Annotated in this window: 56 protein-coding genes (2 of these 56 cut by a window edge); 24 read left to right on the forward strand and 32 right to left on the reverse strand. The window is 43.4% G+C overall.

The genetic code is table 11. The annotated features are described in order from the left end of the window. Both L2747_RS14360 and L2747_RS14365 read left to right on the forward strand, forming a co-directional pair. On the forward strand, nucleotides 1-699 hold the 3' portion of the coding sequence (locus L2747_RS14360; RefSeq protein ID WP_371985927.1) for a formate dehydrogenase accessory sulfurtransferase FdhD. It extends 144 nt beyond the left edge of the window; only the last 699 of its 843 coding nucleotides appear in the window; its start codon lies beyond the left edge, outside the window; it ends in the stop codon at nucleotides 697-699. Nucleotides 700-746: 47 nt separating this feature from the next. After that, the gene (locus L2747_RS14365; RefSeq protein WP_248999705.1) at nucleotides 747-1,652 is read left to right on the forward strand and encodes a substrate-binding domain-containing protein; all 906 of its coding nucleotides are present in this window, start codon (nucleotides 747-749) and stop codon (nucleotides 1,650-1,652) included. 23 nt (nucleotides 1,653-1,675) lie between these two features. Here the strand turns inward: L2747_RS14365 and L2747_RS14370 are convergent, their stop codons facing one another. From L2747_RS14370 to L2747_RS14380, 3 genes are all read right to left on the reverse strand, one after another. After that, on the reverse strand, nucleotides 1,676-2,047 hold the full coding sequence (locus tag L2747_RS14370; protein ID WP_248999706.1) for a nuclear transport factor 2 family protein: 372 nt from the start codon (nucleotides 2,045-2,047) through the stop codon (nucleotides 1,676-1,678). A gap of 132 nt (nucleotides 2,048-2,179) precedes the next feature. Next, on the reverse strand, nucleotides 2,180-3,337 hold the full coding sequence (gene rlmF / locus L2747_RS14375; RefSeq protein WP_248999707.1) for a 23S rRNA (adenine(1618)-N(6))-methyltransferase RlmF: 1,158 nt from the start codon (nucleotides 3,335-3,337) through the stop codon (nucleotides 2,180-2,182). 55 nt (nucleotides 3,338-3,392) lie between these two features. Next, nucleotides 3,393-3,794 carry a flagellar basal body-associated protein FliL gene (locus L2747_RS14380; protein WP_248999708.1) on the reverse strand — a complete coding sequence of 134 codons (402 nt, stop codon included), beginning with the start codon at nucleotides 3,792-3,794 and terminating at the stop codon, nucleotides 3,393-3,395. A 150-nt stretch (nucleotides 3,795-3,944) separates the two neighbouring features. Between L2747_RS14380 and L2747_RS14385 the strand changes: the two genes are divergently transcribed. Beyond that, on the forward strand, nucleotides 3,945-4,505 hold the full coding sequence (locus L2747_RS14385) for a chorismate--pyruvate lyase family protein (RefSeq protein WP_248999709.1): 561 nt from the start codon (nucleotides 3,945-3,947) through the stop codon (nucleotides 4,503-4,505). A 33-nt stretch (nucleotides 4,506-4,538) separates the two neighbouring features. On the opposite strand, the gene L2747_RS14390 is transcribed toward L2747_RS14385, so the two are convergent. Next, nucleotides 4,539-6,704, reverse strand: a complete 2,166-nt coding sequence (locus L2747_RS14390) for an MGH1-like glycoside hydrolase domain-containing protein (protein WP_248999710.1) — start codon at nucleotides 6,702-6,704, stop codon at nucleotides 4,539-4,541. A 153-nt stretch (nucleotides 6,705-6,857) separates the two neighbouring features. Beyond that, nucleotides 6,858-7,454: a YhgN family NAAT transporter gene (locus L2747_RS14395; protein WP_248999711.1), complete on the reverse strand. Its 597-nt coding sequence runs from the start codon at nucleotides 7,452-7,454 to the stop codon at nucleotides 6,858-6,860. Between the two features lie 217 nt (nucleotides 7,455-7,671). On the opposite strand from L2747_RS14395, the gene L2747_RS14400 reads away from it, so the two are divergent. Then, nucleotides 7,672-9,258 carry a metal transporter gene (locus L2747_RS14400; RefSeq protein WP_248999712.1) on the forward strand — a complete coding sequence of 529 codons (1,587 nt, stop codon included), beginning with the start codon at nucleotides 7,672-7,674 and terminating at the stop codon, nucleotides 9,256-9,258. Between the two features lie 81 nt (nucleotides 9,259-9,339). After that, a complete protein-coding gene (locus tag L2747_RS14405) occupies nucleotides 9,340-10,107 on the forward strand; it encodes an NRDE family protein (RefSeq protein WP_248999713.1) in 768 nt (255 codons plus the stop codon). Nucleotides 10,108-10,262: 155 nt separating this feature from the next. On the opposite strand, the gene L2747_RS14410 is transcribed toward L2747_RS14405, so the two are convergent. After that, entirely contained in the window at nucleotides 10,263-10,685 is a 423-nt protein-coding gene (locus L2747_RS14410; RefSeq protein ID WP_248999714.1) for a YybH family protein, read from the reverse strand. A gap of 124 nt (nucleotides 10,686-10,809) precedes the next feature. On the opposite strand from L2747_RS14410, the gene L2747_RS14415 reads away from it, so the two are divergent. After that, a complete protein-coding gene (locus L2747_RS14415; RefSeq protein ID WP_248999715.1) occupies nucleotides 10,810-11,361 on the forward strand; it encodes a lysophospholipid acyltransferase family protein in 552 nt (183 codons plus the stop codon). A 77-nt stretch (nucleotides 11,362-11,438) separates the two neighbouring features. Next, nucleotides 11,439-12,065: a LysE family translocator gene (locus tag L2747_RS14420; RefSeq protein WP_248999716.1), complete on the forward strand. Its 627-nt coding sequence runs from the start codon at nucleotides 11,439-11,441 to the stop codon at nucleotides 12,063-12,065. A 71-nt stretch (nucleotides 12,066-12,136) separates the two neighbouring features. Here the strand turns inward: L2747_RS14420 and L2747_RS14425 are convergent, their stop codons facing one another. After that, nucleotides 12,137-13,390 (reverse strand): mechanosensitive ion channel family protein, encoded by a 1,254-nt coding sequence (locus L2747_RS14425; protein ID WP_248999717.1) that lies wholly within the window; start codon nucleotides 13,388-13,390, stop codon nucleotides 12,137-12,139. 188 nt (nucleotides 13,391-13,578) lie between these two features. Here L2747_RS14425 and L2747_RS14430 point away from each other — a divergent pair, with 188 nt between their 5' ends. Next, complete coding sequence (locus L2747_RS14430) at nucleotides 13,579-14,115, forward strand: porin family protein (protein WP_248999718.1); 537 nt, start codon at nucleotides 13,579-13,581, stop codon at nucleotides 14,113-14,115. A 722-nt stretch (nucleotides 14,116-14,837) separates the two neighbouring features. Further along, the gene (locus L2747_RS14435) at nucleotides 14,838-15,482 is read left to right on the forward strand and encodes a DUF3157 family protein (RefSeq protein WP_248999770.1); all 645 of its coding nucleotides are present in this window, start codon (nucleotides 14,838-14,840) and stop codon (nucleotides 15,480-15,482) included. A gap of 461 nt (nucleotides 15,483-15,943) precedes the next feature. On the opposite strand, the gene hutH is transcribed toward L2747_RS14435, so the two are convergent. From hutH to hutC, 3 genes are all read right to left on the reverse strand, one after another. Continuing rightward, a complete protein-coding gene (gene hutH / locus L2747_RS14440) occupies nucleotides 15,944-17,476 on the reverse strand; it encodes a histidine ammonia-lyase (RefSeq protein ID WP_248999719.1) in 1,533 nt (510 codons plus the stop codon). Nucleotides 17,477-17,516: 40 nt separating this feature from the next. Next, nucleotides 17,517-19,181, reverse strand: coding sequence for a urocanate hydratase (gene hutU, locus L2747_RS14445; protein ID WP_248999720.1), 1,665 nt, complete (start codon nucleotides 19,179-19,181; stop codon nucleotides 17,517-17,519). A 97-nt stretch (nucleotides 19,182-19,278) separates the two neighbouring features. Continuing rightward, the gene (gene hutC / locus L2747_RS14450) at nucleotides 19,279-19,983 is read right to left on the reverse strand and encodes a histidine utilization transcriptional repressor HutC (protein WP_248999721.1); all 705 of its coding nucleotides are present in this window, start codon (nucleotides 19,981-19,983) and stop codon (nucleotides 19,279-19,281) included. Nucleotides 19,984-20,149: 166 nt separating this feature from the next. On the opposite strand from hutC, the gene hutI reads away from it, so the two are divergent. Beyond that, a complete protein-coding gene (hutI, locus tag L2747_RS14455) occupies nucleotides 20,150-21,376 on the forward strand; it encodes an imidazolonepropionase (protein WP_248999722.1) in 1,227 nt (408 codons plus the stop codon). A 522-nt stretch (nucleotides 21,377-21,898) separates the two neighbouring features. Here the strand turns inward: hutI and L2747_RS14460 are convergent. Next, a complete protein-coding gene (locus tag L2747_RS14460; protein WP_248999723.1) occupies nucleotides 21,899-22,513 on the reverse strand; it encodes a hypothetical protein in 615 nt (204 codons plus the stop codon). A 229-nt stretch (nucleotides 22,514-22,742) separates the two neighbouring features. On the opposite strand from L2747_RS14460, the gene L2747_RS14465 reads away from it, so the two are divergent. Both L2747_RS14465 and L2747_RS14470 read left to right on the forward strand, forming a co-directional pair. Next, a complete protein-coding gene (locus L2747_RS14465) occupies nucleotides 22,743-22,919 on the forward strand; it encodes a hypothetical protein (protein WP_248999724.1) in 177 nt (58 codons plus the stop codon). 172 nt (nucleotides 22,920-23,091) lie between these two features. After that, the gene (locus tag L2747_RS14470) at nucleotides 23,092-24,141 is read left to right on the forward strand and encodes a murein transglycosylase domain-containing protein (RefSeq protein ID WP_248999725.1); all 1,050 of its coding nucleotides are present in this window, start codon (nucleotides 23,092-23,094) and stop codon (nucleotides 24,139-24,141) included. Between the two features lie 79 nt (nucleotides 24,142-24,220). Here the strand turns inward: L2747_RS14470 and L2747_RS14475 are convergent, their stop codons facing one another. Then, nucleotides 24,221-25,372 carry an alpha/beta hydrolase-fold protein gene (locus L2747_RS14475; protein ID WP_248999726.1) on the reverse strand — a complete coding sequence of 384 codons (1,152 nt, stop codon included), beginning with the start codon at nucleotides 25,370-25,372 and terminating at the stop codon, nucleotides 24,221-24,223. Between the two features lie 33 nt (nucleotides 25,373-25,405). After that, nucleotides 25,406-26,245, reverse strand: a complete 840-nt coding sequence (locus tag L2747_RS14480) for a tetratricopeptide repeat protein (RefSeq protein ID WP_248999727.1) — start codon at nucleotides 26,243-26,245, stop codon at nucleotides 25,406-25,408. Nucleotides 26,246-26,500: 255 nt separating this feature from the next. On the opposite strand from L2747_RS14480, the gene mtnC reads away from it, so the two are divergent. Beyond that, nucleotides 26,501-27,181 (forward strand): acireductone synthase, encoded by a 681-nt coding sequence (mtnC, locus tag L2747_RS14485; RefSeq protein WP_248999728.1) that lies wholly within the window; start codon nucleotides 26,501-26,503, stop codon nucleotides 27,179-27,181. Nucleotides 27,182-27,242: 61 nt separating this feature from the next. Here the strand turns inward: mtnC and L2747_RS14490 are convergent, their stop codons facing one another. Then, nucleotides 27,243-28,199: a hypothetical protein gene (locus tag L2747_RS14490; RefSeq protein WP_248999729.1), complete on the reverse strand. Its 957-nt coding sequence runs from the start codon at nucleotides 28,197-28,199 to the stop codon at nucleotides 27,243-27,245. A gap of 90 nt (nucleotides 28,200-28,289) precedes the next feature. After that, nucleotides 28,290-29,039, reverse strand: a complete 750-nt coding sequence (locus L2747_RS14495) for a DUF4344 domain-containing metallopeptidase (RefSeq protein WP_248999730.1) — start codon at nucleotides 29,037-29,039, stop codon at nucleotides 28,290-28,292. Nucleotides 29,040-29,143: 104 nt separating this feature from the next. Here L2747_RS14495 and L2747_RS14500 point away from each other — a divergent pair, with 104 nt between their 5' ends. Then, nucleotides 29,144-29,572: an acyl-CoA thioesterase gene (locus L2747_RS14500; RefSeq protein ID WP_248999731.1), complete on the forward strand. Its 429-nt coding sequence runs from the start codon at nucleotides 29,144-29,146 to the stop codon at nucleotides 29,570-29,572. 39 nt (nucleotides 29,573-29,611) lie between these two features. After that, nucleotides 29,612-29,860, forward strand: a complete 249-nt coding sequence (locus tag L2747_RS14505; RefSeq protein WP_248999732.1) for a GNAT family N-acetyltransferase — start codon at nucleotides 29,612-29,614, stop codon at nucleotides 29,858-29,860. 43 nt (nucleotides 29,861-29,903) lie between these two features. Here the strand turns inward: L2747_RS14505 and L2747_RS14510 are convergent, their stop codons facing one another. From L2747_RS14510 to L2747_RS14530, 5 genes are all read right to left on the reverse strand, one after another. Continuing rightward, nucleotides 29,904-30,320, reverse strand: a complete 417-nt coding sequence (locus L2747_RS14510; RefSeq protein WP_248999733.1) for an acyl-CoA thioesterase — start codon at nucleotides 30,318-30,320, stop codon at nucleotides 29,904-29,906. A 241-nt stretch (nucleotides 30,321-30,561) separates the two neighbouring features. After that, on the reverse strand, nucleotides 30,562-32,358 hold the full coding sequence (locus L2747_RS14515; protein ID WP_248999734.1) for an AMP-dependent synthetase/ligase: 1,797 nt from the start codon (nucleotides 32,356-32,358) through the stop codon (nucleotides 30,562-30,564). A 292-nt stretch (nucleotides 32,359-32,650) separates the two neighbouring features. Next, the gene (locus tag L2747_RS14520) at nucleotides 32,651-33,955 is read right to left on the reverse strand and encodes a hypothetical protein (RefSeq protein ID WP_248999735.1); all 1,305 of its coding nucleotides are present in this window, start codon (nucleotides 33,953-33,955) and stop codon (nucleotides 32,651-32,653) included. Then, nucleotides 33,952-34,794 (reverse strand): ABC transporter ATP-binding protein, encoded by an 843-nt coding sequence (locus L2747_RS14525; protein WP_248999736.1) that lies wholly within the window; start codon nucleotides 34,792-34,794, stop codon nucleotides 33,952-33,954. The genes L2747_RS14520 and L2747_RS14525 overlap by 4 nt, the downstream gene beginning before the upstream one ends. Before the next feature lie 45 nt (nucleotides 34,795-34,839). Further along, nucleotides 34,840-35,214, reverse strand: a complete 375-nt coding sequence (locus L2747_RS14530; RefSeq protein ID WP_248999737.1) for a GntR family transcriptional regulator — start codon at nucleotides 35,212-35,214, stop codon at nucleotides 34,840-34,842. A gap of 90 nt (nucleotides 35,215-35,304) precedes the next feature. Between L2747_RS14530 and L2747_RS14535 the strand changes: the two genes are divergently transcribed. The 5 genes from L2747_RS14535 (at nucleotide 35,305) to L2747_RS14555 (ending at nucleotide 39,365) form a co-directional block, all read left to right on the forward strand. Further along, on the forward strand, nucleotides 35,305-36,858 hold the full coding sequence (locus L2747_RS14535; protein ID WP_248999738.1) for an alpha/beta hydrolase: 1,554 nt from the start codon (nucleotides 35,305-35,307) through the stop codon (nucleotides 36,856-36,858). 10 nt (nucleotides 36,859-36,868) lie between these two features. Continuing rightward, nucleotides 36,869-37,603 (forward strand): ABC transporter ATP-binding protein, encoded by a 735-nt coding sequence (locus L2747_RS14540; RefSeq protein WP_248999739.1) that lies wholly within the window; start codon nucleotides 36,869-36,871, stop codon nucleotides 37,601-37,603. A gap of 25 nt (nucleotides 37,604-37,628) precedes the next feature. Beyond that, a complete protein-coding gene (locus L2747_RS14545) occupies nucleotides 37,629-38,771 on the forward strand; it encodes an ABC transporter permease (protein ID WP_248999740.1) in 1,143 nt (380 codons plus the stop codon). Between the two features lie 78 nt (nucleotides 38,772-38,849). Further along, nucleotides 38,850-39,101: a superinfection immunity protein gene (locus tag L2747_RS14550; protein WP_248999741.1), complete on the forward strand. Its 252-nt coding sequence runs from the start codon at nucleotides 38,850-38,852 to the stop codon at nucleotides 39,099-39,101. A gap of 33 nt (nucleotides 39,102-39,134) precedes the next feature. Further along, nucleotides 39,135-39,365, forward strand: coding sequence for a hypothetical protein (locus L2747_RS14555; protein ID WP_220781575.1), 231 nt, complete (start codon nucleotides 39,135-39,137; stop codon nucleotides 39,363-39,365). A gap of 66 nt (nucleotides 39,366-39,431) precedes the next feature. Here L2747_RS14555 and L2747_RS14560 read toward each other — a convergent pair whose 3' ends face one another. Next, nucleotides 39,432-40,439, reverse strand: coding sequence for a GlxA family transcriptional regulator (locus L2747_RS14560; protein WP_248999742.1), 1,008 nt, complete (start codon nucleotides 40,437-40,439; stop codon nucleotides 39,432-39,434). A gap of 127 nt (nucleotides 40,440-40,566) precedes the next feature. Between L2747_RS14560 and L2747_RS14565 the strand changes: the two genes are divergently transcribed. Further along, entirely contained in the window at nucleotides 40,567-40,809 is a 243-nt protein-coding gene (locus tag L2747_RS14565; protein WP_248999743.1) for a hypothetical protein, read from the forward strand. A 34-nt stretch (nucleotides 40,810-40,843) separates the two neighbouring features. Here the strand turns inward: L2747_RS14565 and L2747_RS14570 are convergent, their stop codons facing one another. Together L2747_RS14570 and mog are read right to left on the reverse strand one after the other, a co-directional pair. Next, nucleotides 40,844-42,502: a methyl-accepting chemotaxis protein gene (locus L2747_RS14570; protein WP_248999744.1), complete on the reverse strand. Its 1,659-nt coding sequence runs from the start codon at nucleotides 42,500-42,502 to the stop codon at nucleotides 40,844-40,846. 187 nt (nucleotides 42,503-42,689) lie between these two features. After that, nucleotides 42,690-43,223, reverse strand: a complete 534-nt coding sequence (mog, locus tag L2747_RS14575) for a molybdopterin adenylyltransferase (RefSeq protein ID WP_202723686.1) — start codon at nucleotides 43,221-43,223, stop codon at nucleotides 42,690-42,692. Between the two features lie 343 nt (nucleotides 43,224-43,566). Between mog and L2747_RS14580 the strand changes: the two genes are divergently transcribed. Both L2747_RS14580 and L2747_RS14585 read left to right on the forward strand, forming a co-directional pair. After that, nucleotides 43,567-44,892, forward strand: a complete 1,326-nt coding sequence (locus L2747_RS14580) for a BamA/TamA family outer membrane protein (protein WP_346347788.1) — start codon at nucleotides 43,567-43,569, stop codon at nucleotides 44,890-44,892. Between the two features lie 23 nt (nucleotides 44,893-44,915). Beyond that, the gene (locus L2747_RS14585) at nucleotides 44,916-45,842 is read left to right on the forward strand and encodes a hypothetical protein (RefSeq protein ID WP_248999745.1); all 927 of its coding nucleotides are present in this window, start codon (nucleotides 44,916-44,918) and stop codon (nucleotides 45,840-45,842) included. A 51-nt stretch (nucleotides 45,843-45,893) separates the two neighbouring features. Here L2747_RS14585 and L2747_RS14590 read toward each other — a convergent pair whose 3' ends face one another. After that, complete coding sequence (locus L2747_RS14590) at nucleotides 45,894-46,364, reverse strand: NlpC/P60 family protein (RefSeq protein WP_248999746.1); 471 nt, start codon at nucleotides 46,362-46,364, stop codon at nucleotides 45,894-45,896. A 150-nt stretch (nucleotides 46,365-46,514) separates the two neighbouring features. On the opposite strand from L2747_RS14590, the gene L2747_RS14595 reads away from it, so the two are divergent. Next, on the forward strand, nucleotides 46,515-46,661 hold the full coding sequence (locus L2747_RS14595; RefSeq protein ID WP_248999747.1) for a hypothetical protein: 147 nt from the start codon (nucleotides 46,515-46,517) through the stop codon (nucleotides 46,659-46,661). Nucleotides 46,662-46,959: 298 nt separating this feature from the next. On the opposite strand, the gene L2747_RS14600 is transcribed toward L2747_RS14595, so the two are convergent. From L2747_RS14600 to L2747_RS14635, 8 genes are all read right to left on the reverse strand, one after another. Next, entirely contained in the window at nucleotides 46,960-48,105 is a 1,146-nt protein-coding gene (locus tag L2747_RS14600; protein WP_248999748.1) for an ABC transporter permease, read from the reverse strand. Continuing rightward, entirely contained in the window at nucleotides 48,102-49,046 is a 945-nt protein-coding gene (locus L2747_RS14605; protein WP_248999749.1) for an ABC transporter ATP-binding protein, read from the reverse strand. The genes L2747_RS14600 and L2747_RS14605 overlap by 4 nt, the downstream gene beginning before the upstream one ends. Continuing rightward, the gene (locus L2747_RS14610) at nucleotides 49,043-49,993 is read right to left on the reverse strand and encodes an HlyD family secretion protein (RefSeq protein WP_248999750.1); all 951 of its coding nucleotides are present in this window, start codon (nucleotides 49,991-49,993) and stop codon (nucleotides 49,043-49,045) included. Before L2747_RS14610 ends, L2747_RS14605 begins: the two co-directional genes overlap by 4 nt. A gap of 170 nt (nucleotides 49,994-50,163) precedes the next feature. Next, nucleotides 50,164-50,754: an OmpA family protein gene (locus tag L2747_RS14615; protein ID WP_248999751.1), complete on the reverse strand. Its 591-nt coding sequence runs from the start codon at nucleotides 50,752-50,754 to the stop codon at nucleotides 50,164-50,166. Between the two features lies 1 nt (nucleotide 50,755). Beyond that, entirely contained in the window at nucleotides 50,756-52,051 is a 1,296-nt protein-coding gene (locus tag L2747_RS14620; protein WP_248999752.1) for a TolC family outer membrane protein, read from the reverse strand. Nucleotides 52,052-52,063: 12 nt separating this feature from the next. Then, nucleotides 52,064-53,377 carry an HlyD family type I secretion periplasmic adaptor subunit gene (locus tag L2747_RS14625; RefSeq protein ID WP_248999753.1) on the reverse strand — a complete coding sequence of 438 codons (1,314 nt, stop codon included), beginning with the start codon at nucleotides 53,375-53,377 and terminating at the stop codon, nucleotides 52,064-52,066. Then, entirely contained in the window at nucleotides 53,374-55,494 is a 2,121-nt protein-coding gene (locus L2747_RS14630; RefSeq protein ID WP_248999754.1) for a type I secretion system permease/ATPase, read from the reverse strand. Before L2747_RS14630 ends, L2747_RS14625 begins: the two co-directional genes overlap by 4 nt. Beyond that, nucleotides 55,491-57,671 carry the end of a T1SS-143 repeat domain-containing protein gene (locus tag L2747_RS14635; RefSeq protein WP_248999755.1) on the reverse strand. Its footprint extends 10,227 nt past the window's final position, so the window shows 2,181 of its 12,408 coding nt (coding positions 10,228-12,408); its start codon lies beyond the right edge, outside the window; it ends in the stop codon at nucleotides 55,491-55,493. Before L2747_RS14635 ends, L2747_RS14630 begins: the two co-directional genes overlap by 4 nt.

Below are 57,671 nucleotides of genomic sequence, written 5' to 3' on the forward strand. Positions count from 1 at the left end.
GTTTATCTAAACTGGCAGCCAATTGTCACCTTAATGACATTAGGCGCGCGCGCCGAAGCCTTGTCTCTTGGATACCTTAAAAATCAAGGCTTTATATCTGACATCAATAAGTTAGAGTCTGTCATTGTTGATTGGGATGTAAACTCTGCTGCTATTATTACTGCTGAAAAAATTGAAAACCTAGATGAAAAGCTATCAGAAAAAACCGTAACTACGGGCTGCGGTCAAGGCACTGTTTATGGTGACTTTATGACAGGTCTAGATGATATTGAATTGCCGACACCACAGCTTAAACAAAGCATGATTTATAGCCTGTTAAAAAATATCAGCGCTTACAATGAAACCTATAAAAATGCTGGTGCTGTTCACGGTTGCGGCTTATGCCACCAAGATCAAATTGTTGGTTTTGTTGAAGATGTCGGCCGTCACAATGCAGTTGACACGTTAGCTGGCGAAATGTGGCTCAACCAAGATAGCGGTAACGACAAACTGTTTTATACCACTGGTCGCTTAACCTCTGAGATGGTGATTAAAGTTGCCAAGATGGGCATTCCAGTTGTGCTATCGCGCAGTGGTGCAACCCAAATGGGCTTAGAGCTGGCGCAGAAACTTGGCATCACTATGATCGCTCGTGCCAAAGGTCGCCACTTCTTAATTTATAACGGTGCAGAGAATATTGAATTTGATGCTCTTTCTTAAACCATACAACCTAAAGACAACCATAAATTGCGTGACAAGGATTAACAATGACTGAGCCGACTGAACTGATCTATATGAGTGCCAAACAGGTATCTGAGTACCTAGATCTCAATGAGAAGAAAGTCTACTCAATGGCTAATGATCGCATTCTACCGGCGACTAAAATCACTGGTAAATGGTTGTTCCCAAAGATCTTGATTGATCGATGGGTGATGGACTCATGCCATAGCGGCATGTTGTCAGACCGTATGCATATCACGGGTAGCGATGATCCTTTGTTATCTATGCTTGTGGCAAGAATGATGTCACAAGTGGGCAAAAGTGAGCTAATAAGTTACAGCTCAACCGGCTCACGTTTAGGCTTGGATTTGCTTTCTCGCGGCTACGCTGATGTATGTACTCTGCACTGGGGCAGCGTTGAAGAACGCAGTGTACGTCACCCAGCATTGTTACAAGGCTATGCTAACCACCAACAGTGGGTCATGGTTCACGGCTATACCCGTAAACAAGGCTTGATGATGCGGCCTGATATGCACCATCGCTGCCAAGAGTTAGACAAAGTGTCGCAACAGTCATGGCGCTGGGTAGCACGCCAAGCTGGTGCGGGTAGCCAACAACACCTTGAACAATGGTTAATGAAGCAAGGCGCTTCTTTTGAAGAGTTGAACTCGAGCATTGTTGCGCAAAGTGAGCGAGAACTGGCGGGTTATATTGCTCGTAACAATGCCGATATCGGTTTTGGTTGTCAGTCGGTCGCACTAGAAAGTGGTTTAAGTTTTGTACCGTTAGTCACTGAGTCATTTGATTTTGTTATGCCGCAAGGCATTTACTTTAGACGTCAGCTACAGCGACTATTTAATTTACTGGCAGAGCCACAAACTCAGCAACTTGCAGCAACGTTAGGTGGGTATGACTTAACCGATTGCGGTAAATTACTCTGGAATGGTCAATAAGCTCTGCTTTTAGCCTATCGAGATTAAAAGGGCTTACATTGAGTCCCTTGGTGAAACACTAATTGCCATAAATCTTGCTGCTTACGCCAAATAGAGCTACGAATAGAAAAGCTGATGACATTGTCATCGGCTTTTTTTAATTTAGCACGATAGGTGACTTGGCAAATATCCTCAGCTAACTCTCTCACTACAAACTGACTCGACTCGATAAGTGGTGCCCGTTCATCTGGCAGCCTCGCTAGAATCTCTTGCTTTCCGAAACTACAGCCAGTAGCCGAAAACTCAATAAAGTCTTCGCTCACAAGTCGAGTTAATTCAGAGCAGGAGCTACGTACCTCCGGTTTTTGTAGGTACAGTTCTAGCTCTACAAGTAAGTTCTCTAGTCTGAAATTCACAATAGAATCCAACTATCCCCAATGAGAAGTGCTGATCTTAGTCTAGGATAAGTTTTGGATTTTTTAAAATAGCTCAAACGCTTATTTGGTTTTAAGCTAATCTATTTGTTTTAAAAGCTGTCAGCGCTAGCCCTATGCGTCGCGAAATTTTTGCCATTGGATCCGCTGCTCAGGTTTTAAAAACGTCCAAGCCAACACCCGGGTAATCTTGTTGCCTTGATGCATCTCAATTTCCTTCACTTCTGTCGCTTGGACTTGTTGCAGTAATCTCTTGGCGGGTTTAAGGTTATCCTTTTTAGACACTAAGGTGGTAAACCACAAGCACTGCGCCGCAAATTGACGACTCTCGTTAATCATCAACTTTAAAAATGCTTGCTCGCCTCCCTCACACCATAACTCAGCTTTTTGGCCGCCAAAATTAAGTACTGAATCTGATTTTTTTAAGCTCAATTTAGCAACTGGCTTTGCGGTACCTTTAGCCGCCTTATTTGCGGCAAGGTTTTTAAGCTTACGAGTGGTACCTTCACTAGCCTCGGCTAATGAAGCGTGAAATGGTGGGTTGCATAAAGTCACATCAAAACGTTCATTCGCTTGAATAATGCCACTAAAAACCTGCTGTACATTAGTTTGTAGTCTGGCACTAAACTTATTACTAATCTTATCGTTAGCATTAAAAATCTGCTGCGCATTATCAATTGATAGCGGGTCAACATCACTACCGACAAAATCCCACCCATAAGATTGAATACCTAAAAGCGGATAGATAACATTCGCCCCCGTGCCTATATCTAAAGCGCGAATCCTTGCCCCTGTCGCTAACCGTGTTTTATTACCGCTATCGACTGCTAATAGATCAGCAATGTAATGAATGTAATCAGCTCGTCCGGGGATAGGTGGACACAAGAAACCTGCAGGTATATCCCAATGTTCTACACCGTAATGCAGTTTTAATAGGCCTGCATTAAGCATTTTAACCGCTTGAGGATCAGCGAAATCAATTGATAAGTTGCCATAAGGATTAGGTTTAACGAACGGTGTTAACTTTGGAAATGCAGCGATAAGTGCCACAAAGTCATAACCATTATTATGTAAATTTCTTGGATGTAACGTTTTCGTTGGCTGTGAAGATTTTAACTTAGTATGAGCTGGCACTTGCTTACCCGCTTTAGCTTGAGTTTTAGCTGTAAAGCTCCCAACCTTTGCACGTTTTTTATCGGCAGGCTCACGTTTAGGTGTCGAAGCCTTAGTCGGCTTGTTAACTGCATTAGCAGATTTGTTTTTTTGGTTCATGATTTAACGCACTGACACCTAAAAGAACACAAACACAATCGTATTTGCATCAAAATTAATCGTATAGATACTTAGTAAACAGCAAATTAACCACTAAAGGCTCACCCACTTCTTGCTCTAAAAGACGGTTTATCATTTCATAGCATTCACGACGGATCTCTTCTTTACCCGTTAATGATTTGACCTTGTCTTCGGTTTGGTTACCCAATATTTCAACAATAGCAGCTCGTAAAAGTGGATCGTGTCGCTCAAGGCTCACGAGTTGCTCAGGCTTTTTAACCATAAGTTCAACGCTGATCCTGACATAGCCAAGCTTCTTTCTATTGGCAATATAGTTAGTCACGATCTCAGGCTCAAAGCCATAGTAAGCGTATTCTTCTAGTGCTTTGTCGTCTGCAGCAAATACATTGATACTGCTAGATAGCAGTAAAAGTAATACAGCGATGATTATTTTCATTTTACACTGACTCCCTAGTCTAGATTCGATGAGATAACTTCTGTCCATGTACTTTAACGCCATCATCAACGGCCAAAACTGACAATGTCTACCTGCAACGCTACGGGCATGCTAGACTGCTTCGGTTTGCTGTATTGTACCGAGAATTAGATGACTGTGACTAGGTTAAGCTTTCCTTATGGTGAATCAATCCAATGGTTTTCACCAGAAAAAATCACCAACTTACCCAAGCAGCCCTTTCAAGAGTGGCTATTAAGCACGTGTAGCTTAACCCAAAAACTCAAAAAACAGTGCCAGCACTTTGAAGTCAAAATTCTTGGCGAAGACACTTTGGCTCCATTAGAAGAATCTTTTGGCAACAAAAGTATGTGGGTGAGAGAAGTATTGCTGATTTTAGATGGAACACCTTGGGTCTTTGCCCGTACTTTAATTCCCGGTGAACTACTCGAGAAAAAACAGCAAGAATTTTTAGGCCTAGGCGTTAGACCACTAGGTGAACTTCTCTATTCTGCCGACGAATTTACACCGGGAAAAATCGAAGTCGCCCACTTTGAAGCGTGTTGTAAGATAGCCAAATTAGCCGAGTCACTGCAGCAAGATGTTAGCGGCCCGCTTTGGGGGCGTCGCCGCTACTTTCAATATGAAACCGAACAATTGGTTGTGAGTGAGGTTTTCTTACCTGCCGCGCAACAGGCAATTGAAAAACTATAACTTTACCTATTTAAAACGCCCTAATATGGGCGTTTAGTCAGCATTATCTATATTGTTTAACCATGACTGGTAAATCAGTAATAGCACCGAAGCCGACCAGCTAAAGTTAGTACAATGCAACCCCTCTCCAGTAAGTGGGTGGTAATTCTCTCGAATTGGACTTTGCCCTAATATCCCTTCCCCCTGACTAATCAGTTGGTTTGCCAGTAACCGCGCCTGTGATCGATAACCGTAGCGCTCTATCCCTTGCAACCCAAATAGCGCCTGATCTAACCAAACCGGGCCACGCCAATATTGAGCAGCCGCGAAATTAGGGCTGTCGGCGCTAACGGTCGGAAACGGAATTAGAGTACCAAACTGGTTTTTAGCTAAATGGCGTTCAACAATAATCTTCGCTTGAGCATTACTAGCAGCGCCGGCCCATAAGGGCAACCAGCCTTCAACACCTTTTCCTTGCGCGATCATTAATTGGCTGCCAGTTGCTCTATAACGAATATCATAGAAAAACCCTGACTCAGGATCGTACATTTGCATCTGGATCTGCTTAGCTAACCTAGTCGCTTCAACATCCCACCTCTGCACATCCGCATAATTCAATACTTCTGCTATCTGCTGTAAAAAGCGCTTTTCAGCATACAGATAGGCATTCAGATCAACAGACTCCTGCGACACAGAGTAACCAACCAGCTGATCCGCACGGCTGTTTTGCCATATCGACAACTCACCATCAACATCAAACCTTGGCGCGTTATCCATTCCAGACTCCCATGCAGCAGCCTCAATAACAGCTTCAATATTAACTGTGCCGTCTTGATTCAAATGCATTGGATGTAAATTAGCACCGTACTCAGCAAGACCGTTATTATTGTTGTCTCTGTTGTGATACCACCACTCATGATAAGCCACTAATTTGGGGTACATCTCTTTTAAAAAGGTTAAATCTTTATCTTGCAGATATATTTGCCATACTGCCCAACCGGCTAGTGGAGGCTTGCCGTTACGTTCATTCCAATTGCCGCCTTTGCCACCACGCTCTGCGTCTTTATTATAAAAAATCGCATCGGGTAAATTGCCTGCATCTTGTGGCCTAACTGGATCTTGCGCGGTAAATTGGTAATCAAACATAGCGCGCACATTGGATTTGGCTAAATCAGTATCGAAACGAGCTAAAGCCACAGCCTGCTTCCAGGTGTCCCAAGCCCAAACACCATTAAACCATTTGTAGGTAATTGATGGTGTGACCGCATCATGTAAAATAGCACCAGCAGGACTACGCCAATTATGCAGCAGGGTCATCATACTTTTTACAGCTAGTTGGCGTACATTTTTATCGCCACCTTGCATAAGATTATCAAGCCTTGCCTGCCACTTACTGCGATTATTAATAAGCTGAGTTTCAATCAGCTGCCAATCAGGCTGTTTATGTGCGATACGCTCTGCTTGAGTATGAAAATAGCGCTGAGCCGATAAAAAACTATGCCGTTCTCCTGCTTCGATAACTATAGGCTCTGCAATGGCACCATAACCTGATTTGTCGTTCGGCATAATGTTAATATCACGATCAAACCATAACTCATACTCGGCATCCGCCAATTGGATCTGCCAAGTATCCATTACTGGGTTAAGTTGCCAGCGAATATAGTTTGCAGTGGTTTGTACTTGTTTTACTAAGTCATAACTCGGTAGCGAGGGGGGCGAAACAAAGGGAGTACCATGCCAGACAAGTTGCCAATTTTGTGGCTTATGAGACAGATTTATTAACTCGGTACGGATCACTGCGGTGCGGTTATCACTATAACTTAGGCTTAAATTAACCTGCAGATCTGACCAAGTAAATGACTGAACCAGACCATCAGGCTGGCTGTAGATCTCAACCTTACTAGCACTTTCAAATGCAATAAACTCGTCTTTATCTAAATTAATTAACTGCAAACGCTGCAAGCTATCGCTTAGATGCAGGCTGTATTCTTGTGCAATGAAAAGTGGTCCAGTAAAACTGCCATAATAATCAGCATTATCGGGCAGGTGAAAACCATGCCAAGCCCCCATATCGGTATAGACAGAACCTATTGCTAAATTACCTTTAGCATCTCTAGCTTCCATTGATGCTGGCGTGCCCTGATAAGGCAGTAAATTGTGATAGTCAGGAGAGTCGATACTCGAAAGGCTAGCAATACACAGTAAAAGGCAGTTAAGCATGAGTTTTTATTTTTTTTTGGATATTATATCCAGAGTATTACAGGCTAAATTTTGTTCTGCAAGCTCATTCAGCGCAACCACTGCGCCAATAATCATAGTAACCAAAGCTGACTTGGCGTAGTTACCGAGCCAACTTAAATCGAATTACGCGGTTTAAAGGCCGGTATGGCTAATATAATTGGCCACACCATCAAGGAACATTTGCACCGAAATCATCACTAAAACCATCCCCATCAATCGCTCAACCGCTGTTAGGCCTTTCTCGCCTAAAACTTTGGTAAATAGCTTATAGAATAATAAAATCACCGCACTGGCTCCCCATGCGGATAACAAAGCTATGGTCCAGTCAGTCATTCGGGTGCTGTCGGTGTGTGCCAATAAAATGAGTGCAGCTAACACCGATGGGCCAGCCATCAAAGGAATCGCCATTGGTACAATAAAAGGCTCTTCACCTGCAGCTAAACCAACTACTCCACCGGGTTGCGGGAAGATCATACGGATAGCTATAAGGAATAAAATAATACCGCCCGCAATACTAACGGACTCAGTACGTAGGTTAAGGAAGCTTAAAATGGCTTCACCGGCAAACAGAAATAACATCATAATCACCAGCGCTATCAGCAATTCCCTGATCAACACTCGTCGACGTTTTTTCGGTTCAATATGGCGTAGTATGGACGCGAATATAGGTAAGTTACCTAACGGATCCATAATAAGAAATAACATGACTGCGGCTGAGAAAGTATCCATAGATAAATGATTCTAATCGTCGTAAAAGGTAATGTTCTATACTGCGTTACCGACAAACTAACAAATAACCAGCAACTAACACCATAAAAATTCACAATATACTTTAATTAGCTGTGACTGAATATCAATGTAAATTAAACATTGCGCTCTGCTAATTCGTTACAACACTGGTATACTATGGCGTTTTTTTCGCGCTGCCAGTTTAATTTGGAACTCAATGCTGTATCTCATAGCTAGCTGTATTGCACTATTACTCGGTCCACTGTTTTACCGATTCTTTTCGGAAGGTAATGGACTACAAAAAGGCCTAGACGGATTTATTTTCGTATCTCTGGGCGGCTTAGTGCTGATCCATATACTGCCAGAACTACTAGAGCATGGCGGATTCCTTGCGATTGTCTTTGTGATAATAGGCATGTGGGGGCCAACCCTCAGTGAGAAACTGTTCCATCGTTATTCAGAAGTGACCCATAACCTAACCCTATTTTTAGGTATTGGTGGCTTGCTGCTGCATACCATTACTGATGGTGGCGCAATGATCTTAGCGCAGCAAGAAGGTAACTCGCCTTTGCTAGCGCTAGGTATTATTTTGCACAGGCTACCCGTGGGTGTTGCTATTTGGTGGCTGCTTAAACCGCAACTTGGCAGCCGCTGGGCGATGGCAGTGCTGGCCGCAATGATGCTACTAACTGGCTTTGGTTACTTTGCTGGCGAGCAACTACTGTCTCATTTAAGCCTTGAAAATACTGTTTACTTACAAGCATTTGTAACTGGCTCTATTTTGCACGTAGTGCTGCATCAGCCTCATGGTTCGCCAGATACAGATAAGCAAGGCAAGTTTGAATACCAAGCAGGCATTGGTAGCTTGCTCGGTATTGTATTGCTGGTTTTATTATTGATGATGGATTCAGGTGGCCACGAGCATCACCACCATAGCCATTCTACCGAACATTTACTCGACTGGATGCTGACCATAGCGCCAGTACTATTACTTGCTTATGCCGTAGCAAGCTTGCGTTATCACTTTGGCCTTACGCCGCATAATAAGCAGCTTGGTCGTCTTTGGTTACAACGTCTGCTCGGCCCAGAAGCCATTATTATCACTGGTTTATTACTAGGCCCTATGTTTGCTTTACTACAGGCAGTCTCGGTATTGGCAATTGGTTGGCAGCTAACCCGTTGCAATGTTGAACCTACCGATCCTCACGACCATCTACCCAATTCAGCATGGCGTTTTGGCTTCGCGCATTTAGTCGATAGAAGCGCCCCGTGGATTTTACTAAGCTTAGTGTTAGCTAACTTAATTGGTCACCCAGCAGTACCGTTATCAAGCCCGCTAGTGCAAGTAATCGTACTACTTTTAGTGTTCTTACCAATGCGCTTCTGTAATTTAGGCGCGGCAGTATTATCGCTATCATTAGCTTATAGTGGCTGGACAACAACAGCGGTGATGTTGCCATTAATCGCAGCACCAATATTTAATTTAGCCCAGTTGAAACTGATGAATTGGACACAAAAAGCTAGCCTCTTTGCTCTGCTTATCGCCTTACTAGGTGCAATTGAGTTATTACATCCTAAATGGCAAGCCATGGTGCATTTGCCTGCAATGCTAAACAATATCTGTTTAGTCATAGTGGCTATTTTATTTGCAACTAGCTTGCTTAGATTAGGGCCTCGTAAGTTCTTAAGCCGATTAATGTTGCTTAAGCCAAAAACACATGCCCATTCACATGATCACGGACATTCGCACGCCAACGAGCATAGCCATAGCCATGATGAGCACAAACATAAGCATCATCACTAGTACCAAGTCTCACTATAGGTTCTAGCTTTTCTAAGTCATGGGGATTAGTCTTTAGCCATGACTTAGAATCGAGCAGCCTATATGTGCATACTATTTGTAGCGCTACAAACCCATCCACAATATCCGTTAATCATCTGTGCAAATAGAGACGAATTTCATCATAGACCCACAGAAGCCGCCCATTTTTGGCCAGAACAAGCATCATTATTAGCAGGTAAAGATCTAGAAGCTGGCGGCACTTGGCTAGGAGTTAGTCAACAAGGGAAAATGGCTGGTCTTACTAATATCCGCGCACCTGAATTGAATCAAAATGATATGAAAAGCCGCGGTGAGTTAGTGCTAAAAGCCTTAACGGCCGATGGAATCAACCATCAATGGTTACAAGACTATAGTCGTTTCTATAATCCTTTTAATCTACTTTTTGGTGATGAAAATCTACTACAATGCTTTGACAGCCGCAGCAAAACACTAATACAACTTAGCCCCGGATATCACTCTATTAGCAACGGTGCACTTGATGATATTTGGCCCAAAATGGCCCGTGGTACACAAGCAATAGAGCAACATCTTTCTACTAACCTTACCCCCGATGTTGATGCTCTGCTATCCATTATGACAGACAATACTCAAGCCCCTGATACAGAGCTACCAACTACAGGTGTCAGCCTAGAATGGGAACGCCATCTATCGTCGATTTACATTAAGCATCAAGAATACGGTACCCGCTCAACCAGCATTATTCTAAAAGATCAGCAAGGAAAACTGCATTTCACGGAGGTGAGATATGACGGCAAAGGCCGTAACTTGGGTAGAGAAGAGTTCTTTATCGAACCGAATATTCTCGCTTAATTTAGGTCTTTTCCGTTGGTCTGACGTAGCGAAGCGTTGCCAATCAGCCAAAGTGAACCAACAACCAGTACTGCGGTAGCTAATAGAAATGCCATAACAACTCCTTTTTATTTCAAATCGAGCTAAGCTGGTTCCCGTTATTCAGTCGAACTGGCTTAATCAGAAGTATGGTCATGGGTTATCACCCAGCGGTCATCAATTTTCTCAACGAGTAAAGTAAACACGCCGTTAGGATTATCTTTAGCGCGTTCTAATGACCAGCGGCCAACCACTATCGCGGCGTAATTACTGAGCATTTTAGTTTCTTTAATCGTGAAGGTCAGCGTGCCTAAGGTCGCTTTATCTGGATAGTGTTTCTTATAGGCAGCAAGCGTTTCTTCCCAGCCATAACGAAATTTACCATTAGAAACGAAACGCATTTTTTCGTTATTCCAATAGCCTTGCATATAGGCATCTAAGTCACCGCGGTTCCATGCAGCTTCTTGTTCGGCCAAAATACTCGCAATATCATCTGTTGGTACCGCATTGACGTTAAAAGCTAAGCACAACAATACGACACTAATTGCTTTTTTAAACATTGCCACTCTCCAGTCTGGCTTTATTGGGTGTACTATACCTTAATTAAGCGTCTTACAACCTAACAATTGGCCAAAGCCGCATATAGCAACAATACTCCATAAAAAGGCCGGAAGGTTTCATTATATGTTTCAAATATTTTGTAAAGGGCTGTTTAAGCTCATTGGCTGGAAGATCTCCGGCGACTTACCCAAAGATAAACAGTTTATTGCGATTGTCGCACCACACACGAGTAACTGGGATTTTATTATCGGCGTCATCGCCCGCGGTGTTTTAGGTGCGCAAATTAACTTTTTAGGTAAACACCAACTGTTTATTCCGCCTTGGGGCTGGTTCTTTAAGGCTATTGGTGGCACACCTGTAGATAGACGTAAAAGTAATAACCTCGTTGATGCTGTAGCTGATCTATTTAAAACTAACCCTAAATTTAGTTTAGCCTTAGCCCCTGAAGGCACTCGTAGCCCAGTCACTCGCTGGAAAACAGGTTTTTACCATATCGCTAATAAGGCTCAAGTCCCAATTGTTACCGTCGGCTTGGATTTTGCTAAAAAAACCGTAGTTATTGCTGATGGTAAAATGCCTACTGGTGATATTGAGCAAGATATGAATGAAATCATCGACTTTTATCGCTCGATCGAAGGTCGTCACCCTAAACTCATTCCCGATTTTACCCTTTAGCTACCTACCGAGACAATTGCCTAAATTATGACTGGCGGCTATAGTGCTGCCAGTCTTTTAAAATTGTATAAAATCCTATGAGCTTCGATACCTGGTTACTCTACCTTTTTGCCATCTTATTAATTGCCGTTTCACCGGGTACGATGGCAGTTTTATCTATGGGGCATGGCATTCATTACGGTAAAAGCCGCAGCATAGCTACTGCATTTGGCAGTGTCACTTCAGCGCTAATATTGATGATGGCATCTGCAGCAGGTTTAGGTGCATTACTCAGTGCAACTGAATATGGCTTTACTATTTTAAAATGGTGTGGCGCAGCTTACCTGCTATTTTTAGGGGTAAAACTCTTACTCACTAAAGGCGATGGCAAAGGCTTAGAGCTCAAAAATATTGAAGGGAAAGGTACGCCAAAGCAGCTATTTAAACAGGCTTTTTTCGTCGGTATTAGTAATCCAAAAGATCTACTTTTCTTTGCTGCGCTATTTCCACAGTTTATTGATATCGGTGCGCCACAAGGACCACAGCTAGCCATTTTGGCCACGACTTGGGCCGTGGTTGATTTCAGCTTTGTGATGATTTACGCCAGCATGGCTAACGTATTAGCACCAACACTTAAATCAAGTAATAAACTGCATTGGTTTGATAGAACCAGCGGTGGTGTATTTGTGGCTCTAGCAGCTATTTTAGTTTCTCGAGAAAACTAATACAAAGTTAAGCAGAAAAATAAGCCAGCATTAAGCTGGCTTATTTGTATTGGTTGCGGGCTAACACACCGTTAATGTCTTAAGCTGCGAATATCTGCTCCAGTTGGACCTTGATAAACCCTTAAATCGAACTCTGGCAATATGGCAAAGATATGATCAAAGATATCCGCCTGAATCCCTTCATAAAATTCCCAGCGCGTATCATTAGTAAAAATATACAGTTCAATCGGTACCCCGAGTTCTGTTGGCGCTAGTTGGCGCACCATCAAGGTCATATCTTTACGAATTTTATCATGCTGAGTTAAGTACTCTTGGATATAAGCTCTGAATGTACCTAAGTTAGTTAAATGACGACTATTAACATACATTTCAGCATCTTCAACTTGAGCGTTATAGGTAATGATTTCTGCCGACTTTGATGAGAAATAATCTTTAAGGTAGTTAATCTTACTCAAACTGCGCATGTCGCTTTCAGTTAAAAAACGCACCGATTGAATATCGATCTGCACCGCACGTTTAATACGACGCCCACCAGATTCAGACATACCGCGCCAGTTTCTAAACGAGCCGGACGTTAATGAGTATGCAGGCAACATAGTCAGGGTCTGGTCAAAATTACGCACTTTAACTGTGGTTAACGACACCTCTTCTACCGTACCATTAGCACCGTAATTATCCATTTCAATCCAATCACCAGGGCTAACCATGCGATTAGCCGCTAACTGAATACCTGCGACAAAGCCTAAAATGGTATCTCTAAATACCAACATGACTAAACCGGTCGCGACACCTAAACCACTTAAGAAATACACTGGAGACTGGTCGGCCAACACCGAGATAGAGATGATGATAGCCACAAAGAACATAAACAGCTTAGCCAGCTGCACAAAGCTCTTAATCGGTAGTCGACGGCTCACTAAATTATAATCAGCAATTTCATTGGCAGCGTCCAATGCGCTATAAATCGCGCGGACGAACAACACCACAATAGTCACATCTAGAAATCGGTCACTCAGACTGCTAAGCACCTTATGATCATTTAGTGCCAATGGCAGCAAGATGTTTAGGATAAGAATCGGCACCATAATAGCCATCTTTTCCAGCACCTGGTGGCGCATAAAGATGTCGTCCCAATGGGCTTTTGAACGTTGGATCACCAAGTTCATGGTGGTAACCACACCACGTTTAACAAAAAAATAAGCAGCGAAAGCAATAATTAAACACGCTATCACCATAATAGTGCTTGAGATACCATCTGAAGGCTGGGTATCTATGCCCATATTAGTTAACCACTGAGCAATTCCCGCTCGTAACTCTTGGTCCAAAACCTTTCTCCTACTGCGCTAAATTTTGCGCATCAAACTATTTAAAACCAGCCTACATCATCACAAAGCAATAACAACATAGGTGTTACAAATATCTATTATTTCAGTCATTTTAGCACTGTTGGTTGACTGTAAACCAAAGATTCACAACAATCTATCGCCATAAGTCTGACGTTGGAGAAAGAAGCATGATTAGATTATTGCTAGCTAGCTTAATCGCTTGTTGTAGTGTTAACGCTATGGCCAATAATTTTAGCCTGGAAACAGAAACTAAACCCGCTCCAGTTATGGCTATAACTTTAGACTATATTCCAGCGACTGAAGATATGTATGGCATCACTTTCGCTCCGCGCCACTATGATCGCGACTATGCCAATTGGGGATACTACATTGGTTATGCCCAAAGTCAGAAAGAAGACGTTTATGTTGAGCCACCGGGTGAAGCTTATACTAAAGACTCGCTATGGCGCTTTGGCCTGAGTTATACATTGACTGCAGATTTAAGCATCTACGGCGGTGCTGCAGCTTATACCTCAGAATATTCTTCGACCACTAACATTGTGCCTTATGTTGTCGGTGCAGAACCCGTTTGGGAAACCGATAAAGACACCACTTGGGGCGCGGAAATTGGTCTACGCTACGTCATAGGTAAGCATGTTATGATTGGCGCCGGATATAACTCAGCTACCGAATCAGCCGTAATAAGCATTGGCTACTCAATGTAAGCATGAGTACGACAGCTTCAAGCCCGCATTAAATTACTTCAAATTACTTGCTGTATCACTTTATTAAGATGCAGCAAGTGAAACTTACAGTTAGCCAATTTAAATAAGCGGTATAGCTGCTATCGTTATTTAGCTAAGACTCAGTTAAAGTAATTAAACGTTCTACAATATAGAACTGAACCTTTAGCTTGATATTTCCCCGCTTTAAAAGAAGTGAAAGGTGTATTACCGGAAAAGTTGTGTTGGGTGAAAAAGGGATTATCTACATGAACACATGATTCCGTATAATCTGCGGTTTTAACGGCACCTATAATTAGATTTATAACAACAAAAGATAGACCAAGAAAAATAGTCGTAATGATAATGCAATTTAATACCTTCATGATTCCCTTCTTTAATAACGCTCCAACAATTATAATCACAATATTTTTTATTTTATGATGTTAACTGCAGTTTAAATTTTGCAGGCAGTGTAATCGATAGCATTGCTATCATCCAGCTAGCAAAGGTGCCGTTCAGCGAAAAGACTGTTTGAGCTTATGTTCTGTCTAATCATCAATTTAACACTAGTTGCGCGATAGCTCTCTATATTGGCTTCAAGTTTCACGCTTGCCTTCAGTGCTTTGAATTTCCACTGAATGCATAGATTCTTAATGCAATTGGTATTAATCCCATCGCAGTTTGTCTATGCTAGAGCAATCAACTTAAATAGGTTAATTGCCATGTATAAAGCCCTACGAATCTACGCCTCTATAGCGTTACTAATCAGCTCCATTCCAGCCTTTGCAGCAGAGGTGACAAGAGTCACCCTAGAGAATGGTGCTACCGTAAAGCTCAATGATGATTTCACTTGGGAATACGTTATTTTAGAAAGCCAAGCTAAGCCAGATACCGCACTACCAGTAACTTTACCTGCAACTGTTGCTGCTGCTTCGACGGTAAAAAATACCGCAGCAACAATTACCGAAAATGCTCCAAATTCTGCAACTAAAGAAACACTCACTTCTAGCGCTATCGCTCAATCGGCCCTACTTAAATCCACTGCCAAAAGCGGTGTAAAAATCAGTTTTGCTAATAGCCAGTGGGATGATGATGGCCGTCTAGGACTTACCTTTGAACTCAGTAGCAATAGCCCAGAACACTATGTCATGATCGAACTTGAAATTAGCTTGTTTGCTGACTCAGGTCTTCTGATTAAGAAAGAGGATGTTAAAGCATGGCAGGCCATTTTTAGAATGCCAGACTCCTACTTGCGTAAAGGCCAAACTCGCGAGAGTCGCGTATTTTGGATAGAAGGCATCGACAAGAAGCAGTGGACAAAACAGTTAATGAGCTTAAAAATGGGTGAGATGGATTCACGTATGTAATACCTTTCCAAACACAAGTTCAACCAATAGAACAATAAAAGCCTGCTTAGTTTATCCAAGCAGGCTTTTTTATATTTTACTCCCACACTCTAGTCAGATTATTATTAAATATTTTTATTTTACAAACCAAAATCATGATAAAAATTCATTATAAAAACAAAAAATAAAACCGAATAAAAAAGTAAGCATATCGACACACACCCACTCACACATATCGGATTACAAAGGTTTGCACAGTATATTGCACAACACGACTATCGATATATTATTCACAATATTATACAGATGATTTTGTTTTAATTTAAATTAAAAATAATCCCGAGCTACTTTTCCGTCAGCAACAAATTACTACCAAAGTCAGCTGAAAAAAACACCTAAGCATATTTTCACAGAGAGACAGCCAAAAAAAAAGAGCCCGTAGGCTCTTTTCACTAATGATCTTATAACAGTCAATTAGCCACTTACAGGCTTGGCAAGATATCTGCTGGCAGGTAAGCGTTGTAGCTTGCGGTTAGCAGTAGATCTGTTGCCGCTTCGATATCTGGGCCGAAGAAACGATCCTTATCGTAGTAAGTCACTAGCTCACGTAACTCGGCTTTTGCTTGTGCAACTGCCACACTTGGTTGCAATGGTGCACGGAAATCTAAGCCCTGCGCTGCAGCTAAAACTTCAACCGCCAGCACACCACGAGTGTTTTCCGACATGTCACGTAAACGACGCGCCGCGAAGGTCGCCATCGAGACGTGATCTTCTTGGTTAGCCGAAGTTGGTAAACTATCTACTGATGCTGGATGAGCGTAAGTCTTGTTCTCTGATGCCAATGCTGCGGCAGTCACCTGCGCAATCATAAAGCCTGAGTTTACCCCGCCATTTTCAACCAAGAACGGTGGCAGCTTAGATAGGTTTGAATCGATAAGTAGTGCAATACGACGCTCTGCAATCGAACCTAGCTCGGCAATCGCAATCGCCAAGTTATCTGCAGCCATAGCTACAGGCTCGGCGTGGAAGTTACCGCCCGAAATAATATCGCCTGTGTCTTGGAACACTAACGGGTTATCAGTAACCCCGTTAGCTTCAGTGCCTAGCACTTCTGCCGCATGACGAATTTGAGTCAAACATGCACCCAATACCTGTGGCTGACAACGTAATGAATACGGATCTTGTACCTTTTCACAGTTAACATGATCTAGGCTGATCTCAGACTCATCACCAAGCAAGTGACGGAACACTGCAGCTGAATCAATCTGACCTTTTTGGCCGCGAGCCGCGTGAATACGTGGATCAAACGGGCTACGACTGCCCATTGCCGCTTCAACGCTCATAGCGCCGATCACAGAGCTTGCTGCAAACAGATCTTCTGCGTTAAACAGGCCTTCCAGTGCCAATGCCGTTGACGCTTGCGTACCGTTAAGCAAGGCTAAGCCTTCTTTTGCAGCAAGTTCGATTGGCTTAAGCCCAGCAATTTCTAGACCTTCAGCCGCAGTGATTAGCTCACCTTGATAGCTCATCTCACCTTCGCCAAGTAGTGGCAAACACATGTGCGATAGCGGCGCTAAGTCACCCGATGCACCAACAGAACCTTTTTCTGGTACACATGGATAAACACCGGCGTTAACCAAGGCGATAAGGAAGTTGATCACCTCTAAACGAATGCCAGAGAAACCACGGCTTAGCGAGTTAATCTTCAATACCATCATCAAGCGCACTGTGGCGTCTTGCATGTATTGGCCGGTACCTGCTGCGTGCGACAATACGATTGAGCGTTGCAGCAGCTGTAAATCATCAGCAGCAATCTTAGTGTTGGCAAGCAGACCAAAGCCGGTGTTAATACCGTAAACCGTACGGCCTTCGTCCAATACTTGCTGCACTAAGCCTGCGCTAGTGTTGATATCGGCGATAGCGCTTTCGGCTAGTTCTAGTGTGACTTTACCGCGGCTAATTTCGCGGATTTGCGCAAGGGTTAAGGTACCCGGAGTTAATACTAAATGACTCATTTAAATGCCTCTTATTCTTATACTGCTCGATGTGAGTGGCTTATAGCATTGGCAGGTCTAGACCCTGCTCTTTTGCACAATTTTTAGCGATATCGTAGCCCGCATCAGCGTGACGCATTACGCCCGTTGCTGGGTCATTCCACAGCACGCGACCCAAGCGCGCAGCAGCGTCATCAGTACCATCAGCCACAATCACCACACCAGAGTGCTGACTAAAGCCCATACCTACACCACCACCGTGATGCAGCGATACCCAAGTTGCGCCACTTGCCGTATTCAGCAGTGCATTCATTAATGGCCAATCTGATACCGCATCAGAGCCATCAAGCATAGATTCTGTTTCACGGTTCGGGCTGGCAACAGAGCCAGAATCTAAGTGATCGCGACCAATGACTATTGGCGCAGAAAGCTCGCCATTTTTAACCATTTCATTAAAGGCGAGTGCCAAACGAGCACGGTCTTTTAGACCTACCCAACAGATGCGCGATGGTAAACCTTGGAACGCAATGCGTTCGCGCGCCATATCCAGCCAGTTATGTAGGTGCGGATTGTCAGGAATAAGCTCTTTCACTTTAGCGTCGGTCTTGTAGATATCTTCAGGGTCGCCAGAAAGTGCCACCCAGCGGAACGGACCAATACCTTCACAGAACAGAGGGCGCACATAAGCTGGCACAAAACCTGGGAAGTCGAATGCGTTTTCAACGCCCTCTTCAAATGCCATTTGGCGAATGTTGTTACCGTAATCGGTTGTTGCAGCGCCTGCTGCTTGCAGAGCTAGCATCGCCTTAACTTGTACAGCCATTGACTGCTTCGCCGCTTTTACCACAGCAGCTTCGTCAGTTTTACGCATCTCGATGGCTTGCTCTAGCGTCCAACCTTGCGGCAAGTAACCGTTTAGCGGATCGTGCGCCGAAGTTTGGTCAGTCACCACATCTGGAGTAATGCCGCGCTCAACCAACTCAGCAAATACGTCAGCCGCGTTAGCTAATAGGCCAACAGAAACAGGCTTACCGCTCTTATTAGCTTCATCGATCATTGCCAAAGCTTCATCAAGGGTGGTGGCTTTTTTATCGACATACTTTGTACGTAGACGGAAATCGATGCGAGTTTCATCCACTTCACAGGTCAATACCGAGTAACCCGCCATAGTGCCTGCTAGCGGCTGTGCGCCGCCCATGCCACCTAAGCCGCCAGTTAAGATCCACTTGCCAGCAGAAGAGCCATTAAAGTGCTGCTTAGCCATAGCCACAAAGGTCTCGTAAGTGCCTTGTACAATGCCTTGCGAGCCGATGTAGATCCAAGAACCCGCCGTCATCTGGCCATACATAGCCAAACCTTTTTTATCTAACTCGTTAAAGTGTTCCCAGTTAGCCCAATGCGGCACTAAGTTTGAGTTAGCAATAATCACTCGCGGTGCATTATTGTGGGTTTTGAATACGCCCACAGGCTTACCCGATTGCACCATCAGCGTTTCATCTTCTTCAAGGCGCTGTAGTACCTCAACGATTTTGTCGTAGCATTCCCAATCACGGGCTGCACGGCCAATACCACCGTAAACCACTAAGTCTTCAGGACGCTCAGCTACATCTGGGTGTAGGTTGTTCATCAACATACGTAGCGGTGCTTCGGTCAGCCAGCTTTTGCAGCTTAGCTCTGTTCCTGTCGGCGCGATAATGCGGCGGCTTGGATCGTGTCTCTTATCCATCGGTACTACCTCGTTCAATTTGTTTTTATGTTTTTCTTATCTGCTTGTGAAGCTTTTATATTTACTGCTTTGCTCTAAGAGCCGTGTGCAACTGGCGCTAACTAAACGTCAGATGACCACCTAATCTAAAACGACTTCCTGGGTGCACTAAACGTGCAAAACTCACCACACCTTGGCGCGACCAAGTGCGGCGAGTGATCTGTAAACAAGGCTCAACAGCGGCAATTTCCAGCAGCGCCAGTTGAGCTATATCAGCCATTTTGGCTTCAATGGTGTGCTTAGCTTCAGTTAGCGGAGCCACCATAGACAAGTATTCGTGGGGAGTTTGCTTGGTAAAATCTTGGTCTAAATATTCAGGCACTAATCTAGGGTTAACGAAACGTTCTTCTAGTTGCAGTGGCGTACCTTGCTCGCAGTGCACTAATACAGATTGGTAAACTTGGCTGCCTTCTTCAAGCCCTAAGGCTATGGCAATCGCGCCGGTTGCAACCGTTTGTGTGAGCAGCACTTGTTGTACGCTATAACCATGGCCACGATCTTTAATTTCATCGGCAATATTGCGAATAGCCATCATTGAGGACTGCGACTTTAAGCCTGCAACAAAAGTCCCCAAGCCTTGAGAGCGTTCTAACACACCCGACTCTGTTAACTCCGTTAATGCACGGCGCGCCGTCATACGACTACAGTCAAACAACTCTGCTAATTGGTTTTCTGATGGCACACGGCTGTCTTCAGCCCATTCGCCTGATTCAATTTGCGTTAAAATGTATTGCTTGATCTCTTCAAATTTTGGCGTTGCCATTGGCCATCCTATTGTCGCTATCTTTAGGTGCTTTTTTGTTTAACGTGCTCAAAAACTCGGCTACAATCCTAGCTTGTATATACAAGTAAATACAAGCTAGCTCACAAATTATTTTTAGTGTTAGTATTCCTATACAGCAAAAAGCAACCAAAAAGAGAACTGCATCATGTCGTGGGATCAAGTCTGGATAGATATCAATATCGCTACAATGTCGCCAAATATTTCAGAGCCTTACGGTGCAATTACCGATGCAGCCCTTGCGGTTCAAGATGGTAAAATTGCTTGGGTCGGTAAACGCAGCGACCTGCCAGAATTTGATGTATTCGCCACGCCAATCTACAAAGGCAAAGGCGGCTGGATCACCCCGGGATTAATTGATGCCCACACTCACTTAGTGTTTGCCGGCAATCGCGCCAATGAATTTGAATTGCGCCTGCAAGGTGCCAGTTATGAAGAGATCGCTCGCAGTGGCGGTGGCATCATTTCAACCGTTAACGCCTGTCGTGAAGCCGACGAAGCTGAGCTATTTGAACTAGGCCGCCAACGCCTAAACGCACTGGCTAAAGAAGGTGTCACCACAGTGGAAATCAAGTCAGGTTATGGCTTAGATATCGAAACCGAACTGAAGATCCTCCGCGTTGCCCGTGAGCTAGGCAAACACCACCATGTGGATGTTAAAACCACCTTTTTAGGCGCGCACGCGATCCCACCAGAATATAAACATGATAGTGATGCTTATGTAGACTTAGTCATCAACGAGATGCTGCCGAAAGTCATTGCCGAAGATCTTGCCGATGCAGTCGATGTATTTTGCGAGAATATCGCCTTTAACCTTGAGCAAACCGAGCGTGTGCTAACCGCAGCAAAAGCTGCAGGGCTACAAATCAAACTGCATGCCGAGCAATTATCTAACATGGGCGGTTCAGCCCTCGCAGCCAAGCTAGGCGCCAAGTCAGTGGATCATATTGAATACCTAGATGAAGACGGCGTAAAAGCCCTCAGCGAGAGTGGCACCTGCGCCACGCTATTGCCCGGCGCATTTTACTTTTTACGTGAAACCCAGCACCCACCTATCGATTTACTGCGTAAATACAAGGTGCCTATGGTGGTTGCCAGCGATTACAACCCCGGCTCATCACCACTTTGTTCAAGCCTATTAATGCTTAATATGGCCTGTACCTTACTGCGTTTAACCCCAGAAGAAGCGTTAGCAGGCATGACCCGCAATGCCGCCAAAGCCTTGGGTATTGAAGATAAGGTCGGCGTTATTGAGGTCGGCATGATCGCCGATTTCTGCATGTGGAATATCAGCACGCCAGCGGAGTTAGCATACACTTATGGTGTGGCCTCGTGTGTGGATGTGGTGAAAAGTGGTCACCTAGTGCACCAGTAGATGGGAATGCCTGAGCGATGAGGCATTTTTCATCGTTTTGGTGTTGCTGTTTATTGTTATTGTGTTTGGAACTTCGGAGTGGCTTCCGGCAGCCGTGGTTCCAATTGCCTGCAGCTGGTGCGGGACAGGGTTTTGTATCTAATAACCTCTGGTGTGGCTTTCTACATCTGATGCACCCAATGACCTGCGGTCGGCGCATGTGCAGACGCTGCCGTGACACGCTGTAAACCCATCCCTGGAAGCTCGGCCATGACGTCCATGTCATGGACGGTCACAGCCGCATCTACACTGGTTAGAAAGCATTACTCTCAGACTATTGCAGATTTAGTACGACTACTTGTTGCATAGGAGCAAATGTACAATGGATATAATCAGCAATCGCACAAGCTCCCAAGGGTTCACTTTAGACTTAAGCAGTTTAATTAGTTTACGCATATCACTTTACCTCTAATCAGCTATTTGATTGTTCTGTCAGTAATTATGCGTAAGGAAAAAAGCGAATAAACAGGGAAAATAAAAACTTTATTTTCCCTTCTTGATATTCTCCTTTAGCCATTTAATCCTATTTACCGAATTATTTTTATCCCACCAGTCATTAAACTGCTTTCTTCCTAGCGTATTTTCAGTTTCAGGACTCGCTATAACACCTTCCATATCGTCATATGCTTTTATCATTCTCAAAGCATCCTCAATTGTTCCTTTTTCTGTCATAGATTTAATGCTATTTCTAAAGTCTGAAGCTTTACCATGAAAAAACTGTTCAGTAACAGCGTGTTCTTTGCCTGTCACATAAAGTGCATATAAAGCAGCCCAATTTCTTTCCGTGTTTCTCTTTCGTCCTTGCTTTTGTTTAAACGGATTCTTACCACCCAAGTATTCTTTCAAGACTAAAGCGACTTCCTTATCTACAGTTGTATATTCAGACTCAAACTCGAAGTTCTGAATGTTGTTATTCAAAAAGGCTTTTACATCTTCTCGATTTTCACCATATTGAAGTGAAATACTATCCGCTAGTTCGCGTATAACCTTATCTCGCAACCCATTTAAATTTTGGTACTTTTTTTGCGTCAGACGATCCGTAACCCAACCTTCAACACGTTGCTTTAACTTGATTTTTTCTCTTTGTTCGTTATTCATTTTGCTCTGTATACCTACAAGGTTTACCGTTATAAATTAAAATCATTCAAAGCGTGTCCAACCTAAGTTCTTGATATTAATTCTTCTAGAATTACTTTTGATATAAAAATCGCACCACACTCACGGGAAACACCTATTCCCCATCGGAGTTGCCGAAGTGCGTAGATAACTCTTCACCTTCAAGAATGCCGTAGAACCATCATGGATGATGGTTCAGGCTCGGAGGGACATGGATGTCCCATCTGAGCCGTTAGGCGATTTTTATTGGAGCATGAGGATCAACAACTTCGTCGGGGCGGCAGGGACTCTTTATGAAAGAAATGGCCAAGAGGGGATTGCTGTTGATCCCCTTTTGGCCGAGTGTGAGCTGGAAGCTCACGACCTTTATCAAACGAAGTTTGATTAGCCGTAAATGTGGGATGGAATCCCACGACTTTGGTTGTTAGACGCAGTCTAACTATAGAGTTCAGGCGTAGCCTGATAGCTCTATCAAAGTTTGAAAAATCAAACCTCAACTATGAGGCGGATAGCAAATACCAATGTATAATCAAAACATACCAACTCTAACCTGCTGATAAATGTCTAAATACTTATCCAAACTACTCATTGCGATCTGCAGCGTAACCGCTATCACCATAGCGAATGTCGCTAGCGCTAATAGTAGTGAATTAGACCTAAACGACTACGAAGACGATGTCGCAGCACTGCTACAGGAATATCAAGGCCAAGACTCTTACTCACGACCTATCGTGCCATCGGTTTTGGTATATAAAGAAAGCGTGCAAGCCTCGACTTATGTCGACTTTAAACGGGGTTTGATCTTGGTAGAAACCCGCACTAAAGCGCAGCTTAAAGAAGCTGTCGTACAAGTATTATTAACCCAAATTGATCCAACTGTTATCGATGCACAAACCGCTGAAGACTTTGGCTTAATCAGCAAAAAGAAAAAGCCCTTCTTTTGGGGGCAGGTACTCGATAAAGACGGCAAAGCCATTGAGTTTGAATGGCGTGCATCACGCTATGCCGACTACCTAGTAAGTAAAAGCAAGCGCAGCAACTCACGCTTTCAAGTGGCTATCCACATGGTGAAAGAGCACACCACTATTGCCGGCAATAAGTATATTAACTATGCCCGCAATGCGAGCCGTAAACATGGTATTAGCACCGATTTGATCATGGCAATTATCGAGACTGAAAGCTCGTTTAACCCACTGGCGCGCTCACGCTCTAATGCGCTTGGTTTAATGCAAATTAAGGCCAATACCGCAGGGCGCGATTACTTCAACTTAATTCAAGGCTATAAGCATACGCCATCGTCGGCGTACCTTTATGATCCGGCGAAGAATATTGAGGTCGGTACAGGTTACTTAAAGATCCTTTCAAGCCGCTACCTTAAGGGCATCACTCACCCTAAAAAACGCGAATATGCGGTGATCTCTAGCTATAACGGCGGTGCGGGTAATCTATGGAAGAGCTTAGACTCACGCGGCAATCGCACCAAAGCGTTAGCGCGGATTAATAAGATGACCGTTAGCGAGTTTTATTGGTTTCTGACTCATCGCCATAACCGCGAAGAGACGCGTAACTACTTGAAAAAAGTCAGCAGTCGACAGAAGAAGTATCTCTAGCCTTACGGCTAAAAACTAAAACGATAGCCGCAGCTATCGTTTTCATTGCAATCAAAAATCAATCTTAGCAACTTACCTATTAAAGCTTGCTCTGCTGCTTATACTTAGCCAGCTTATTGTTGTACTTATTTTGATAAAAAGGATGATCAGTAATATCTAGAGCCAAGGCTTGATACTTAATCGCTAACTCTATTTCTCCTTGCTTGGCATAAGCCCCTGCAACTGCGTCATAGGCTATATAAGCTTGGGGATCATCACTAATCGCTACCTTATATACCGCAACAGCCTTACTTGGCTCTGTCTCCAGAAAAGAATCACCTAACTTAATCAATGAGCTAGTCGCAGGAACTTTAAAGCCATACTTTTGCTCAGAAAGATACTGATAATGAGCTAAAATAGCATTAGTACCTTGCTTAGAAACATCTGAATCTACAGCTAAAACTTTATGATAGTCATCAAATAAAGCTTCAATTGCGTAAGCTGTGGCAAGTACAGGCTGAGTCATATAGTAACTGCCATCAAAACGCTTTATTTGGTAGTCCAATACCTGATTACTGTTCGTTTTGATTATGGTTTCCATTTTAGCAAACGACGCTAGCTGTCGTTGTTCAAAGCCGCTATCACTGGTGCTCATAAACAAGAATCGAGGCTTGCCCTGCATTGCGGCAAGCTTTTTAGGCGCATCTTTAATAACGTAGGCAAAATCTTTACTAAGAACAGGGCTTGCGACAAAATAGGCATTAAATAACTGTGGACGATTGAGCAAAGTGTACAGCCCGAGACCTGCATTACCTGTAAAGCCATTTAGAATTTTAAAGCCGTTAGTGCGGTAATTTTTATCTATAGCTGGCAGTAGATCTTGTTCAAGATAATCTAATAGCTTTTGATTACCTTGCTCTTCAATAGCTAATGTTTTTAACTCTCCTAACCCCTTATGGCCATCAGGCGCAGTAACGATAATAGTCTCTAACCAAGGCCAATCACCGTTATGGCTCATCCAATCATGCATACCAGCGAGCAACGCTTGGCTTCTAGGATGAAAATCAAATAATACGACATACTGCTTATTTGTTTTTTTGCCATAGCTAGGTGGCAAAGTCACTTTAAACTCTGCTGGCTCGATTAAATCGGAAGTCACGTTCAGTGTTACAAATGCAGTATTGTGTTCATCTGCAATTGAAAAAGCAGAAAGACTCAAGCCAACAATTAGAAAAAATATCCGTTTAATCATTAAAAATATCCATATTTGAATTTATCGTATGACTTACCAAGTCGACATAAGGAAGTCTCTTATACGATCTCTGTCAGTTTCTGCATTACACGAAATCATTTCACCACATGATCTTCCTCTCAGCATGGTGCCTGTTCCAGGAGTAGCATCTGGAATATTTCTTCTCAATAAAGCAATATGATAAACAAACACTTCTTCTAGCTCAGGAGCTCTGACTTCTATGACTTCCATTTCACCTGTTGGTGCGAGAATACGACTAGAGTTACCGTCATTATTTTTCTGCTGTTTTTTGGCCAAAGTAGCGCGATTTTTTAACTGCATATCTAACTGAATAGCACTTAAATCTGACAATAGATCTACGGTATCAGGGTGCTCAGCTTCATAAGATTTTGATAAATAGGACTTTGCTTTTGCAATATCTTTTTCAACAATGTCCCCCTCCAAATACAGCATACCAAGTAGGTGGGCCGCCTCCGCCAAATCAGAGCGATTAGCGCTTCGTAAATACCTCATCGCTTTATCTACATCTTGATGTTCACCATCTTGGAGATAAATAATCGCCGCTTTATATTCAGCAAAAGGATTGTTGTATTTAGCCGCACGTCGATACCATTTTGTTGCCAAACGCATGTCGACCTCAGTGCCGTAGCCGAGTCGATACATTTCCGCTAGCGTATACATAGCATCAGAATGCCCATAACGAGATAAGGTTTTATACTCTTGAAAATTCTTTTCACAGTCAGCCATTTCACATGGTTCAACCATAATAGAGATAGAGCTAACCTTTACTTTGGCAACCGCATTAGCCATAAAAAAAGGTAATGTCGATACCGTCATAAAGAAACAAAAATAAGTTATATATCCTAGTCGCATATTAAAACTCCTTCCCTTGAGCTTTTTACGTAAAAAAAAGTATGATATTTAACCAGCCAAGTGTCAAATATCATACTGAATTAACTATGCCAAAATATTCGCCGCATCTATTAGGGTGCATGTGATAATTACACTAGCCAAAGCAAGTAATTCAGCTTAGGATCTGAGCAATAACAGATCTCGACTAATTAGAATAACCAATCAAGTTGAATCAGTATGATTGGTACAATGTACATTGCGGAGTGACCAAATATTATGGGTATCAGAGCCATTGTTGTAGATACAGCCGGTACGACTACTGACCTTAACTTTATTGAAGATGTACTTTTTCCATATTCAGCTAAGGCCTTACCCGCTTTTCTTGAAGAAAATAAAGATAATGTACTTGTAGATAACTGCATTTGTGACGTGCAAGATATTGCGCTTGAGCCTGATGCAAATCTTGCTCGCGTGACTGAAATTTTGCTGCAGTGGATTGAAGAAGATCGTAAAGCCACACCACTGAAAACTTTACAAGGTTTAATCTGGAAGCAAGGCTATGCCAATGGAGAGTTTAAAGGCCATATCTTCCCTGATTTTATCGAAGCACTTGATGGTTATAAACAGCAAGGTCTGCGTGTTTATAGTTTCTCTTCTGGCTCAGTCGAAGCCCAGAAAATGCTATTCAGCCACAGTGATGCGGGCGATTTAACTGACAAGTTTAATGGCCATTTTGATACCCGTACAGGCAACAAACGTTTCAAACAAGCTTACTGTAATATCGTCAATACGATTAGCCTTAGCCCGAAGCAAATCCTATTTGTATCTGACGTGCTCGAAGAGTTAAAAGCCGCTAACGAAGCAGGCTTAAACGTTGTACAAATGGTACGTGATGACAGCCAGCGCACTGGCGACTTTAAAATCATTACTAACTTTGCCGAGTTAAAGATCGACTAATAACTAGCGAATTAACATATAAAAAAGGGCCTCGATGGCCCTTTTTTATTATTTTTTGAAATCAACTATCAGCAGGAAATGCAGGTGAAATACACTTTTTCACCTCAAAGCGAAACCCATCTTGTTGTGCTTCATCTTGATAGATTTCCATTATTTCATAATCGTTTAACTCAACAACTCTTGAATCGACACTTTTTTGGCAACGAGACTTACTGTCAGCTTCAAACTCAAATGCAAACAGAGCAATCATCTGCCGTACAAAGGATTGATATTTATAGCGGGTTTGCAAATATTCATCTTGAAATTCTTGCTCAGCAGTCCCTACATCTGTATTCACCGTAATCAAAGGTTGCTCAACACCTACCGAGATGTCTGAGGTTAAATTTCTCTTTAAAGCTTGGCCATCCAGCTCTGGCACAATATATAAAACTAAATGTACCAACAGACCAGTGGCTAACATCAATCTAAGTAACCAGGTGGTTTTTTGAAAGTGTGCATTTTGAGTTAATTGCGGAAGTGCTATACCGATAGGTTTTAAGAAAATAAATAACACAAAATAAAATGGCACCAGCAGCTGAGCAGCTAGAATCACCAATGCGGTAATAAACACGAACCAAACAGGAATATATAGTAAAATCGCTAAATTATGGGTGTAAGCAAAATGTGTTGCCGACACGCCAATAACATCATTAACGACCCCGCCAGCCCAGCTCAATGCAAAATTAGCAACCACAGCATAAAACAGTAACAACAAAGCCTTACCCATTAAGCTATGCCAAATTCGCTCAAATAGAGGCAACAACTCGATAGCAAGCGCCAATACTGTTATCGCGGCTACCCAAGAAAAAGAGTCAGAAAAAATAGCGAGCAGAAATGCGAATAAATAGAGGTATTGAGCAAAGGTCAATATGGACAGCTTTTGACCCAAGCTCGAGAATTGCTGGTACAAGTCCTTAAACGAAGCACCTATATCCGTCACTACCCTTGGCATTTTTATTATTTTTTTTGTTGCCGTCATTGAAGTTGCTAATCCATGCAAGTGAAATAACGTTCAACAATAAACGCTTTCTAACAATTCACCAACACTAGAGCGAGTCTATCAACCTATTTATTTAGCCGAATTACGACGTATTAACCTATCCCAATTATCGCTTTGACGTGCATATTCTTGTTGGCACATTGCCGCCCTATCCTCTCTCTGGGCAGAATCTTGTAATAGAGCTGCATATTTGGCGGGATCACTGCCATAAATTAAACAAACGGTTGAGTGGTAGCGCTGAGCATCTAAACTATGTTCGCCACTAAAATCATCTTCAACCAACTCATCAATTTCTTCATCTTCTAGTGCAAATAGGTCTGCAGCACTTAACGCGATCTCTGCACCATTTTCAAACGCATTAATGAGTAAAAGAGTTGCTAAGGTATCGACGGCATCCTCTTCACGGCCAAGTATGATTACCTCATTAGCATAGAGATATGCATGACCATATTCATGGCCTAGAGTATGTAGAATGGCATCTTGAGTCGCCTCTTTTGGGCTGACTCCGGTTACTTGATAATTATCATTGGTAAATCGATTAAGCACTTCAGTGACAAAGTGATAAGGAATTTGAATCTGCATCAACTCAGGATCAAATAAAGGTCCATCTTGAGCCCCATAAACAACAGTTAGCTGATGTTCCATAGGCAGTGCTAGATAAAGCTGTTGTAACTGCGGCTCAATCTTTTTAATTAATCGATATGCCTGCACCTCTTGTCGAGTTTCAGTCTCAATAAATCGATTAACGGTAACGGCTTTGCAGCTTTGGCCAAAACAAAGCAATACGCCGACCGCCAACACTTTTAAAATTCTTTCCATATAACCCAAGTTACCCTTACCTTGTTGCCAGCCAAACATGCTGTTATGCTGACTAAAAGTTAAACACTTGTTTAAATATCAATATAAAATCACTAGAGATCATTATGGACAACTTTCTCAAGCAATTCCCAATTAACACTCAAATTGTTGTTGCATGGGGCGAAATGGATGCCCTCCAGCACGTCAATAATGTGGTTTATTTTCGCTACTTTGAAACTGCTCGCATCGATTTTTTCAATCAAATAAACCTACTTGATGAGTTACAAAAAACAGCCGTAGGCCCTGTGATAAGCGAAAATCAGGCTCGCTACAAACGCCCTGTTACTTTTCCAGATACCTTAACCGTAGGCGTCAGTATTAGTGACATTAAAGATGACCGGTTTATGATGCACTACAGTGTGTATAGTCAAAGCCAAAAAGCAGTCACAACAGTGGGTTCATCACAGGTGGTAATGTTTAACTTTAAGACAGGGCAAAAGGCCAAGCTTACGCCAGCATTAATCGATGCTTTGCAAACCTATGAGCAAGCTTAGAGAGCTCATAAACTAAAGCACCGCATATAGGAGTCTTAGATGACTGAAGTGACCCACCTAACTGATGAAAGCCGTTTTGTGATTAATCTTGATGGTGCTCAAGCCGTATTAGCCTATGAGCTTTATGATAATAGCTGTAACTTTAACAACACTTATGTGCCACCAGAGCTTCGGGGCAAAGGCTTAGCAGAAAAGCTAGTTCGCCATGGCTTAAAATGGGCTAAGACACAGCAATTGGAAGTTGAAGCGAGCTGCTGGTATGTACAAAAGTTTTTAAAAACCAGCTAACACTCACTTCCACCTAACAAATACGGTTAACAGCCTTAGACATTTACACCGCGAGCGACTCGCCTGTTAACAGTGCCAATTGCTCACGAATACTCTCGCTCAATGGCTGGCTTTTTTCACTCGAATAGTCGTAATGCACCATAGTAGTTTGTGCTTCTGCGGTCTTTTTACCGTTTTGCCAGCAACTTTGAGTTAGCTCAAAACTGCTATTACCGATCTTGCTAACCCAAGTTTTCACTTCAACATCACTTGCAAAATAAGTCGGTGCATTAAAGCCAATAGTAAAACCTGCCACAATCAGGTTCCACTTCGACAAATCTTGTGTCGGATTAAAGATCTTAAAAATAGGCTCGCGAGCCGCCTCAAACCAAACTGGGATCACTGTGTTATTTATATGACCTAAGGCATCAGTTTCACAGAACCTTGGTTGTAGAGTTAAGTTAAATGCTGTTTCAGACACAGGTAACGGTCCTTATTGTTATTATTATCAATTTGTCTTGTCATCATTCTACCGATAAATGACACACAGAGAAGAGCTTAGCCCTCAATCTATCATGCACAAATGGAAGCTAACTAGTCCACAGGCATAAATACCAACACTATCCGTCCATGGGCTTTTACACAAAGACTGGCATAAATGTTCCAGACATAAAAAAAGGCACGCTAATGCGTGCCTTTTTATTCAAATCTTTTAGCCAGTATTAACGGCTATACATCTTGTCGATTTCACGTGCGTACTTGTTGTAAATCACTTTACGACGAAGCTTCATGGTTGGGGTAATTAGACCCGCTTCCATTGAAAATGCATCCGGCAACAAGGTGAACTTCTTAATCTTTTCAAAGCCTGCTAGCTCGCTCTGTAGTGTCTTAAGACGTTGCTCAAAATGTTCAACCACATGAGTATGACGCAACAGATCTAACTGTGACTCATAGTGGACGCCTTTTTCTTTTGCCCACGCTTCTAGCGACTCAAATGCCGGAACAATAAGCGCTGTTACGTAGTTACGTGCATCAGCAACAATTGCAACTTGTTCGATGAATGGGCAACAACCCACTTTACCTTCAACTCGTTGCGGTGCAATGTACTTACCGTTCGAAGTTTTCATCAGCTCTTTGATACGGTCAGTGATAAACAAGTTGCCATTATCATCGATACGACCTGCATCGCCAGTTTTTAGCCAACCATCTTCAAATGCTTCTGCAGTTTCCTCTGGACGATTGTAATAGCCACGCATCACCGTATCGCCACGAACTAAAATTTCGTTGTCTTTACCCAGTTTAATTTCAACTTCTGGTATTGCCTGACCATTTGAACCCGGTACACGGTTACCTAAAGTATTACAGGTTGCTGTAGCAGTAGTTTCGGTCATACCGTAACCACACAAAACCGGCACATCAATACTTTGGAAGAAAGCGCTAACATTTGGATCCAGTGCAGCACCACCACAAGGCATAAACTTAAGGCGACCACCTAATACTTGCTTAAGCTTACTGAAAACCAGCTTATCGGCTAGTTTCCACTGTAGGCTTAAGCCTAAAGAAGCTTTATGACGACCTTGACCAACTTCAGACTGTTTATGACCAACAGACATCGCCCAAGTGAACATCTTCTGACGCATTTCAGGGGCTTTGATTACTTTATCTTGTACAGCACTGTACACTTTTTCCAAGAAGCGTGGCACCACGCAAAGTGTATGTGGACGCACTTGTACAATCGCTTCTTTAACCGCCATAGGGTTAGACAAGTAAACGTTATGGCCACCACGTGATAATACGTAGAAGCTCCAACCGCGCTCAAAAACATGGCTTAACGGTAAGAAAGCTAAAGACACATCACCAGGTGTGAATGGTAAAAAGTTATCGTGTTGGCGCACCATAGACGCGATGTTACGGTAATCCAGCATCACACCTTTTGGATCGCCTGTCGTGCCTGAGGTATAAATCAGGGTCAGCAGATCATCTAGGTTTGTGTCACCTAAACGCTTAGTTAGCTCAGCATCTGCAGCCTCATCAACTTCACGTTCAAGTAATTCGTCTAAATAGAAATGGTTTTGTGGATCTTGTAGCTCAACAGATTTATTGAACACCACTATTTTGGTCAAGCTGTCACACTGACTCATCAAATCGCAAGCCATTGAGTAATGCTCTGCATCCCCAACAAAAATCAGCTTTGCTGCTGCATCATTAACGATATAAGCCGCCTGCTCCATCGTGCTTGTTGGGTAGATAGGCACAACAACAGCTTTAGCTTTCAATAGGCCTAAGTCGGCACAGGTCCACTGTGGGCAGTTCTGCGACAAAATAATTGCGCGGTCTTGTGATTCAATACCAAATTGGATCAACACTCGTGCAATTTTAGAGGTAATAGTATCAAATTGAGCCCAGCTCACTTGATGCCAAGGCGCTAAAGTTTCGAAGCCTTCAAGTGCAGTCGCATCGCCAAGTGCTTGGCTCTGTTGCTGTATTAATCGTACTACGTGATATTGCTCGAGCGACATAAAATAGCTACCTTTTAGCTTACAAGTGTTCCGCTTTGACGCAAGTTTACTCGAAGAAACTCTAAACACTAAGAGTTTTTGCTCTATTTTTGTTAACTCAAACACAAAAAAAGGCCGTCCTGAGATGTCGACGGCCTATATTTAACAACTATTCTTTTAAGCTAAGTATCTTAATTAAAAAACAAATAATTTATTAACAGCTGTACATTTTAGCTCTGATTACTCACGCAACAAATCAGATTAAATTTTAATCATCTTTATGTTTTTAACCGTTATCATGGCCGTATTAAAACTATGATTGTAGTAAATCACCACGCCATAAACGGTACTTTGCCAAGCCCAAAGCAAATAAAGAAACAGCCAAAAATAGCAAATCCCATTGCACTAAACTCCATACCTGTTGACCAATTTCAACATCGGATAACCCTGCGGAAACCCAGCCCGAAAGTAAGCCAACCAGAAAAATCACCCCAGAGATCTGCAAAGATGTTCGACACATAGAACCAAAAGCTAAAGTTGCGGCACAGCCAAAACATGTCGTTAAAACAATATGCAGCCAAATGGATAGGCTAATCATTGGGTTTAATAAACTCACTAAACTTGCGGTAACCACCATGCTTACAACCAAAATAGCCAGTAATCGATATTGTCCTTGCATAAACGCATTTATCATACCTTGCTTGCCATCAAAGCCTGGTAGTACAAATAAGCTTTCAACCGAACGCCAACGCTGAATACGGGTCCAGTGCAACATGCCACATAGGATACAATTGAACTGCACCAGTAAAATCAAAACTGGAAACGGTGTCTCTAAATAATGCGTAACAACAGCCAGCAACAAGGTAAACAACGGCATGGCTATAATCATGATGCTAAACACCGGACCAATAAAATAGTTAGCTGGGTGCAAGCTGCGTTCAAGACGGTTTAATAAACTAAATGACTGCGGTGAAGGCAACCAAAACCACCCCATCTCTAAGCCATTTAAATACACGGCACGGGCTTTACTATTCCACCCTAAAGCAAACAGCTTACGCCATAAAATTATTGCTGAAGCCACAATAACAAGTAGCATTATCAAGCCTGCCCATGACGGCAGCAAGTCAGTTAAATAGGGCGCCATAGGTAGGGAGATATACAGCAAGAATGACAAATGAAACGCATTGCTCTTAGTTAGGCTTAAGTATAAAAAGCCTAAGCCAAAAAGCAGTGTTAATTGTAACTCGGTTATTTTTTCAAGCGCATTATGTGCGACTAAAAATACTAAGGCGATGATCAGGCTGACAGTCAGTAGCATAGCAGCCTGCAACAACACGCTTTGCCGATACTGTGGTACTAAACTCGCCCATTCCGTTGCCGCTAACCGGTTCATCTGCCAAGCAATTGCGACACAGGTTGAGGCAACAAACATGTTCATCAATAAGATTAAGGTATCGACTTTACGTTCTGCATCGTCCGGCAGCAAAAAAGGTAAGCCGATTGCCATAACTAAACCCAAGAAGCCAACGCCAATAAAGCTGGCACAACCTAGATCAAACACCCATAAACGCAAGCAGCCCTTTAACCATTTACCCGAACGAATAAACGCCCAACTCATGAGTGTAGCTCCATGAAGAGTTGTTCAAGGTTAAGTGACTCAGCACTAATCAGTCCGTCAAACTGCTGCTGATAGTTATCCACCAGCACCTTATTACCATTACGATTCAAAACGCTTAGCTCTGCCGGTAATTGAGTCCCCTCTTCCAAACTCAGTAGTTGCACCTGCTCTCGAAGTTCATCAATCTCTTTAAACAGTACTAATTCACCTTTTTTAATCAATGCTAAATGGCTGGCAACACGTTCAAGATCTGAGGTGATATGAGAAGAGAAGAGCACACAAGAGCCTGATTCGATCGCGAGATCAAACAGATCTGCCATAAATTTACGTCTTGCTATGGGATCTAAACTTGCGACGGGTTCATCTAAGATAAGGAGTTTAGGACGGTAAGACATGGCCATGATGAGCGCCAAGGATTGGCGTTGACCTACAGATAAGCGCTGCACTTGCTGCTTAGGTTCAAGATCGAAACGTTGCAACCACTCCTTCTCTAATGCCATATCCCAATCGGGATAAAAGCTACGGTGTAAATCAAGCGCCTTTGCTACGCTAAAACCTTCGTAACCAAAAGGTTGCTGCGGTACATAGCCTATTTGGGTTTTGAGCTTTGAGCTTAAGTCTTTCACTGAACTCCCGAGCACGCTTACCTCGCCCAAAGAGGGTTCGATAATTCCCAGAGCACAGCGCATTAAGGTCGATTTACCTGCCCCATTTTGGCCGAGTAACCCAACTACCATGCCAGGATATAACTGCAGACTCAGTGACGTTAACGCATTCTGGCCGTCAAAATCTTTGCTAACCTCGGTAAAGGCCAACGTCGGTGCTTGCTTCATTTCCATCGAAAATTGTCCTTTGGTCTTACTTTTCGCTTAGCGAGATCCGGCTTACTTTTGCCAGCGTTCTCCTACTAGGGCTTGCAGCCCATTCAAATCAATCCCCAATTGCTGCGCCTGTTTAATGAGTGCATCTACAGGCGTAATCAATAATTGGTTGCTATTACTAGCTTCATTTTGCGCTTTTAGTGCCACTCGTGTGGGCTGACCACGTCGGCGCTCCAGCCAACCTTGCTCTACAAGTTGCTGAATAGCGCGCGATACCGTCATCGGGTTCACGGTTAGATGCTCAGCCATCTGCCGTACTGATGGCAGTACCTGTTCACTTTGCAGTTGGCCCCCCACAATCAAACGTACAATCTGCTCGCTTAATTGTCGATAAATGGGTTCACCACTACTAGGGTTGACATTTAGTTGTTCTAACATTAGCCTTTAGTCACTGTATTAATACATTGATACACCGATACAGTACAAAGTTAACATAGATACGCTAAATTGCAAAAAGGAATCAGTATCATGCTTCATGGAATGTACTCTCAATTATGCGCTCGGGTAACACCTGCATTATGGCGCCACAAGCCAGCAGTCATTGCTGTGCTACTTGGAGCAGGCTTGGCTATTCCTTCTGCACAAGCTGACACCCAAACGGCGGTAGCAACCTCAAACGACCAACAGGCGTGCTATGTAGACGGTTTATCTGAGCAGATGCAATGCGGCTCTATCTCAGTTCCTGAAAATTATGCCAAACCTAATGGCAAACAGATCCAAATTCATTACGTGGTTATGCCGTCCACCAAGCCCAACAATAAGTCCGAAGCCTTACTCGCTATCGCAGGCGGTCCTGGGCAGTCAGCGATTGAAAATGCTAAAGGCTTCGATCGCATGCTTAGCAAAGTGCGCCAAACAGAAGATGTCATTCTTATTGACCAACGCGGTACTGGCCAATCAAACCCGTTGCAATGCATTGGCGACGGCTTTGAAAGTGCGCTAGCAGTTAACGAAAGTGATTTTGACACCCGAGTTGAAACTCAAAAATGTTTAGATGAACTTGATGCCGATGTGACTCAATATGGCAGTTTAAGTGCACTTAAAGACTTCGAAGCAGTAAGACAGCACCTTGGCTACCAAAAATTGCACCTATATGGCGTATCTTACGGCACACGTATGGCTCAGCTGTATATGCGTCATTATCCACAAAGCCTAGCTACGGTAACTTTGGACGGTGTAGTCCCTATGCAGCAAAGTGTATTAGCCATTGGCAACGCCATCGCTAGAGCATTCGATTTGTTAGTTGAAGATTGCGCTAACAACACTCTTTGCCATACACAATTTCCTGACCTTAAAAGCGATCTTGAAAAAGTCGATGCAGAGCTAGCAATGGCGCCCAAAATTAGCCAAGTACCGGATCCATTAACTGGCGAACTCACTCAATTGACCTTAACCCGCAGCAAGTTTAAAGGCTCGCTACGTATGGCCCTGTATTCTCCAAGTACCCGCTCACTTATTCCCCATGCGATTCATCAAGCAGCTAATGGCAATTTCCAGCCTATTACCGGCCTCTATGCTATGGGGATTGATAACGCCGGTATCGCTATGGGTATGCATGCCTCAGTAGTATGCGGTGAAGATTGGCAACGCATTACCCCAGAATTACGCGCTAAAACCAATGAAAGCTACTTTGGTCAAGAGATGCTAAAAACTTTTGCAGAGTCTTGTGCGGTATGGAATATGCCAGCGGTAGATGCCAGCTTTAGCCAACCCATTGCCAGCGATATTCCAACTTTACTGCTATCAGGTGAGTTAGACCCTGCTACGCCACCAAGCTGGGGGGAACTCGCCATGGAAAAACTCAGTAATGCCAAGCACTTTGTCGCACCTTATGCAACCCACGGTGTGGCATATCAGTCTTGTGGTAATGACTTAATCGCCGAATTAGTTGAACAAGGCTCGGTAGCAGAATTAGACGCTGAATGCCTAAGTGAGGATATTCGCCGCAATTTCTATCTCAATGCCAGCACGGTAGAAGCTATTCCAACTGATGCAGACGAACAAACAGCCCTGAATAAGTAAGGAAACAACCATGATACAAGTATCAAATTTATCAAAACACATCGGAGATGTGCAGGCGCTGAACGATTTAAGTTTCTCTGCGCTTGATGGCCAAATTACGGGGCTACTCGGCCCTAATGGCGCAGGTAAAACCACCTGTTTACGTACCGTATTTGGCCTATTAAAACCTGACCAAGGTAACGCTGAAATTGATGGTATCGATATCGCAGTGTCACCGGTTGCCGCTAAGCAGCAATTAGGCTTGTTCCCTGACCCTTTTGGTTTATATGAGCGTTTAACCCCACGGGAATATATTAGCTATTTTGCCGAGCTCAATGGCTTATCGCGCAAAGAGGCAAAAATCGCCACCAGCAATGTGATTGAACGATTACACCTTGCCGATATTGCCGACAGACAGTGCAAAGGCTTTTCGCAAGGTCAGCGAATGAAAACTGCATTGGCGCAAGCCATAGTGCATCAGCCAACCAATATCATTCTTGACGAGCCAACCCGCGGTTTAGATGTAATGAGCACCCGTGTACTACGTGATATTTTGCGCGACCTTAGAGACCAAGGCCACTGTGTATTATTTTCCAGCCATGTGATGCAAGAAGTTGCTGCGCTTTGTGATCAGGTGATTGTAATGGCTGAAGGGCGTGTCGTAGCAGTAGGTAGCCCTGATGCGCTTTGCCAACAAACAGGAAAAGCATCACTCGAAGATGCCTTTATTCAATTAATTGGCACCGACGAAGGCATTGCAGCCTAATTAAGGCTGATAAAAGGATTTTAATATGAGTAATAAAATAATCACCATGATCCGCAAAGAGCTGATCGATGCCGCTCGCGATAAACGCTCAGTAATGGCGGGTCTATACTATGCAATTGGCACACCGTTATTAATGTGCGGCATGTTCTTTTTGCTAATAGGTCAACTTACCAGCCCTGAAGATCTCAATATCAAAATAGATAATGCTAATGGCGCCCCCGATCTAGTGAAGTTTCTTGCTAGTCGAGGGATCAGCAATGGTGACAGTAATGCCGAAGACACCAAAAATATTCAACTCATCATTAGCGATGACTATGCCGCGAATATGGCTAAGGGCCTGAGCGCCGAAGTGATTTTAGTCGCCGACGCCTCTAATGAGAAACTGCAGAATTCGATCCGTCGCCTAGAGAGAAGCTTGCAGGAATACAGTGGTGAAATGGGCAGTTTACGCCTGATTGCACGCGGCATTGATCCGCGAGTGATGCAACCTATTAAGGTTAATGTAAAAGATGAAGCCACACCGGATTCTAAAGCGGGTATGATCTTAGGTTTAGCCACCATGACGATGATCTATGCAGTATTCATCTCAGGCATGAACCTCGCAATCGACACCAGCGCCGGTGAGCGTGAGCGTAATTCACTGGCATTGTTATTGAGCCACCCAGTCTCGACTTGGGAGATTGTGATTGCCAAGATTACCGCGGTGAGCATTTTTGCCATGGTTGGCTTAGTACTCACCTTGCTCATTTCTAAGCTAGCTTACAGTTTTGTTCCCTGGCAAGAACTAGGCTTTGCGGTCAGTGTAAACGCCAACTTTATTGTAATGATGCTAATCGTTGGCCTGCCTGTAGCAATCATGGCTGCTTGCTTGCAGCTATTTGTTTCCTTTATGGCAAAGAGCTTTAAAGAAGCCCAGTCCTACATCACTATCGTGTTAATGGTACCTATGATGCTCGCCATGGCGGCAAGCTACAACATCGCACCAGACACGATTCAATGGTTGCCTATTTCAGGCCAATTACAGGCGTTAATCGAGTTTATTAAGGGGCGAGAACTACCTCTTACTCAACTTGCCGTATCTTCAACCTTCACTTTAGCAATTGCCTTAGGTTTAGCTATCGGCATGCAAAAATCACTCAAAAGCGAGAAGATTGTATTTGGTTTATAAACCATCTAAAGGGCTTAACGCAAAACCGTTTAGCCCTTGCAAATTTACATCACTCTTTAAGGAATAAGGATATAGATTATGGAATTTATCGATAAGATTTTAGCTAGCGACAATACAGGTTTCATGGCTCTACTCGGTCTAGGTGTGTTAGCTATTTGGTTCCTACCTGCCATGCTTGCTTTGGCATTTAACCGTAAGCATTTCAAACTCATCTTGCTGGCATGCATTCCAGCTGGGTTTTCGTTAATTGCATGGGGCGGCGTAATGGTTTGGGCGACAACGGGTAAAGCCGTTGATAAATATGCCAACCGTGCTAATGCCCAAAGTTAACTATCAGCAATATTTGAATAAAGGAGTACTACAATGGACTTACCTATGATTGTTTTAATTGTCGCTATCGTTGCTATCGCCACAGCAGGTGAAGCGTTTAAGCACTACTTAAAATCACGAAAAATCACCAGTTCAGAGATCACTAACAATGAACTTGAACTGCTGCGTAAACAAAATCGTCATCTTGAACAGCGAGTTGAAGTGCTAGAAAAAATCGTCACAGACAACAGCTACGATCTAAAATCGACCATCAACGCATTGTAAATGTTAGCAACACCGCCTATTACCCATAGGTTAATCAAAACGCGATAAGTAACTGACATCGCCGCATTAACAGCAGTCATGGGTATTGAATTTTTGCCGGTAAGCACTCGGTGATAAGCTCGTCGTTTGTATAAACAACTTTCTGAATGAACTGACATCTTCATAACCCACCTCAACCACGATTTGCTCAATAGCTAACTCTGTGGTCTCCAATAAACGCTTAGCTTCATCAACTCTCAGCCGCTGAATATAACTTGCAGGCGTCTCATCTATCGCCTTTTTAAAACGACGAATAAGCGTGCGTTTTCCTACCGCAAATTTATCGGCTATATCATCTAACAGTAAATTGGATTTAAGGTGCAATTGCATCCAGTCTTGAATGCGATTTACCAGTTCATCTTTATGTAATGGCTCTGCGTCTAAGGTCATAAAAGCTTGCTGTGAAGTTCGATTTGGATCAATTAACAGCACTTTGGCCATTTGAGTGGCAATTTGCTCGCCAACTAAGTTCTGCACTAACAGTAACGCTAAGCTCAAGTTTGCCGTAGTCGCGCCAGCGGTATAGAACTGCCCATCATTAAGAACTACGTGCTCACTACACAAATTCACTCGCGGAAAGCTTCGTTTAAATAGCTCTGCAAGCCACCACTCACAGGTGGCCTTTTTTCCATCTAGCAGGCCTGACGCCGCCAGCAATAAGGTACCTGAACAATAAGCCGCTATCGGTTTTTGACTTTCAGCAAACCTTCTCAAGGTCTGTAAGTGCGGCTTAAACTCTTCCAGATAAGCATCAAACTGCTTACGATTGGTGATAGTCGCAGAAGCAACAACTACCGCGTCAGCGTGGCTAAGGTAGTGCTCAGCTTCATCATAAGTGACCACTGGCAGCTGTACATTATGATCGCTTTTTATCGGCTCTCCATTCGGTGAAATAACCGCGCATTCAAATAAGAGTTCATCGGCATCAGGATGTGTGATCTGCCAGTAGGTATTACAGAAACTAAACACATCCATAAAACTTAAAATGCCACCAGCAACGGCATTGTCTGCGGCTAATACGACTATCCGTTTCATATCACCTCTCTTCACAGTATCACTCAACTGTCACTTATCACCCCAATTGTGTCAATAATGACACTCAAACGAGCTTTGTCTAGTTTTTATACTGTTGGCATACCGTTAGAGTTACAGGAGCGACAAGATGAAAAGAGATGGAGAAATGAATCAACCAACACACCGCCAAGTGAATGGAGTTACGGCTAATCGCCTTGTTAGTAGCGTATATTTAGTCCTCAGCTGGAGCCTATTAATCTGGCTGAATTTCAGCATTGAGCCTAATCTGTTTGGTCACTTTATCGCAATTCCAAGTTTACTGTTATTAAATGGGTATAGTGCCTATACGATTGCGCAAAATCCTAAAAATAAAGCCGCTAGTTTGAACTAGCGGCTTTATATAGATAATGAGTTTTTGGCTAAGTTTAAATTTTAAACTCTTGTACTAATCCAGATAAACGCTGAGCCATATTTGCTAAATTCTCGCTCTCTTGCGAACTTGTATTCGTCCCAACTGCCGTTTGCTCGGCGGCATTGCTAATGTTAACTATATTGGTATTAATCTCTTCTGAGACCGTACTTTGCTCTTCAGCAGCAGTAGCAATTTGGGTGTTCATATCGGTAATTGTAGCAATTGCCTTGGCAATGCTTTGTAGCACCTCACCAGCACTGCGGGCATGGTTAACGCTGTCATCAACATACTGACGGCTGTCGGACATGGCGTCTGCAGCAAGTTTTGCTCCCCCTTGCAGCTTCTCAATCATACGTTGAATTTCTTCAGTCGATTCTTGAGTGCGGCTCGCCAGCGTTCTGACTTCATCTGCCACCACAGCAAAGCCTCGGCCTTGCTCTCCTGCTCGCGCAGCTTCAATTGCCGCGTTCAAGGCTAGTAAGTTAGTTTGCTCAGCAATGCCTTTGATTACATCTAAAATAGAACCAATCTGATGGCTATCATCCTCAAGATCTTTTACCACCTGTGAAGCCCGCTCTATTCCTACGGCTAAATCTTCAATGGTTTGCACTGTATTATTTACCACAGTTAAACCCGCTTGTGACTGAGTGTCGGTTTGTACTGCCGCATCTGCAGCGTCATTAGCATTCTTTGCTACTTCAACCACAGTTGCAGTCATCTCGTTCATCGCCGTAGCAACCATTTCCAGCTCGTCTCGCTGCATTTGCACAGAAACAGCGGCGTCAGCGGTAATACTTGCCATTCCTTGAGAGGACTCTGCCAATGAAGAGGAAGTTTCTGCCACACTATGCAAACTTGTTTGAAATTTATCTAACATCAAGTTAAACGAGCCAGAAAGCAGCCCTAGCTCATCTTTAGAACCAATATCAATTCTACGAGTTAGATCCGAATCTGCTTCGATAGAAACAATGGACTGCTTCATGCTCTCAATAGAGCGCAAAATAGTACGAGAAACAAAAAATAGGATAAAGCCAGCTAAAGAAAATGAACCTAAAGTGATCGCAAATAACTGCTGGCGAGTGCTTGCCAGTGCACTGATGGCTTCAGCCTGAATTTGAACCCGCAGCGACCCTTCCGCTTCGGTTAAATCTCTAAAAGTGCGTCTTGCTTCATTAGCAAACGGACTCGCACCAACACGGTATTCAGCCCAAGCTTGCTGCAACACTTCAGGTCTGCGATCAAGAGATTTAAGCGCCAACATGCGGTTGCGTCCATCTTCTAAAAATGCTTTTGTCGATTGCTGAGATTGCTCTGCCAACTGACGGATATTACGTCTTGCAGTATCATTGACGATAGCACCAATAGCAGTATCTAAACCTTCGAAATGGTTATAAATATCCTGGATACGTGCATCAAGTAAGTTATAGTTTTTACTAAAGTCATCACCTAGCATAATGCTGCGAGATAAGCGTGAGACGTAATTCATATCGCGGTTAATTGATAGTAGATATTTCTGACTACTCACCGCAGCTTGATCATACTCATTAAAACGCTGCTCTACTTCATCTGTGGTATATACAACATCAACTAAAATCGCACACCCTGCCAGACCAAATACCAACATTACCGCCATCAATTTACGTTTAATACTTAATGAAGCTAGCCAATCCATTTTACTACCCTGGGTTAATTATCAGCGCTAAGCGCATTTTTGCTTCAGGATAAAACAAATAAGGTTAACTTATTAAGCTATATACACATTCTAAATGTAAAACGTTGTGAAAAAATGTAAAAAACCAGTAAAAACAAAGCCCAGCAAAAGCTGGGCTCAATAAAACCTAACTAACAAAGTAAATCAATTACTTAGCTTTAGGCCTAAACGGTTTGATCACGGACTCATCACATTCTAAGAATGGACCATCCATCAAGTCGATGCAGTATGGAATCGCTGGGAACACTGCATCCAGACATTCACGGATCGATTTTGGCTTACCTGGTAAATTCACAATCAGTGAATCGCCACGTAAACCTGCAGTTTGGCGTGACAAAATTGCCGTTGGTACAAACTTTAATGATTCTGCACGCATTAGCTCACCAAAGCCTGGCATCATACGATCACAAACAGCCTCAGTCGCTTCTGGGGTCACATCTCGTTTTGCTGGACCAGTGCCGCCAGTAGTCACGATTAAACTACAGTTTTGCTCATCCGCCATCTTAATCAGAGTCGCCGAAATCACATCTTGTTCGTCTGGGATAACCTCATATACAGGTTCCCATTCAGAGGTGAGGTACTCGTTAAGTACATCGATAATTGCCTTACCAGAAAGGTCCTCATAAACGCCCGCACTGGCTCTATCACTTACCGTTACAATACCGATTCTAGCTTTACTCATTTCTCTTCCTTCAATCTGATCTTAGATAAACTACTTAACTAACAGTTTATCGTGAACGTCTCTATAGTGTGGCTTTAAAGTAGCATAAAGTTAACTAATTAGAGTTTGATAAGTACGACGTCTACTAAAAAATAACTGACCAAGTATTTATGATTATTTGCTAACCAACAAACCCTGCCAGCACAAAATAAAAGCTGAACTGAGCCCATTTACTACAAACGAGAGATAGATCTCACTTTTTTTGATATTAGCCCTCGCAACAACACTTGTTTTCGACAAATTCTACCGTACTCTTGCGCTTACTCGAATTCAGCAGAATTGGCACCATGTCAGGGGACTATACTTGAACAGCAAATCAGGCTTATTGCGCGTTATTCTAACGTTAGCAGCTATGCTTTTTTCTACCGTTATACATGCCGAAATCACTTCACAAAATTTGCCAACCAAAAGCAGTGAACAACCATACTTTAATAGCCTAAAAGACGCTGAAGCGCGCAGTTTGGCTTATGATGATGCTATCGAAAAAATCGAGACTCAAGAAGATAACTGTAATACAGATCAAACTTGTGATGCCTTAGACACCGCAAAAACCGATCTTGAATATGGTAAGCACAACCATATCGCTAAAAACGGTCTAGCTATGTTCGATATCTTAGGCGGCCCAGCATTTACCCCTGAAAATGGCCTAATGATGGCTCTAGGCGGTCTTTACTCCTTTAAAACAGAGCGCGATCAAGCCGAGCTGCAACGCTCGAGTGTGTCTTTGTTTGGTATCGTCAATAAAGGTGATGGCGATGTAGGTTATAGCCTACGTTCAAAACAGAATCTATTTTTCGATAATGATGATATTCGTTATAACGGCCTATTTGTTTTAGCTGACCAAAGTGAAAACTTTTGGGGGGTGGGTTATAACGCAGGTAAACAGCAAGCTGCGTCGGACGACACTTTGCTGAATAAAACCGCCTTGACCTATAATGCCAACTTGGATTTTAAGAGCGATTACGGTTTCTATTTTGGGCCTGCATTGCGGATCAATTACTTCAAGCCTGATGAAGACAGCTTGCCGCCTACAGCAATTGACGACGAAAATTTCCAACAATTTAAAGATAAGCCTTTGTCGATAGGTTTAGGTTTTTCAATTAATTACGACTGCCGAGATGTCACTGTAAACGCATGGCAAGGCCAGTACCTTAACTTTGAATACATCAACTATAGCCCAAGCTTTGGCGGCGATAACCAGTACCAAAAAGCACTGATAGATCATCGTTATTACCACACCTTAGCAGTTGGCAAAGTTTTGGCTTTCTATAACGCTTACCAATGGAGCGAAGGCGATGTGCCTTACTATGATCTGCCAACATTAGGAGGTCAATCTTCGCTGCGAGGCTTATATCAAGGACGCTATCGCGACACTGAAGCGATAGAGCATACCCTTGAGTATCGGCATACTTTTTTACGCAATAACGGCGAGTTGTCAGCACACGGCATGACACTATGGGCGGGCATTGGTTCTGTTGCGGGCACCGATACCCACCTTTATGAAAAACTTCTATATAGCTACGGCATAGGCTACCGCTACGAACTACAACCAAGAATGAACGTACGTGTTGATCTTGGCTTTAGCGATGGCGATAGCGGTTTCTACCTCACCTTTACCGAAGCCTTTTAATTTAATCCAGAGACACAGAATAAATGAACAAACATTTAGTGATTGTGATGCTATTGAGCACCTTCACCACACACGTGTGGGCAACTAGCGACACTAGCGATATTGAACGCAAGCAACCGACTCATTGGAGTCATCTACCGATTTGGGGCGATAAAGCGCGTGAACTTGGTTACGAACTGCCGATCCCTGTTGGTTTTAATATTTATTACAACAAGCAGTCGGTAGCTTACGATGCCAAGGACAACTTCAATCTAGGCCTAACAGGCAGTGGTTGGCTGCATAATGTAAATGCCAACGTGGTTATCCCTGCAGATGATGTGATCATTACCGGCGAAGATGAAAGCATTCAGCTCAGAGCTGATGCCTGGGTGCTACCATTTTTAAATATTTACGGCTTAGCGGGTTACACCAAGGGCCATAAAGATATTCTGGCAGATTTAAGCAATGCTGAAGGTTTAGGTAATAGTGGCATTAATATGGTGTTACCTATCCCAATTGAATACACAGCTTACAACTTAGGCTTAGGTGCAGTACTTGCCGGGCAAGCAGAAGTTATTCCTGGGATGCATCCGTTTATTTTTACCGGCGTGGCTGCATTTACTAATTCTTGGACCACCACGACTGACAGCACCATTCAAACCTATATTGGCTCAATCCGTATGGGGCAAAGATATGATGTAGGTGGCGACAAGCTCGCTTTCTTGTTAGGTTATAACTACCAGATGATCAATCAAAAGATTGGTGGCAGTTACGACTTCAACATTCCATTGTTAGGACGCCCAGGTGGTATTGCCATCGATTATGACGTGCACTTAGTCAGTTCAGAAAGCCACAACATGTCAGTTAGCATGGTGTATGACTTTGGCCCTAAAGATGAGTGGAACGTATTTATTGAATACGGCTTCTTAAACTGGGATCAAGTACTGCTATCAGTTGGCCGTCGCTTTTAATCAACAAAATGTACCGTTCAAGGTGCTCGCTAGCACCTTGAATACTTTCAATCACGGTCTTCTCGATAACCAGTATTTTTGCTTCCAATAACTATTCTTTAAACTAGAAATCATCACACCTTGGCTTGTAGAGGCATGCAAAAACTGTGAGTCTCCAATATAAATTCCCACATGGCGGCTGCTCCAGCCAGTTTTAAAGAAAACCAGATCTCCAGCCCTTAACTGACTTTTACTCACGCTCTTACCGATACTTTTCTGCTGCTCAGTGGTTCTTGGCAGCTGGCGACCAAAGTGATTTTGAAAAGTAAGCAATACAAAGCCTGAGCAATCTATACCTGATTTACTCATTCCTCCTAAGCGATATGGAACCCCTTTCCACTCCCGATGCGTTTGTAATAATTGAGTTTTTACTTCAGCTTCATTAGACAAAGATGCCTTTTTTGTTGGCGATACCGACTGAGGCGGTGCGCTTGAACATGCACTCAACAGTACAGCTAAAAGTAAAACAATAAGAAGTTTCATCTGCATCCAATTTTTAAAACGTTCATTTAATTCCAATTTAAAATTATAACAGTCGTTTATTAAGTGAAAATAAATGCTCACAGCAGCTATCAAATTTATTTATTTAAACTATACCTAAATATACGCGCTAGTTAATTAAAGGATTTGCCCATGGAGAAATACTTATTTAGTCACCATCATCATAATCAATTTAATCTTTCTAAACTGGAAGAAGAGGAGTCTACTCTAGTTGAAGAACATGCAAGCACCGAGGAGCAGGAAGACGAAACTTACAGCTACATCCTTGGCTATAACTGATAATGACGCCGTTGCTAATGTTATTGTTATTAGCGCGGCGAAACATCTTAGACCTCTGCAGCACTATTGATATCCCCCCAATAAACCCCTATCAAAAATCATCAGCTTTGATTAAGACGATTAATTACGCCTCTTTCTCAATAATGGCAAAATCTTGCCTTCAATTATCAATAAATACTATCACAGGCTATTTTAAAATAAGTTAAACAGCCTCTTCCAAACCATATTTATTCAAGCAATCGTCTATAAGTTTAATTGTTAAGCAAAAAGTAATGATATAAATTCATTCTATTGCCACTTAGCCTAAATTCTTTTTAAAGCGCATCGAGGCCACAATTAATCCAATGACAGTAAATATAGCGAGCCAAGTAACGTCATAAGTCATATCCATAATTTCAACATCGCGCAGCACAACACCACGGATTAGACGCATAAAGTGCGTCGCAGGCAGCAACTCAGCGATGTATTGAGCCTCAATCGGCATGCCCTCATAAGGAAACATAAACCCTGATAATAGTATTGATGGTAACAGCACGAAAATAGTCATCTGCATCGATTGCAACTGACTTTTAGCTATGGTGGAAATAACTAAACCTAAAGTGAGACTTGCCATAATAAACAGTAAGGTAGCCCCTGCTAGCTGCAGCAAACTGCCGTTAATAGGTACATTAAACACGCTATAGCCAAGACCAAGAATAATGATCACCTGCACGATGCCAATAAGCATGTAAGGGATAATTTTCCCCAGCATCAGCTCAATAGAACGTATCGGTGTGGTAATTAGCATCTCTAAGTTGCCACGCTCACGTTCACGCACAATGGCAGCAGAGGTAAACATGATCATGGTCATCGTGAGGATCACGCCCACCAGCCCAGGCACAATATTCACCGCCGTTCGCTGCTCGGGGTTATAAAAAAGTGCCACCTCAAAGGTCGGAGTAATTCGGTTTGCAGGTAAACCTAATAACTCAGTTAATGGCATTGCACGTAGCCCTTTTATCGCTGCAGCCACCATAGTATCTGAACCATCGACAATCCACTGCGCCACAGGGCGACTCGTTTCTTCATCACTAGATGGAGGCGTTCCAAGGCCAACCGTTTTATGCCGCACTAAGCGCTGGCTAACATCCTGTGGGATCAACATGACTGCGCGAACATCTCCGCGAGCAATTGCCGCCTGAGCAGACTCGATATCATGAAAGTGCTCGGTAAACTGCACCACTTGAGTTGCAGTAACGGTTTGAATTAATACTCTGCTTAACGCTGTCTGGCTTTGATCAACTACGCCAACCGGAATATCACGTATATTGGTGTTAATGGCAAACCCAAACAACATCAACTGAATAAGCGGGATCATAATCACCATGCCAAAAGTCATTCTGTCTCGCTTTAGCTGGGTGAGTTCCTTAATCACAATTGCCTGTAACCGGTAAAGTGCTTTCATTGACGCCCCTTGCCGGTACAAGTAACAAACACATCTTCAAGACTTGGACGAACTAACGTGAACGCATTAGTACTTAAAGCGGTTTGCTGTGCTAAAAATACCAAAGGATCCGAACAACTATTTTTGACCAGCACTCTCAACCTAGAGCCCAGCTGCGCCGCAGTAATGACTTCAGGCAATGCAATTAACGTTTGCTTGAGTTGGCGTAATTGACTCGACTCAATCTCAACCACCTGCGCCCCCATATTTTGCATTAGCTCATCAGGTGAACCATCGGCGCGCTTCACTCCAGCCTCTAAGATGGCTAGTTTATGGCAACGCTCAGCTTCATCCATATAGTGGGTCGACACTAAAATAGTGGTGCCTTGCTCACACAAATCAAACAGTTTCTCCCAAAAATCACGACGATTCTCAGGATCTACAGCAGATGTAGGCTCGTCTAAAAACAATAACTCAGGTTTATGCATCGTGGCCGCAGCCAATGCCAACCGCTGCTTTTGGCCGCCACTCATGCTACCTGCTAACTGATCGGCTTTTTGATCTAAACCATAAGTGTTGAGCAATTCTTGAATTCGCTCGGCTTGATCGCGCCGAGATAGGCCGTATATTTTTGCAATAAAGGTGAGGTTTTCTTTAACCGTTAAATCATCATAGAGTGAAAATTTCTGGGTCATATAACCAATTTTAAGACGTAACTTTTCAGCATCACGTGGCAAGGTGAGCCCGAGAATTTCAATCTCACCAGAGGTGGGTAATAACAACCCTGTTAGCATACGAATAGCCGTGGTTTTACCGCAGCCATTAGGCCCGAGAAAGCCATATATTTGGCCCTTTTCGACTTCAAAATCAAGATTGCTAATCGCTTTTAGGCTACCAAAGTCACGGCACAATTGCGTTGTTTTAATAACAGGTTGATTGCTGTTGAGAATAGTCTGACTCATGGCATAGCAACCTGAGCTGGAACCCCGCTAGGCAAAGATGCCGAACTATCGGGCAGTTGCACTTCAGCTAAATACATTAAACGGGCACGCTCTTCTTGGTTTAGTGCATAGTAAGGGGTGAAAGCAGGTTCGTTAGCAATCCAGGTCACACGCCCTTCTATCGGTTCATCAATGCCATCGACATACACCCATAAGCTATCATCAATATTGATTTTTACACGATATGGTTCAGGCACATATATCCGAGCAAATGGTGCCTTACCCGCAAGCACAACTGCCAATGGGCTGCCTTGAGTCACTCGTTCGCCAAGGTTCCACGGTAAGTTATCTAAAATGCCATCACGGGTTGCTCGAATCGTTAAGTCATCCAGTTTTTTCTGCTCTACCAATAACACCGCTTCAGTAGCTTCAAGGTTTGCAAGCGCAAAACGAATATCCTCTTCGCGAGAACCTGCCACTAACTCACGTAACTGCTCTTGTGTACTTTCAAGGCTAGCAGTATCTGCATCTCGGCCAGCTAATGCTCGGTCAAGATTTGCCTTACTGGCGAGATTATCTTTTGCCATACTGGCAATACGGCGGTAATTGGCTTCACTTTCTTGTAGCCTTGCTTGCGCTCCCGCAACTGTCGCTCTCGCAGAAGCTATTTCCTCTTCACGAGCACCTTTAAGCAGCTTCTGGTAATTAGCGGTAGCTTGGGCAACATCGGCTAGAGCCTTCGCTAAATGAGCTTTTTGCAAAGTGTCATCAAGCTGCACCAATACCGCGCCTTTAGTAACTGCGCTCCCTTGCGCTACAGGCAGTGCAACCACCACTTCGTTAGTCGTCGCAGTGAGCGCAATACGTTGTCTTTCAAGGCTACCAAGCGCCATAGAAGCGTCGCCGTCATCACAACCAACCAGCAAAAATAACACAGATATCATCAATAATACGCGCACAGTTACCATCCTTTAGAGCTTGTACAAAACCGATGTTTATCTAGCCAAGATACGCTTAATCTATAACGAATCAAGTCAGTTAAATCTTATCTAACTATTCATTTTAACGATTGAATGACAACCAAAAAAGAGCACCTAAGTGCTCTTTTTTAGTTGTCATGCAAACGATGAGCTTAAGACTACTTAGCTCGCTCAGAAGTGTAGATATTCCACATCATCGCAGTACCAGACTCTTGCCAGGTAGCTACCGCAACCAGGCGGTGCTCTCGACCAGAAACAGCTTGAGGCATATGATTTTGCTTAAAATATACTTCCTCTTTAATCCCACTAGCAGGAAAGCCCTGCTCAACAGCAAGTTGAGTAATATAATCAACTCGGCGCTTAGCTAGCGCATGATTATAGTCCTCGCTACCTTCAACGCTGGTGTCACCCACGAGATATAGCGATGGCGCCTGTTTTTGGGCTAAACGTTCAATAATGCCTCGCCATTTATCAGCCTGTTCCGGCTCGAGCGTGTCTTTATCGAAACCAAACATGATCACTCTAAAGTCTTCTTTTACTGTCACTTCAGGGCTTGGACAGCCATCATTATCAATAATCGCTCCCTTACTCGTTCCTGCGCATTTATCACGAGCATTGATCACTCCATCAATATCGCTATCTAGCAGATCTCTAGTCTGTGGCTCCACAGCAAATGGTTCAGCAGTTTCTGCGCAACCTTGCAAAAACAAACAGCTCAGCAGCATACATTGAGTCATTAAAAGGCGCATATTACTTCTCCTCCGTCCAAGCTTCTGGGGTATCGACACGGAATGACTCCATTAAATAGCCAGTAGCATTTATCAAACGATAAGCCGCAATATTGTAATTATAGTGCGAGGTAATATAGTGTTTACGCGCTAAGAACACTTCAACCTTGGCATCCAGTACATCAAGTAATGAACGGCGACCTAGCTCAAATTGCTTGTTATAGCCTTGCTCAGCTTTTACAGCTTGGTCGACATTCTCACGATAAAATCCTCGCTGCTGACCAATAAACTCATAAGCATTCCACGCCAAGCGCGTGCCTTCTTCAACTTGCTTTTGGGTATTTTTGCGAATTGCTAATGATTGCTGATAACGCCAAGACGCCGCTTCGGTACGATCGGTTGTGGAGCCGCCGCTAAATAGGTCGTAGCTGAGCATTAACATGGCGCGAGCATCTTCATCTGGGCCTTCAATACCGCCAATATTGTCGTTTTTATTGGCCTGTAGCTCTAACGATAAGGTTGGCCAAAAGTCACTTTTCTCTCGCTCATGTTGCGCACTAGCAGCCTGTGTATCTAGGATTGCGGCATCGATTTCAGGATGGTTTTCCAATGCTAAACGAATGGCATCCACCAAATTAGTCGGCACAAAATTAAAATCTGGCTGCGGGTCGTGTAAATCTTTCGGTAACTGGCCGACTAAATCGTAGTATCGCGCCTGCTTATCCATCTGGTTATTACGTGCCGATAGATAACCTGATTGACTGGTGGCTAAACGCGCTCGCACTTGCGCTACATCGGAGTCACTACTCAAGCCTTTGTCTCGGCGTGACTCAATATTTTTTAGCACTTCTTGGTGCTCTTTAATATTGCGCTCAGACAACTCAACAATTTTGTTAGCCATCGACAGCTCAAGGTAGACACGGCTGACTTCTAAACTAAGGTTTTCAGCATCAGACAGCAGACCTAAACGCTCAGCCTCCTTTTCAAAATCGAGTCTATCAATCTCAGATGTGGTTCGAAATCCATCAAACAACAGTTGTGACACTCGTACGCCAATTTCGCTGCGATCAAGTTCGGTATCAACCCGCTGACCACTGTTATAGCGCACGTTTTCATAACCTACGCCGCCGTATAGTTTTACTTGCGGTAAGTAATCACCAACCGCTGCGCGCTTATATCGTACCGCAGCTTCAAAGCTAGCGTATTTTTGCTGAATACTTGGATGATGGTTAATAGCCTCAGCCACAGACTCTTCAAGCGTCAGTGCGTGACTTTGGGCTGACAGTGTCAGTATGGGTATAAGTAGCAGTCGTCGCATCGTATCCTTACCTTATGGTTCGCGAAGTGCATTCGCTTTAGCGCGTAATAGAGGCTTTAGCCAATAATTTAAAACTGTTTTCTCACCGGTTAAGATGTCTGTACTAGCTTGCATTCCCGAGATAATCGGCCAGCCATTGAGTACGTTTTCTTCCGTTTTTACATGAGCCTCAAAATAGGTGGTGCCATCATCTAGTTGTTGAGCATCCGAGCTCACGTAAATGACTTCACCTTTAAGGCCGCCATAAATAACAAAATCATAAGCAGTAAACTTTACCGTCGCCTTTAAGCCTGTGTGCACAAAGGCGATATCTTTAGGCGCAATACGGGTCTCAATGATTAACGCTCCATCCTGGGGGACCACGCCCATTATTGACTCGCCGGGTTCAACTACCGCTCCTATTGAGCGTACTAATATATTGGTTACATTGCCATTTATTGGCGAATTGATTTTAGTTCTGGCTAAACGATCCGCCAAAGCCTTGATGCTTTCGGTTAAAGCATTAAGCTCATTCATCACCTCATTTCGCTCGGTTTCTGCTCGGCTGATAAAGTCCAAGGCCACAGTTAGATACTCAGCTTCAGCCTGACTTTGAGCTGCCTGTAACTGCCGTGCATTTGCCTTAGATGCCGAAAGCTCGCCTTTAAGGCCAATCTCATCACGCTCAAGTTTTAATAGTTCTAGCTCGGCAACCGCTCCTTCTCGCACAGCGGCGCGGGTCATTACTATCTCTTGCTTCACTAATTTCAAACCACTGAGCTGAGCTTGCACAGTAATTTGTGCCTCGGCTATCGCTTGTACCTTTTGTTCGATCACCTGAGTTGCCTGCTCTAACTGTGATGATAATTGCGATAACCGTGAACGAAAAATAGCCTTGGAGCGATTACTGACTCTTCCCTGTTGCGCGCTGATCTCGACTTGAGAAATGTGCACTCTATCTCGCCAGTCATTAGCTTTATCGTCGATAACAACAGAGGCAATTTCAGCATCTAAACGTGCTTCTTGCCGCTTAAGTGCCGAGGCCTGAATATTGGCCTCATCAAATGCTGAGGCGAAACGTAACTCATCTAGGATTAATAGCGGTTGCCCGGCCTTTACAGACTGACCTTCTCTAACTAGCACCTGCTTAAGAATGCCACCATCTAAGCTTTCAATTTGTTGCACGGCTTGCGTCGGCACCACCATACCCTCGCCTACAACCACCTCTTCTAACTTAGCGAAAGAAGCCCATACAACAGTTGTGACAATAAGCGCGGCAACCAGCAAGATAACTTGATTAGCTCGTTTGGCGCCTTCTAAATGTTTGATGTGCAATCGGCCGCTCATTTCAGCTCTCCTTTTTGGCGCACATTCACGGCTTTAATCCGGCTTTTTCCTCGCTGGTTCAATTCGGCAGGCGTCTGCTCTAAAGTGATCCGCCCTTTATCAACAACTAAGATGCGATCGCAAAGGCTAAGTAACTTTGGGTTATGTGAAGCGATAACCATAGAGGTATCACTAACCTGCGATAAACAAGCGATGATTTGATTTTCAGAACGCTCATCCATAGCACTCGTGGGCTCGTCCAGCAGCAGTAACTTGGGCTGGCGTAGCAAGACTCTCGCTAACGCAATTGCCTGACGTTGCCCCCCAGATAATTGCCGACCAAATTCTCCAACTTGGCTATCGAGGCCACTTCCCAAACGGTCCATCAGTTTATCGATACCCGAGCTCGTTATCGTGTTCGCTAGCTGATTCTCATCGACCCTTTTAAGACCAAACAACAAGTTGTCCAACACACTCCCATAAATAAGAGTCGGCTGCTGCGACATCCAACCAATCTGCTCTCGAATATCGCTCACTGCCCACTGGCGAGCCTCTAAATGGTTATAAAACAATTGACCACTGCTCAACTGATATTGCCCAGCTAGGATTGATAACAAACTCGACTTGCCTGCTCCAGCAGGACCAAATAAGCCAATTTTCTCGCCCGGCTTAATATCAAGGTTCACCTCAGTAAATGCAGGTAAGGGGTGGTCTGGGTAGGTAAAGCTAGCGTGGCGTAATGACACAGCCCCATTAAAACCGACAGCTGTACTCGGCTGACTAGCAAAATATTGCTCTTGTGGTAATTCAAGAATAGAACTGACCGCAGTAATTGCTGACTGTGTTTGTTTAAATTTAAGTAGCAACATTGAAATTTGATTGATGGCATTGGCGGCTCGCCCGCTCAGCATCACAATCGCTATCAGCCCCCCCATACTTAAGTTACCGGCATAAATTTGATACACGCCGGAGATAATCAAACCAATAGTCACTAACTGCTGACTATTCATTACACTATGGCTTAAGGTATTTGAGGCAATACGAGACTCATTTTGCCAGTCTGCTAGGCTACTAACCGTGTCATCCCAAATGCGTTGCGCCTTGGCTTCGCCATTATTTTGCTTAGTTTCCACTAGCAAATTAAGGGTTTCGATAAGATGAGCTTGGCGCTGCGTCGACAGCTGTGATGTATGTTCTATGGTCGCCATTAGCTTTTTTTGCATCACGAAACTAATGAGTAGCAGCAACAGCATGCAGGTAAGCGGCACTAAAACCATGTAACCGCCCAGCCAAGCAATCAACGCTAAAAACAATACGGTAAATGGTAGGTCGACCGCCGTCACTAACGTTGCAGAGGTAATAAAGTCGCGAATACTATCGAACTCTTGCAGCTGTTTAGCAAAAGCACCTGCTGAGGCTGGGCGGTTTTCTAAACGCATACCGAGCACTTTAGAGAACAAAATATTCGACATTTTTATATCGACTTGCTTACCCGCTACGTCCGCTAAACGTGTACGTGCTTGCTTCAATAACCAGTCAAATATAATGGCTAAACTGGCACCTGTTGCCAACACCCATAAGGTATCAATAGCTTGATTGGGAACAACGCGATCATATACATTCATGGTGAACAATGGTGTCACTAGCGCTAGAACATTTATCGCCAGCGAGCCCAGTAAAAAACTACCATAAAAAGGTTTCACCTCATCGAAAGCCGCTAACAACCAGTGTCGTTTAACTTTGAGATGATGCTCCTCACTACGAGCATCGGTGAGCAGTTTACGTTGTACATGCCAACTGTCTTGATGATAATTTTGCTTAAACTCCGCTTCGCTAATCACCTGCTCTGAACGAGCCGAAATTAATAACCAGTCACCGCTAACATTTTTATCGAGTAATGCTGGCTCAGTTTGTTTTGAAAAGACAATGGCCGGCAGCGCCATCTTAGTTAACGTTAGGTTCTGCGCTACGGCTTCAATTGCCACATTGTCACAAGCCTGCACTAACTCAGCTGTTGTTAGTCCACCCTTTTTATGCACTATATGGCTAAATAGCATCTGCTCAGAACATTCTAGCCCTAGGCGTTGGCACAAGAGTAGAATGATATTAGCAAGGTTATCTTGTTGCATATTTATCATGGTAATTGACTCAATAGCGCCATCTCATCTTCAATTTTTGAGATAGCATCGTTCACTGAATTGGCATATTCATGATCGGTTGTCGGATTTGCCGTAACTTTACCGTCTTCGCTTTGAGCCATACTCTGCTTAATTGCTTGAGCAAGCGGATTATCTTCAAAACGGACTCTAGAACCGAGCGCTTCCTCATGCCTCATCTCATCTTCTAAACTGTGCCCTGGTCTTAGTTCATTTATCATTTCGGCGGTAGAGTTAAATGAATTAACCATGACTGAAGGTGCAGTAATATCAACAGTTACATTAATCGTTTCAACGGCTCCCTCTGCTGTGTCAGAGCCTAAAGTTGCGGTTGGGTCTAAGGTTAAATTAAATGAGTCTCCGTCGTTTGCACCAATAACTTTTAGCGTCGCAACATCCTCAAAATTGACAAACCATGTACCGTCTCTTTCGCTACCAGCAGATAATGTCATGCCAGCTGGTACGCCATATATGGTTAATACACCAGACTCATTCGCAGCTGGATTTTGCAGTGCAATACCGAGGTTTAAAGCCACATTATTAACATCATTAGCTAACACATCGCCAACCTGAGTCCAGACTGGCGCATCAACTTCAGGGGTTATCTCTACCTCAAAGTTAAGCACCTCAGTAGCGCTTTTATCCGTTTGTAAGCTACCTAATACTAACGCGCTATCAATTGAAGATAACTCTATTTGTACATCTAAGGTACCGAAGGCTAAATCACCCGGGTAAAGTAATAATTGCGAAACCTGCGCCCCCGCATTTATCACAGCAAAGTAACTATTGCTGGCGGCATCAAAACTAAATGACACAAACTCACTACCGATTTTTATTCCCTCTAACCCAACTAAAGCCGATGCATCGTTAGAACTGACAATCACTTTGATGGAAAGCACTTCAGTAGCATCAAATTCTGCGATTTTTGCATTAAAATCGATACTAATAACTTCATCTTCTACGCTGGTATATTGGCTATCAGGCGGTGTTATTACCTCGACACCATCAGCCACTGGCGATACGCCCACCAAGATATCAGCTGATGTCGTCACGAAATCAGACGTACCTAACTCTTGGGTAATAGCCTGAATGGACAATGGAATATCACCACTAAAATCTAGTGGCGGCTGCATCACTAATCCAGACAGTTGCGCCGGAGTGACTGACCAAGAGTATGTTGGCGAGCCATTAAAGCTGCCACCATCGGTACCATCATTAGGAAGTTGAATTAAGTTGCCACCATCTTGGTAATACAACACTGCGCCACTTGGCACACCATGTATGGTTAGATAAATCGCTTCTGATCCATCTAGGTCAATTAAACCTAGCCCAGCGGTATCGAAACCAGACAGTGCAATGAGACTATCCTCTTGACCTTGGACAACCTGTGTCCCAGCAGGTAAATTGGCGGCATCAGTAACAGGTGTCACCTCTATGGTGAAGGTATTTTCAAACGCTGCCTGATCAGTAACATTTACGCCATTAATCATTGCGGTATCGATACTCGTTGCAGAGAACTTTAATCTAAAGTCACCACTTAAATGCTCAGTGGGCGCAAACTCAAGTAAGGCTAATGACGCATTGAGTGCTGCCATATTGCCGCCAGTAAACTCCCAAGTATCAGTTGTACCAGCTTTTAATGACCATAAGCCCGTCACGTCTTGCAAACTGCCACCATCTAACAAGGTAATTGTAATAGGGTTACCACTATCACCAAATAAGATTTGCTCTGAGCCACCGGTTGTAGGCGATGCGTCAGCATCATCAAACACTAAGCTAATCCCTAGCGGAACCGGGCTATCTTCTAACATAACTCTATTAGCAACATTTAGGCTCACGCCATCAGCTACTGGAGTGATCTCTATCGCTAAGCTTTGGCTATCATCAATTTTAGTGTCACCACTTTGGGTATCGGTAGCGATAATGCGGATTGGGATAACTAATTCACCCGCGTAATCCTCACTAATGTTGTGAAGCTTTAAGCTCCCCAGCGAAGCGCTAGTAAATACATACTCAATAACATTCTCACCCGTAGCATCGTAAACCGCTGTCACATCGGCACCGGTAAAATAGCCACCTTCAGGCAGATCAGACGCTAACACTCTGAAACTAATTAAATCATTACTATCAGCGCTCAACACTTGGTTAAGGTGACCGCT

The organism is Shewanella marinintestina, from assembly GCF_023283845.1.
Classification (GTDB): domain Bacteria; phylum Pseudomonadota; class Gammaproteobacteria; order Enterobacterales; family Shewanellaceae; genus Shewanella; species Shewanella marinintestina.

What these genes read in the sequence shown, in the direction of transcription:
- L2747_RS14365 (WP_248999705.1), top strand. Translation starts at nt 747, where the DNA reads ATGACTGAGCCGACTGAACTGATCTATATGAGTGCCAAACAGGTATCT.
- rlmF (WP_248999707.1), bottom strand. Translation starts at nt 3,337, where the DNA reads ATGAACCAAAAAAACAAATCTGCTAATGCAGTTAACAAGCCGACTAAG.
- L2747_RS14380 (WP_248999708.1), bottom strand. Translation starts at nt 3,794, where the DNA reads ATGAAAATAATCATCGCTGTATTACTTTTACTGCTATCTAGCAGTATC.
- L2747_RS14385 (WP_248999709.1), top strand. Translation starts at nt 3,945, where the DNA reads ATGACTGTGACTAGGTTAAGCTTTCCTTATGGTGAATCAATCCAATGG.
- L2747_RS14390 (WP_248999710.1), bottom strand. Translation starts at nt 6,704, where the DNA reads ATGCTTAACTGCCTTTTACTGTGTATTGCTAGCCTTTCGAGTATCGAC.
- L2747_RS14395 (WP_248999711.1), bottom strand. Translation starts at nt 7,454, where the DNA reads ATGGATACTTTCTCAGCCGCAGTCATGTTATTTCTTATTATGGATCCG.
- L2747_RS14400 (WP_248999712.1), top strand. Translation starts at nt 7,672, where the DNA reads ATGCTGTATCTCATAGCTAGCTGTATTGCACTATTACTCGGTCCACTG.
- L2747_RS14405 (WP_248999713.1), top strand. Translation starts at nt 9,340, where the DNA reads ATGTGCATACTATTTGTAGCGCTACAAACCCATCCACAATATCCGTTA.
- L2747_RS14410 (WP_248999714.1), bottom strand. Translation starts at nt 10,685, where the DNA reads ATGTTTAAAAAAGCAATTAGTGTCGTATTGTTGTGCTTAGCTTTTAAC.
- L2747_RS14415 (WP_248999715.1), top strand. Translation starts at nt 10,810, where the DNA reads ATGTTTCAAATATTTTGTAAAGGGCTGTTTAAGCTCATTGGCTGGAAG.
- L2747_RS14420 (WP_248999716.1), top strand. Translation starts at nt 11,439, where the DNA reads ATGAGCTTCGATACCTGGTTACTCTACCTTTTTGCCATCTTATTAATT.
- L2747_RS14430 (WP_248999718.1), top strand. Translation starts at nt 13,579, where the DNA reads ATGATTAGATTATTGCTAGCTAGCTTAATCGCTTGTTGTAGTGTTAAC.
- L2747_RS14435 (WP_248999770.1), top strand. Translation starts at nt 14,838, where the DNA reads ATGTATAAAGCCCTACGAATCTACGCCTCTATAGCGTTACTAATCAGC.
- hutH (WP_248999719.1), bottom strand. Translation starts at nt 17,476, where the DNA reads ATGAGTCATTTAGTATTAACTCCGGGTACCTTAACCCTTGCGCAAATC.
- hutU (WP_248999720.1), bottom strand. Translation starts at nt 19,181, where the DNA reads ATGGATAAGAGACACGATCCAAGCCGCCGCATTATCGCGCCGACAGGA.
- hutC (WP_248999721.1), bottom strand. Translation starts at nt 19,983, where the DNA reads ATGGCAACGCCAAAATTTGAAGAGATCAAGCAATACATTTTAACGCAA.
- hutI (WP_248999722.1), top strand. Translation starts at nt 20,150, where the DNA reads ATGTCGTGGGATCAAGTCTGGATAGATATCAATATCGCTACAATGTCG.
- L2747_RS14460 (WP_248999723.1), bottom strand. Translation starts at nt 22,513, where the DNA reads ATGAATAACGAACAAAGAGAAAAAATCAAGTTAAAGCAACGTGTTGAA.
- L2747_RS14465 (WP_248999724.1), top strand. Translation starts at nt 22,743, where the DNA reads ATGGATGTCCCATCTGAGCCGTTAGGCGATTTTTATTGGAGCATGAGG.
- L2747_RS14470 (WP_248999725.1), top strand. Translation starts at nt 23,092, where the DNA reads ATGTCTAAATACTTATCCAAACTACTCATTGCGATCTGCAGCGTAACC.
- L2747_RS14475 (WP_248999726.1), bottom strand. Translation starts at nt 25,372, where the DNA reads ATGATTAAACGGATATTTTTTCTAATTGTTGGCTTGAGTCTTTCTGCT.
- L2747_RS14480 (WP_248999727.1), bottom strand. Translation starts at nt 26,245, where the DNA reads ATGCGACTAGGATATATAACTTATTTTTGTTTCTTTATGACGGTATCG.
- mtnC (WP_248999728.1), top strand. Translation starts at nt 26,501, where the DNA reads ATGGGTATCAGAGCCATTGTTGTAGATACAGCCGGTACGACTACTGAC.
- L2747_RS14490 (WP_248999729.1), bottom strand. Translation starts at nt 28,199, where the DNA reads ATGACGGCAACAAAAAAAATAATAAAAATGCCAAGGGTAGTGACGGAT.
- L2747_RS14495 (WP_248999730.1), bottom strand. Translation starts at nt 29,039, where the DNA reads ATGGAAAGAATTTTAAAAGTGTTGGCGGTCGGCGTATTGCTTTGTTTT.
- L2747_RS14500 (WP_248999731.1), top strand. Translation starts at nt 29,144, where the DNA reads ATGGACAACTTTCTCAAGCAATTCCCAATTAACACTCAAATTGTTGTT.
- L2747_RS14505 (WP_248999732.1), top strand. Translation starts at nt 29,612, where the DNA reads ATGACTGAAGTGACCCACCTAACTGATGAAAGCCGTTTTGTGATTAAT.
- L2747_RS14515 (WP_248999734.1), bottom strand. Translation starts at nt 32,358, where the DNA reads ATGTCGCTCGAGCAATATCACGTAGTACGATTAATACAGCAACAGAGC.
- L2747_RS14520 (WP_248999735.1), bottom strand. Translation starts at nt 33,955, where the DNA reads ATGAGTTGGGCGTTTATTCGTTCGGGTAAATGGTTAAAGGGCTGCTTG.
- L2747_RS14525 (WP_248999736.1), bottom strand. Translation starts at nt 34,794, where the DNA reads ATGGAAATGAAGCAAGCACCGACGTTGGCCTTTACCGAGGTTAGCAAA.
- L2747_RS14530 (WP_248999737.1), bottom strand. Translation starts at nt 35,214, where the DNA reads ATGTTAGAACAACTAAATGTCAACCCTAGTAGTGGTGAACCCATTTAT.
- L2747_RS14535 (WP_248999738.1), top strand. Translation starts at nt 35,305, where the DNA reads ATGCTTCATGGAATGTACTCTCAATTATGCGCTCGGGTAACACCTGCA.
- L2747_RS14540 (WP_248999739.1), top strand. Translation starts at nt 36,869, where the DNA reads ATGATACAAGTATCAAATTTATCAAAACACATCGGAGATGTGCAGGCG.
- L2747_RS14545 (WP_248999740.1), top strand. Translation starts at nt 37,629, where the DNA reads ATGAGTAATAAAATAATCACCATGATCCGCAAAGAGCTGATCGATGCC.
- L2747_RS14550 (WP_248999741.1), top strand. Translation starts at nt 38,850, where the DNA reads ATGGAATTTATCGATAAGATTTTAGCTAGCGACAATACAGGTTTCATG.
- L2747_RS14555 (WP_220781575.1), top strand. Translation starts at nt 39,135, where the DNA reads ATGGACTTACCTATGATTGTTTTAATTGTCGCTATCGTTGCTATCGCC.
- L2747_RS14560 (WP_248999742.1), bottom strand. Translation starts at nt 40,439, where the DNA reads ATGAAACGGATAGTCGTATTAGCCGCAGACAATGCCGTTGCTGGTGGC.
- L2747_RS14565 (WP_248999743.1), top strand. Translation starts at nt 40,567, where the DNA reads ATGAAAAGAGATGGAGAAATGAATCAACCAACACACCGCCAAGTGAAT.
- L2747_RS14570 (WP_248999744.1), bottom strand. Translation starts at nt 42,502, where the DNA reads ATGGATTGGCTAGCTTCATTAAGTATTAAACGTAAATTGATGGCGGTA.
- mog (WP_202723686.1), bottom strand. Translation starts at nt 43,223, where the DNA reads ATGAGTAAAGCTAGAATCGGTATTGTAACGGTAAGTGATAGAGCCAGT.
- L2747_RS14585 (WP_248999745.1), top strand. Translation starts at nt 44,916, where the DNA reads ATGAACAAACATTTAGTGATTGTGATGCTATTGAGCACCTTCACCACA.
- L2747_RS14590 (WP_248999746.1), bottom strand. Translation starts at nt 46,364, where the DNA reads ATGAAACTTCTTATTGTTTTACTTTTAGCTGTACTGTTGAGTGCATGT.
- L2747_RS14595 (WP_248999747.1), top strand. Translation starts at nt 46,515, where the DNA reads ATGGAGAAATACTTATTTAGTCACCATCATCATAATCAATTTAATCTT.
- L2747_RS14600 (WP_248999748.1), bottom strand. Translation starts at nt 48,105, where the DNA reads ATGAAAGCACTTTACCGGTTACAGGCAATTGTGATTAAGGAACTCACC.
- L2747_RS14605 (WP_248999749.1), bottom strand. Translation starts at nt 49,046, where the DNA reads ATGAGTCAGACTATTCTCAACAGCAATCAACCTGTTATTAAAACAACG.
- L2747_RS14610 (WP_248999750.1), bottom strand. Translation starts at nt 49,993, where the DNA reads ATGGTAACTGTGCGCGTATTATTGATGATATCTGTGTTATTTTTGCTG.
- L2747_RS14615 (WP_248999751.1), bottom strand. Translation starts at nt 50,754, where the DNA reads ATGCGCCTTTTAATGACTCAATGTATGCTGCTGAGCTGTTTGTTTTTG.
- L2747_RS14620 (WP_248999752.1), bottom strand. Translation starts at nt 52,051, where the DNA reads ATGCGACGACTGCTACTTATACCCATACTGACACTGTCAGCCCAAAGT.
- L2747_RS14625 (WP_248999753.1), bottom strand. Translation starts at nt 53,377, where the DNA reads ATGAGCGGCCGATTGCACATCAAACATTTAGAAGGCGCCAAACGAGCT.
- L2747_RS14630 (WP_248999754.1), bottom strand. Translation starts at nt 55,494, where the DNA reads ATGATAAATATGCAACAAGATAACCTTGCTAATATCATTCTACTCTTG.